This window comes from Mycolicibacterium chengduense (assembly GCF_033741155.1).
In the GTDB taxonomy this organism is placed as follows: domain Bacteria; phylum Actinomycetota; class Actinomycetes; order Mycobacteriales; family Mycobacteriaceae; genus Mycobacterium.
In genome coordinates this window covers 624,699-680,469 of the sequence record NZ_JAWQNH010000003.1, presented here as the reverse complement: position 1 = coordinate 680,469, position 55,771 = coordinate 624,699, and the positions used below count along the sequence as shown (strand labels likewise).

The following is a 55,771-nucleotide window of genomic DNA, read 5'->3' as shown; positions in this document are numbered from 1 at the left end:
CTGACCACCATCGCCAACACCCCGCAGGCGTACTGGCTCGATCAGGCGTTTCCCGCCGCCACGGTCGGTGGCACGGTCGCCAAGCTCGCCGGCGACGCTCAGGCGGCCGGTGCAACCCCGGTCCTGGCGTTGTACGCCATTCCGCACCGGGACTGCGGGAGCTACGCCGCGGGCGGCTTCTCCTCCGGTGACGCCTACCGGCAATGGATCGACGGGATCGCCGCCGGACTGGGCGCCATGCCGGCTGCGATCATCGTGGAACCCGATGCACTGGCCATGGCCGACTGCCTGTCTGCCGACCAGCGTCAGGAGCGTTTCGATCTGATCAGCTACGCCGTGGACACGCTGACCCGGGATCCCGCTGCCGTCGTCTATATCGACGCGGGCCATTCCCGGTGGGTGAGTGCGGACACCATGGCGGCCCGGCTCAACCAGGTGGGCGTGGCCAAGGCGCGGGGTTTCAGTCTGAACACCACCAACTACTTCACCACCGAAGAGGAAATCGGCTACGGCGAAGCGATTTCCGGTCAGACCGGCGGTGCGCACTACGTGATCGACACGTCGCGTAACGGTGCGGGGCCGGCGACCGGCGAGTTCTACTGGTGCAATCCGGACGGCCGGGCGCTGGGCACCCCGCCGACCACCGACACCGCGGGACCGCACGCCGACGCCTATCTGTGGGTGAAACGAGTCGGCGAGTCCGACGGGTCGTGTGGCCGTGGCGAACCGTCGGCGGGCACTTTCGTCAGCCAGTACGCCATCGACCTGGCGCGCGCGACGACCCGTTAACCACTGGTTTTCGAGATGACCGCACCCTGTACCGGGTGTGCGGCAATCCAATTGGCGATGGCCGTGGCCGCGGGTTTGGCCGTCCAGGTCTTGTCGAAGACGCCCCACGGGGTGTCGTTCGGCCGGTCCACCAAGCAGTAGATGAACATCGGTCCGACGCCGGACAGTGTCGACCAGGTGGTCGCGAAATCCGTTATCCACGCGGCCTGGGTCTGTGCGTTCACCGCCGACGTCGGGACGCCGTACTCGGTGGCCCAGATCAGCTTGGTGGTGTCACCGTTGGTATTCATCAACGCGCGCAACGACTTCAACTGTTGGTAAGGCGTGTTGGCGTACGGTGCACCCGCGGAGAAGCTGCTGGAGAAGTTGTACGGGTGGAAAGACAGCGCGTCGAAATAACCTTGCGCGCCTGCCGAGTACATCTGGGTCAGGTAGTTCACCGGGTTGATGGTCCAGGTGCCGAAGGTCAGGCCGGCCCCCAACACGCCGCCGATCACCAGGGCGGTCGGCTCGACCTGCTTGACGGCGGTGTACGCCGCCTTGAGCAGCGCGGTGTAACCCGCGACATTCGGCTGGGGCGACCAACCGGTGTTCCCGTTGGGTTCGTTCCAGATCTCGTAACCGGCGACTCGGGGCGAACTGCTGCCCGAGCCGTACCGCTGGGCCACCTGGGCCATGAACCTGGCATAGTCGTTGGGGTCGTCGGGTGCGGCGTTGGGCATCCAGAAGCCATAAGCCTTGGACGCCCAGGTCGGAGTGCTGGTCACCGCGGCGATCACCGCAAGCCCTTGTGCCGCAGCGGCATCGAGAATCCGGTCCGCGTCCACCCAGTTGTAGGTGCCCTTCTGCGGTTCCATCGCCCGCCAGGGCAGGAATACCCTGATCTGCTTCACGCCCATGGCAGTGAAGTTCTGCATGGCGGTCGCCAGATCGGTGGCGTTCATGAAATACAGGTTGGATTCGGCCATGCCCATGGCAGCGGCCGAGGTATCGACGGTCAGCGGGGCAAGGGCAGCAGCGCGGGGGTGCGGTGTGATGCCGTAGAGCGCCGCCGCCACCAGGGCAACAGCCAGGAGTACTCGATTGACGGGACGGGCGCGGATGGCGGGCATGACAGCCTTTCTGGCAGGCCAAGCGGTTGCGCATCATTAAGGCAGATCAACCGCCCTCTTGCACAGCGCCGTTCGCGCATCTCCATGGCCTGAGCAGCGGCAGCATGACCATGTCCTGACCGCTTCCTGTCCGGTGTGCCAGCAACGTCGGGTGGCGTCGCCACCGGCGGTGCCGCGCCGGCGTTGCGTCGGACGTCGAACCGTGTGCCGGCCCCGCATGCAGGTCTTTTAGTTTGCAAACAGGTCCGCCGCACCAAAATTTGCTGAGAGGTCAAAATATGCTCACCGACGATCAGGTAACACCCAGGGTGATAAGCGATTATTGCCGGAACCACGCCCTCGCGACCGATTCGCCGGTGATATGCGCGCCCGGCCCCGCCATACTGTCACCGAATCGAAACGCCGCCGAGGGTAATCCGAGATGTGCTGAGTACAAACGGCGTTGTGAGCCAGGCCCACCCGTCGGGCCGGCCGCGATTCACTCGATGGGCGACTCAGCGCGCCGGCTGTCCACGGCGAAACACACCAGGCTTGCGATGAACCCGACCAGTCCGGCGGCGGCGAGTACCGCCGCGGTCCCCATCTGACCGTCGAGGCCGAGCGCGAACGCACCGGTGATCGCGATCAGTGCCGCGAAGTTGAGCAGGAGCCCGACGGTGGCGGGCGCTTCGCGCGCCGTGTCGGTGGTGATTGGGCTGGTCATGGCAGTGCATGTACCCCGCGCGCAGCGCAGACAAACGCGATCAGCGCGCGGTCACCCCAGCGACCGCAGTTGGTACAGCCGCTCGGCGTAGGCCAGGTCATCGCGCCACAGCCGGGCGGCGGCCGTGCGCATGAGCGGGCGCAGCAGCGGCGCGACGACCGCCGACTTGCCGAAGTGTTTGCGATCGGAGTGGGCGATCACCGCCTCCAGCACCGCGGTCCTGGGCCGGCCGTCGGGGCCCGGGCCCAGCGGGGTGGCATGGGTCTCCACGACACTGCCGACGCCCTCGCCGTCGACGATGTGCATCACCACGGTCCGCGGTTCCGGCGTGGTGAACTCCGCGACAACGGGTACGCCCAGCCGGCCGATCTTGAACGTGACATCGACGACGAAGCGGTCCTCCTCCGGGGCCAGATCGTCGGTGGCCGCGGGGGCCTGCCGTACCCGCAGCGCAGTGAACGAGTAGGGGTGAAACCAGGCACCGTGCCAGGGATCCAGCCGGTTGGCCACGATGTCATCGGGGTCGCAGACCCCTTCCACGGTGGCCACCGCCGCCAACCGCGGTTCCGGCGGGCGCACCGGCACGATGGGTGCCTCGGTCGGTGTTTCGCCGCCCACCGCATCGAGGCGCACCCAGCTCAGCACCCCGTCGTCGAAGGTCGGCAGTGGCCGCCAGGTTCCGTACCGGCGCCCGTCCAGCCGCAGCCCGTGCCAGGGGCAGATCAACGCCCCGCACTCCACCGGTGAGGTGGCCAGGTCGGCACCCAGATGCGGGCAGGCCCGCGGGCCGGCCAGCAGTGCACCGTCACTACCGCGCCACGCCACGATCGAGACCCCCGCGACGCGGGTGCCCAGCGGCTTGGTCCCGATCCGCGCGCTGTCGGCGAACGCGAACCAGTTGCCGCTTGGGCGGGCCACCGTTCGGCGCAGTGCCGCCTGGATCACTGCCGGGCTGGCGTCACCGTAGGTGGGCTGCTGTGCCGACCATGCGGTGGGCGGCAGCGTGGTGAACGGCAGGGTTCGGGCCGCCGTGAACGGCGAAATGCGTTGGGCCCAGCGTCGCAGCGGCCCGGTCATCGGTGCCGCTCCGGTGCCCGCCCGGCCAGCCGCCGCAATACCGGCGAGCGGCCGCGGGTGGGCACGGTGTACAGCTCGTGGCCGGCCACGCCGAACCCGGCCAGCAACTCGTTGGCGGCCAGCCATCCGGTGGTGGCGGCACGCTCCATCAGCGCCACCGGCAGATCGACCCGGATACCGTCGCCGGCCAGCATGATGCGGGAATCGGGGGTGGTCACGGTGGGCCGTCCCGCGAAATCACCGGGTGCGAACCGAGGACAGTCCTGTCGGCGCAGCAGGCGTTCGTCGACGATGCCGGCCTGCACCGTCTCCGGGTAGAGCTGGTGCATCCGGGCCAGCAGCGCGGCCCGAACCTCGGCGTCGGATTCGGTCACCGAGTAGGCGTGCAGTTCGACCACTGATCCTCCCGTGCGTCGGGTCCATTGCGCGGCTTCGCGTTCGTAGCGTTCAACAACGCTGATGTTGTCCAGTGGTGGGCGGCCGCCGGTTCCCACGAAGGCGGCGCGGTCCGGACGGACCGCGCGGTCCAGCCACAACCGCAGCACCACGAAGGCCGGCGCGGTGCCGAGTGCGGCGACGCGGGCGCGCCAGCTCTCATCCCCGAGCGTCGGTGACGCGGCGGTGAGGTGTTGCAAGCCGGCGATATCGGTCGCCAGTACCGCGGCGTCGGCGTCGATATCCGGGGCGCCGGTGGAGCGCACCCGTACCCCGGCGTCGGTCCGGTCCACCGCCTGCACCGCGGCACCGAGATGGAAGTCCACCCCGAGTTCGGAAAGATACTCGCGCAACGGGTTCCACAGCGCGGTATCGAAATTGGCATTGGCCACATCGAAGACCAGACCCTCGGACGAGCCGAGGAAGTAGATGTGGAACATGGTCACCAGTTCGGCGGCGGACAGCTTCTCCGGTCTGGCGAAGAAACTGCGGGCGAAGACCTCGAAGGCCAGATGGCGTGCGGCGTCCGGAAAGTTGATGTCCCGCAGGAACGTGGCAGCGTCGAGATGGTCCAAGCGGTCATAGGTGGACGGCACTCCGACCGTCACCAGCGGTGCGGCCGCCTTGGCGTCCAGCCGCACCAGATCGCGCATCCGGAACGTCGGACTGCGCAACGCGAACGCCAGCGCGTTGAACGGGGGCGTGCGGGGCAGTCCGCGGAAAGTGTCCCGGCGGCCGGCGCCGTCGATCAAGGGATAGTCGGCAACCGGCGAGAGCGCCCGCAGATGCGGGTCGGCGCGGCGCAACAGGGACCGCAAGTTGTAGTACTGCCGGAAGAAGGCGTGAAAACCGCGGTTCATCGCGGCGCGGCTGCCGTCGGCCAGCACCTCCGGCCAGCCGGCCACCCGCCCGCCCAGCCGGTCGGCTGCCTCGATGAGGTGTACCCGGACACCGCGTTCGGCCAGGCCCGTCGCCGCCGCCAGTCCGGCGATCCCCCCGCCGACGACGGCGACGGTGGGAATCCGGGACAGCGCCGCGGTGTCCGGCAAGCCGGTACCGCCCGGCAGTCGCTCCCGCCGGGGGTCTCGCGCCGTCACCGCGCGTCCCCGCTTCGTGCCCGTTGCCGCTCCCACAACAGCAGGACGGCGGTCACCAGCGCATAACCGAACAAGAAGTCCTCGACCGGAATGTCGAACGGGAACCGAATCCCGCTGGTGTGCCGGTCGTCGTAGATCACGATGGGCGAGGAGAGCTTGGTGAGCCAGCCGTCCACCGGAATCTGGAAGCCCAGCACGATCACCATCGAGATCCAGTAGCCGGGGCGGCGGAACAGCCCGGTGCGCAATACCTGCCATTCCAACACCACTACGACGACGACGGCCAGTACGGCCGGCAGCGTGTAGCCGAGGCCCGTCATCGGCGCGACTCCACCCGCCGCCTGCTCAGCCACGACAGGATGGTGTCCACCGCCGAGTAGGTCAGCAGCCCGCACACCGGGATGACCACGAAGAACAACACCTCCTCCAGCGGAAGGGCGCCCGGCAGCACCACGCCGAGCAGGTAACGCGGGTTGTAGTGCCACACACCGGCAGCGACGGCGACCGCGTCCCAGACCAAGAACACCACCGCCACCGGGAGAATCGCCGTGAGCAGCCGGCGGGGCTGGCGGTACACCCCGCGGCCGAACAGTTCCAGTGGCGCGGTGATGAGCACGCACGCGGCCAATACCAGCAGGTACTGCCACTGGTCGAGGTCGGTGCTCATCGGCGCCGGACCGCGGCCCTGGCCCACCAGGCCCCGGCGAGGCCACGCAACGCGACCACCGCCCGACGGGGTTTGCCGACGCTGGCCCGGGTACCGAAGATCTCGAAGTCGAGGTCCTCGATGCGGTCCAGGATTTCGGAGTACAGCGTGAGTGCGGCCTGCACGCACGGACGGGATATCGGCGCCAGCATGGCGATGCCCGGCTGCGCCTCGCGGTATACCCGGCGGGCTTGCGCGTGCTGGTCCACCAAGGCCCGGCGCACGCGGGGGTCGCTACGCCCGTTTCGATGGCACCACAGCAGCAGATCGCGGTCGACACCATGGGCGGCGAGTTCGTCGGCGGGCAGGTACACCCGGCCCCTGGCCAGATCCTCGTCAACGTCGCGGAGAAAGTTGGTGAGCTGGAACGCTTTTCCCAGTGCCGCGGCATGCGGTGCGGCCTCCTCGCGGGCCACCGTGGTGCCGAGGATGGGCAGCATCTGCAACCCGATCACCTCCGCCGAGCCGTACATGTACCGCTCCAGCGCGGCACGGTCGGGATAACCGGTGACGGTCAGGTCCATCCGCATGGAGGCCAGGAAGTCGTCGAACAGGTCCCAACCGATCCCGTAACGGTGTGCGGTGTGGACGACGGCCGTCAGCACCGGGTCACCGACCGGGGAGACGCCCTCGGTCAGGCAGTCCAACAACCGGTCCGACAGCGACTGCAACTGCGCAGCGCGCAGGGCACTGTCGCGCTCGTCGAAAGAGTCGAGGATGTCGTCGGCGTAGCGGGCAAACCCGTACAAGGCATGCACGGCGGGGCGCTGCTGGGGTGCCAGCAGCCGAGTGGCCAGGAAGAACGTCTTCCCGTCCCTGGCATTGACGGCCCGGCAGTGTGCGTAGGCCGCGCGCAGGTCGGTGCCCTTGAGGCCGGCGGCATCGAGTTCGTCCTTGATGATCATCATCGAACCCCGCTCATCGAACTGTCGCCACGCGGCGTGGACGACACCGTCACACCGGTGATCCGGTCGGCGGCAAGGCGACCGGAGATCACGGCGGTGGGGACACCGACCCCGGGAACGGTCGACGACCCGGCGAGGACCACGTTGTCGATCCCGCGCACCGTGTTGGCCGGCCGGAACGGCCCGGTCTGACCGAAGGTGTGCGCCAGCGCGAACGGTGTGCCGGCCAGCATGCCGCGGCGCGCCCAGTCGGCGGGGCTGACAACGTCGAGGATCTCGGCGTCTGCCCCAAGCCCGGGCACCCGGTCCCGGACGGTGTCGAGCATGTGCTCGACGTACGCCGACGATGTGGCGTCCCAATCGATATGTCCCACTTGGGTGTTGGGTGCCGGAGCCAGTACATAGAGCAGGTCCCGGCCGGGCGGTGCCAGGGTCGGGTCGCTCGCCGTCGGGCGGGTGACCAACAGCGACGGGTCGCCCATCACCCGGCCCTGGTTGATGATCTCGTCGAATGTCTGCTGCCAGGCGTCGCCGAACACGATGGTGTGGTGGCCCACCTCCGGTGCTGCGGCCCGGCACCCGACGTGGGCGACCACCGCCGATGGGGCGGGCTGCAACGCCGTCAGCCGCCGCGGGCTGCGGCCCAGCAGATGGTAGGTGGTGGGTAGTTCGGTGGTCAGCACCACGGCGTCGGCGGCCACCCGGGTGTCGTCGTCGGTGAGCACCGCGGTGACGCGGGACCCGCTGCGTTCGAGCCGATTGACCTCGACGCCGTAGCGGAATTCGACCCCCGCGGCCGCGGCCGCTGCTGCCATCGCATCGGGAATCGCCCGCATGCCGCCGCGCGGGAAGAACACCCCGGCCACGGTGTCCATATAGGCGATCACCGCGTAGGCGGCCAGCGCGCTGTGCGGCGGTACGCCGGCGTAGAGCGCCTGGAAAGTGAAGACCCGCAGCAGCCGCTCGTCCTTGAGATATCGGCGGATCATGCGTTCCCACCGCCGGAACCCGCCCAGTGCGGCGAGCCGGGCCAATTGGGGTGTCAGCAGCGACAGCGGTGAGTCGAAGTTGGCCGAGATGAAACCGTCGAACTCGGCCTTGTACAACGCCGTCAGCCACGCGCGCATCCGCACATAGCCCGCGGCCTCGTCCGGGCCGGCGAGGCGCTCGATCTCGGCCGCCATCGCCTCGGCTTCGGTGTGCACCGTCAGCTGGCTGCCGTCGGCGAACCGCGCGTGGTAGGCCGGATGCAGGGGCGCGAGGTCCACCCGCGCCGATAGTGAATCACCCACCGCGCCAAGGGCTTCGTCGATGATCTCGGGCATCGTCAACACGGTCGGCCCGGTATCGATGGAGTACCCGGCGATATCCCCGCGGCCCATCCGGCCGCCAGGGGCTGCGTCCCGCTCGAGCACGGTGACCCGACGGCCGCGGCCGGCCAGGTGCAGGGCCGCCGACAGCCCGGACAATCCGGCGCCGACGATGACGACGTGATCGGTGCGACCCTTCACAGAACGCATCAGGCAAGCCTTTCCGTGCAGAACGTGGCCATATCGGTCAGTGCAGAACGTGCGCCGTGCGGAATGTCCGGTCGGTCCAGGCAACGCAGTGCGTGCCGCAGCCGTTCGGCGATCAAGTTCTCGATCCATTCCAGCGCGCCGCTGGCGTGGATCAGCGTGCGCCACCGGTCGATGTCGCCGGGCTCCAGCCGGTGGGCGGTCATCAGGTCGGTGAGTTCGCGGCGCACCGCCGGCTCGGCAAGCAGGTGGGCGGCGACCACCACACTGGTGGCCTTGCGGTCGGCCAGGTCGGTGTGTGTCGGCTTGCCGGTCTCGGTGACGCTGCCGGCCACCCCGAGAACGTCGTCGCGTAGCTGAAAGGCCTCGCCGATCGCGCCGCCGTAGTCGCCGAGGGCTTCGATGACGCCGGGCCCGCAGCCGGCCATTGCGGCGCCGAGCTCCAGCGGACGGCGCACCGTGTAGTTGCCGGATTTGCGCCGGAGCACGTCGAGCACATCGTCCAGCGACGGCAGGGCGCAGGAGTCGTTGACCAGATCGGCGAACTGTCCGACCGCGAGTTCGGTGCGCATCATGTCGTACCGTGGCCAGACTCGGCCGAGCGCGTCGCGGTCGAGGCCGCTGGTCCGCAACATCTGCTCGGCCCACACCAGGCACAGATCCCCGAGCAATACCGCGGCCGATTCGCCGAACCTGTCGGACTCGCCGCTCAGCCCGCGTTCGCGGTGCCAGCGGCTGAAGGCCACGTGGGCGGCGGGGTGCCCGCGCCGCAGCTGTGCGGAGTCCATGACATCGTCCTGGAGCAGCGCGAACGCGTGCAGCAGCTCCAGGCTGGCGCACGCGCGCACCGCGGGAGCCGATGGTGCCCAACCGGCGGCGCCGCACGTCCAGCCCAGATACATGAAGGTGCTCCGGACGAACTTCCCGCCGTGGGTGAGGGTGCGCAGCACGTCGGCGGCGATGTCGACGTGGGCGCCCCGCAGTTGTTCGGTGGAGTGCCGGGACAGGAAGTCGGCCAGTTCGGCGCGCAGCTGGGCGCACACCGACGCACGCCAATCACACGACGAATCCCCGGCCGGGGTCTCCGGCAGGGTGTCAACCATGGTGGGGTGCCTGTGCTCGGCCAACGCGCTCCTCGTATCCGTGGTGCGGTCAGGGATTCGACGCGGATCCGCGGACGGATGGGTGAGGACCGACGAATGTGGCTGGAGTCACAGCGCCGCCCGGCAAGCACTCACGTTCGGCCCCCTGACCCCGCGGTCGATGTCCGGCATCGCACGGCATCGCCGCGTGCGGGGTACCCCCGCGCGGAGTCAGCGAAACGCCACCAGGTGCAGGGAGTCCAGCAGCGGGATCTGGGCGGCCGCCCACGGGCTGATGGCCCACGGTAGCCGGGCGGCGACGCGCAGCTCGTGCCATTGGGCCCAGACGTGCTCCATCACCTCGGCGGGGTCCGGCTGTACCGGTCCCGCCGCCCGGCCGACGTAGACCGGACATATCTCGTTCTCCACGACGCCGTCCGAGGCGGTGGCCCGGTAGCGGAAATCGGGCAGCGCACAGCGAAGGTCGGCAATCTCCAGACCCAACTCCTCGCGCACCCGGCGGCGCACCGCCGCCTCGGGATCCTCACCAGGGGCCGGATGCCCGCAACACGAGTTGGTCCAGATGCCCGGGAACGTTCGCTTGTGCAGCGCTCGCCGGGTCAGCAGCACCGCTCCGGCGTCGTCGAACAGGTAACAGGAGAAGGCCAGATGCAGGGGCGTGTCCGCGTGGTGTACCTGGTCTTTGGGGGCGGTACCGATCGGGCGGCCGTCCTCGGCGAGCAGCACCACCAGTTCCTGCACGTCATCGCGGTTCTCACCATTGCGCACCGAGCGATTCGTCACCGCGGCTGCGGTGGATGGGTCGACCCGGTCACACCGCGCCGGGTACGGGCGAGCTGGAACAGCGCCGCGCCGACTGCCACCAGCAGCCCGGCGAACAGCCATACCTGGGCGCTCTGCCGGCACATCAGCAGCACGCAGGACGCCACCCCGAGTACCGGGACCGGCGTCCACACCCGGAAGTGGGTGTGGGCCACCCTGTCCCGGCGCAACACCAGCACCGCGACGTTGGTGGAGATGAAGACGAACAACAGCAGCAGGACGACCGTCTCGGCGAGGGTGGCCAGTTTCCCGACGGCGGTGAGCCCGACGGCCACCCCGGTGGTGGCCAGGATGGCCACCCACGGCGTGCGGCGCTCGGGCAGTACCCGGGCCAGGACCGTCGGCAGCAGGCCGTGCTCGCCCATCCCGAAAGCCAGCCTGCTGGCCATGATCATGGTCAGCAGGGCACCGTTGGCGACTGCCACCAGTGCGATCGCGCTGAACACGCGGTCAGGGACGCCGAGCCCGGACGCCGCGACGACGTCGAGCAACGGGCCGGTCGACCCGGCCAGCCGGTCCGGGGCGAGCACGGCCGCGGCGGCCATGCCGACCAGCACGTACACCACCCCGGCGGTGATCAGCGCACCGAACAGGGCCGACGGATACACCTTGGCCGGATTACGGATCTCCTCGGCGACGTTCGCCGACGTCTCGAACCCGACGAACGAGTAGTAGGCGATGATGGCCCCGCTCAGGATGGCCAGCGCCGGCGTGGTTCCTTCGGGGAACTGGGACAGCCGCTCGGCGTCGCCGTGACCGCCGCCGAGTGCCACCGCGCCGGCGATGACCACGATGAGCAGGCCGCTGAGTTCCACCGCGGTCATCGCGACGTTGCTCTTGACCGATTCGCTGATGCCACGTGCGTTGAGCGCGGCGATCAGCAGCAGGAACACGATGGCGGCCGGCACGCTGGGGACGTCGATGAAGGTGCGCAGGTAATCCCCGGCGAACGCCAGCGCCAAGCCGGCGGCACTGGTGACGCCGGCCGCGAGCATGCAGAAGCCGACGAGGAAGGACAGCAGCGGCCGTCCGAAGGCCCGTTCGGCGAAGACGGCGGCACCGCCGGCTTTCGGATATTTGGTGACCAGTTCGGCGTAGGAGCCTGCGGTCAGCAGGGCCAGCACGAGTGCGCCCAGCAACGGGGCCCACAGTGCCCCGCCGACCTTCTCCGACAGCACGCCCATCAACGCGTACACGCCGGCGCCGAGCACGTCGCCGAGGATGAACAGGAACAGCAGCGGGCCGGTGATGCTGCGCCGGAGTTTGGTGGCCGGCAGCGTGCGGCCGGAATCCTCGACGGTCTCGGATGTCATCCCCGCGGCATACCCCCCGCGCCCGGCGGATAAGCGCTCGCGTTTCGCCGTGGCGAGACCGGGTAGCTCCAGGGTTGCACCGGAGGATGCACAACCCGTTCACCGAGATCGGTATCACGTCAGTTCGACCACCATCCGATCAGCATTGTCGGACTCTGGGTCGCCCGCGCCGTACTGGGCGGCGCACTTCGTGCCGCGATGAAACATAAGAAACGCCAACCGAATCGGTGATCGGCACCACCCCGGGTTTCAGATCCGGCGCAAGTGTGCATCCTGCTGGCTGACCCGACGAGAGGGAAAGTGATGAGCAGGCACAGCAAAGCCGACGAGGCTCGCAAGGGGCTGGTCGACTCGGTCAAAGGTAAGGCCAAGGAGATCGCCGGCGCGGTGACCGGCAACGATTCGTTGACCGCGGAGGGTCAGCTCGAGCAGGCCGAGGTCCGGAAACGCAAGGAGGCCAACGCCGTCGAAGCCGTCGCCGATGCACAGGCGCAAGCTGCCCGCACCGAGGCCGCCCAAGCCGGCCGCCACGCCGCAGCCGAGCGCAGCGCGGTGCAACAGGCGGCGACCACCGCCGAGGGTGTCGTGCACGAGCAGCGGGACCAGCAGGGACAGGTCGCCGAGGAGGCCGTACGCCTGCAGGCCGAACGGGATAAGGAAGCCGCCCGCCACGCTGCCGAACGCGATGTGGCGCAGGCAAAGGCGCAGGAACGACGCGAGATTCTGGGCGCGTCGACCGATGCCGCCGAGGCCGTCGACGAGCACCGCGACGCCGTTCGTCAGGCCGCGGCCGAGCAGGCCGAGGCCGATCGCCTCCAGCGCCGTGCCGAGAAGCTGACCGACCGCGCGGACCTGCCCTGAAACACCACTACCAACCGAAGGATTCGACCATGAACGTGACCGACCTGCCCCGTACCGTGCTGCGACTGGAATATCAGCTGGTGCGGTTCCCGTTGACGCTTATCGAGCAACGGGTGTTGGCCCGAATGCCCGATGATGCCCCGGTCCGGCTGGTGTTCGAGCGATCGCTCGGCGTCCTCGACGCCACGGTGGGTGGTGCGCTCGGTGACCCGGATCTGCGCCGTCGGGGCGCTGCGCTCGCCGAACGCAGCAGCGACCTGGGTCGCGCCGCGACGTTGCGGGCATCGGCGTCCGCCGAACGCCAGCAGGCCGATGCCAAGCTGAAAGCCACGTTGGATCAGGCAGCCGAGCACCAGTCCGACGCGCTGGCCGCGGAGCGGTCCGCCGTCGAGGACGCCCATGCCACCGAGGAACGGCGCGAACGCGAGGCCGAGCGCACCGCCCGCACGCGAGGTGCCGCGGCGAAGCGGCAGGCCGACCAGGCCGCGGCCCGGCGTACCGAGTCGGTCGAAGCGGCCAAGGATGCCGAGCTCGACCGCATCGCCGCTGCGGAACGTGAGGTTGCCGCCGAAACCGCTGCCGCGCTGAAGGAGTCGCGCGAGGACCGCGCCGCGGCCGAAGCGACACGGGCCACGGCCGATCAGGTTGAAGAGCTCGCCGAGGCGGAGAAGCGTAAGCGGCAGGCGCAGCGCGCCAGCCATACGACGACCAAGTGACGCTGCTACTCCGTAGCGTCGGGCGTGCGGCGTTCGGCGAGGACAGCCAGGCGCCGGGTGCATTCCCGGTTGCGGGGCACGACGGCCAGCAGCGCCAACCGGTGCGGCACCCAACCCATGGGAGCCCCGACCGGCACCTCGGCCATCTCGATCCGGCAGCCGCCGTCGATGTCGAACAGCCGCAAGGTGATCCGCGCCTTGCCCATCGGTCTGCCCTTGGCCAGCAACACCAGCTCCTCCAGCGGCCGACAGTCCTGCACCATCGTGATGTCGTCGAGCAACAGTGGCCACACCCCGATCGAGTGTTCGATGGTGCTGCCGATGGCCGGCCACGCCGGAGCCACGGCCCGCATCCGGCTGTTGCCGACCACCCATTGCGAGTAGGTCCAACCGTCGGCGATCACCTCCCATACCCGACTGCGCGGGGCGGTGGTATCCCGTTTGACGGTCAGCGCACTGTCGACTTCGTCGTCAGGCATGGACACACCCTTTCTCCCGCCGAAGGGCCGGACGATCAGCCGGCTGGCCGCCGCCAACAGGCCGTTCGACATGCCTGTGCACCTACCCGGCAGGGCGCCGGTCAAACGCATCGTTTGGTTCTCGGCGCCCCCGGGCACCCTGCCAGACATGTCCGACCTGAACGGCCGAGCGTTGGCTACCCGCATGGGTGAGCTGGCTCGCGCAGTCGCGGTCCCGACCAGCACCGCGGAGATCCTGTCCCATGTGACCGCCGCGGCGGTGGAGCTGATTCCGGGGGTCGACACCGCCGGCATCCTGCTGATCACCGCGGGCGGAAACTTCGAATCGCACGCGGCCACGACGGATCTGCCCCACGAGCTCGACCAGCTGCAGCGGCTGTTCGACGAAGGCCCGTGCCTGGCCGCGGCCGTGGAGGACGTCATGGTGCGCACCGACGATTTCCGTACCGAGACCCGATGGCCGGCGTATTCGGCGGCGTCGGTGAAAGTCGGGGTGCTCAGCGGGCTGTCGTTCCGGCTCTACACCGCCGAACGGACCGCCGGTGCGTTGAACCTCTTCGGGTTCGAGCCACACGAGTGGGACGAGGATGCCCGCACCACCGGCAGCGTGCTGGCCGCGCATGCGGCCGCCGCCATCCTGGCCCACCGCCAGGGCGAGCAGCTGCAGTCGGCGTTGGCCAGCCGCGATCGTATCGGCCAGGCCAAGGGCATCATCATGGAGCGCTACGACGTCGACGATATGCGGGCCTTCGACATGATCCGGCGGCTGTCGCAGGAGGGGAATGCGCGGGTGGTGGACATCGCCGAACGCGTGATCCGCAGTCGCGGTTGATTTTTCAGCGGCGGGCCGCTGATCAGCTTCAGCGGCGGGCCGCTGATCAGCTTGAGCGGCGGGCCGCTGATCAGCTTGAGCGCCCCGCTCGGGAAGCTCGGAAGGGCCGGGTGGGCGGCTCTACCGGGGGTCCCGAGCGCCGGTGGCCCGCACCGATTTTGAGCGGGCGGGTCTCGTCCGTCGCGGCGTCGCGCTCCAGCAGGACGCCGCGGGCGATTCGGTCCAGCGCCCCCTGCACCTGCATCCGATCCGGTCGGCCCTCGAATTCCGAGGAGTGGGCCAGGGTTTCGGTGATCCAACCGGAGATCAGGTCGCGGGCCGTGTTGATCTCGGCGGCTCCGGCCGGGGTGAGGGTGAACGCGTTGCCGGCGCGGATGGCGTAGCCGGTGGCGACCAGACGGCCGAACGTGGGCTCCAGGATCTGGCGCGGCACCCGGCGCTCGTCGGCGATGTCGAGCAGGTCCGCGGTCCCGGTCACCGCGGCGTGCCGGTAGATCTGGATCAGCGCCCACAGCGCCGCGGTGTCCACGTGACTGCGCGGCGAATGCGCCAGGGCCTCCAGATCGACACCCTGACTGCGGTGCAGGAGTCGGCCGATGGCGACTTCGAGTAGTTTCTCGGGCGGTTCGATGGTGGGCATGCCGAACCCCTCGCCGAGGTCGGTGCTGCCGCTGGCCGCCGTGTCGCGCAGCGGAACCTGTTTGAGGAAGAGCGCCAGCACGAACCCGACGAGGGCGAACGGCGCCGCGTACAGGAACACCCGGCTCAGCGAATCGGCGTAGGCGTCGATGATCGGTGCGGCGATATCGTGCGAAAGATGGTGCAGCACTTGGGGCGCGGTGGCGGCCTCCGGCGGTGCACCGCTGCGCGCCATGGCCGCCGGCAGCCTGGCGTCCAGGAAGTTGGCGAACATGGAGCCGAAGATCGCCGCTCCGAACGAGCTGCCGATGGTCCGGAAGAACGTGACTCCCGAGGTCGCCACGCCGAGATCGGTGAAGTCCACCGTGTTCTGCACAACCAGGATGAGTACCTGCATGCTCAGCCCGATCCCGACACCGAGCACCAGCAGATACAGCGACTGCACGAGCGTCGAGGTGTCGGGCCCCATCCGGGACAGCAGGACGAAGCCCAGCGCCATGATCGCGGTTCCGGCGATCGGGAAGATCTTGTACCGTCCGGTCCGGCCGACGAGCACGCCGCTGCCCAACGAGGTGACGAGTAGGCCGGCGACCATCGGCAGCGTCCGCAACCCGGACATCGTGGCGGACACACCGTCGACGAACTGCATGTAGGTCGGCAGGAACGTGAGGGCCCCCAACATCGCGAACCCCACCACGAAGGAGAGCACGCAGCACACCGTGAATACCGGATTCGCGAACAGCCGGATGGGCAGGATCGGTTCGGCGGCCCGGCGTTCGGCGGCGACGAACGCGACCAGCGCTGCTGTCGAACCGACGAACAGCGCGATGATGGCCGGCGACCCCCACGGATAGGTGGTGCCGCCCCAACTGGTCGCCAACGTCAACCCGGCGGCGCCGATACCGATGAGCACGATGCCGGCATAGTCCAGCACCGGCCGCGCGGTGCGGTTCAGCTCGGGGATCGCCACAGCGGCGATCGCGATGACCACGACGGCCACCGGGACGTTGACCCAGAACGCCCACCGCCACGACAGATGATCGGTGAACAGACCGCCCAGCAGCGGGCCGACAACGGTGGTGACACCGAACACCGCGCCCAGGGCGCCCTGATAGCGGCCGCGATCCCGCAGCGGGATGACCTCGCCGATGACCGCCACCGCCGTCACCGTGATGGCACCTCCGCCCAGACCCTGCAACGCCCGGGAGGCGACCAGCATCCCCATCGATTGCGCCAGACCGCAGAGCACCGAGCCGGCCAGGAACAACAGCACGGCGACCTGGAACACCTTCTTGCGACCGAAGATGTCGCCCAACTTGCCGACCACCGCGGTGACGATGGTCGAGGCCAGCAGGTAACTGGTGACCACCCACGCGTGGTGGCCGGCACCACCGAGGTCGGCGACGACGGTGGGTAGCGCCGTGGCGACGATGGTCTGGTCCAGCGCGGCCAGCAGCATCCCCAGCACGACCGCCAGGAAGATGAGGTTGCGTTGTCTGCCGTCAGCCTCCGCCGTGGCTCCGTCCGATGGCCCTGCCGGGCGGCCTGATGGCCCTGCCGGGCGGCCGGTGGTTTCCGCTCGCATCACCGATCCATACCCGGGGAGACGCCCCCTGACACCGGCCGCGGGGTCACACCGCGCCGATCACCCTGCGTGGCTGGACGTGGCCTGCGGTGCGGGTGTGCGCTGGTCGGCGGCGGTGGTGCCGGCGCGGCGCAGGCGGTTTCGGTCGCGCGCGATACGGCGACTCAGGATGCGCTTATCCCTGGCGCTCACACTGCGGTTCTTGCGGGCCAGCTGTTCGAGCTGCTCCCAACTCAGACCGTCGAGGTCACCGTCGGCATCGTGAGTGGCCACCACGATGCTGCCGCGTAACAGCGGGACCGTCTTTGCGTCGAAAGATGTTGTTGCCAAGAGTAATTCGGTGGCGCGACGGTTGACCCCGCGCTGGCACCGGCGTGCTGTCGGGCTGAACCAGAAGTCGAACTGCCGGTCGCCGCTGCTCAGGCTTTGCAGCCCCTGGTGGTTAACGAGCTCGGTGATATCGGCCTGGGTGTAGGCCCGGGTTTCATATACGGCGCCATTGACGCTGAAATAAAGGACGGTGTTCATTGCGATGACCCATTCGGCTCTTTCTCGTGGACGGGTGCACCGTTTCCCGGTGCTGTTACCAAAGATACCCGTGTGACAATTGGGGTAAACGTCGATAACGATCCGGATAATTCCCGGATTTGCTTGAGGTTGCCTGGCAATGCGACCGACGGTGCCCCCGGTACCGCCGATTCCTGCCAATCGGCGGTCAATTACTGCCACCGGAATTACCCCGCTGACCAGCGCGTTATGGCTGGCAGAAGGCAGTAGACCACCAGCCAGAAGGGCCCAGAAATGAAGAAGTTCGGTTTCGCCAGCATCATCGCCCCCGGATTCGCCGCCGCCGTCGTGGCCTTGGCAGCACCCGCCCAGGCCGATATCACCCACCACGAATGGGTGAACGATATCCAGCAGCACGCCACCACTGGTCAGGTGACGTCCGTCTTCGGCAACGGCCGTTGATCGAATCGCAGATGCGGCAAGGGGCGCCCCACCCGGGGCGCCCCTTGCCGCATGCCCGGCTTGTCTGCCGGCCGGGAGCGACCGCCTTGTATAACAGCACCGTGGAACAAGGCGGGACCGTCGAATTCATTGCCGTGGCGCAGAGCGACCCGCTGGCGGCACCCCTGCTCGACGAACTCGGCCGGGAATACACGGCGCGCTACGGGGACCTCAGCGGCACCGAGTACGCCGACATGCGGGCCTATCCGGCGCACGAATTCGCCCCACCGGGCGGGGTGCTGATCGTCGGCGTATCCGGCGGTGTGCCCGTCGCCGGCGGAGCGTTCCGGCGGTACGACGCCCACACCGCCGAGCTCAAACGGATCTGGACTGCTTCGGCGCATCGCGGTCGTGGCTACGGCAAGTTGGTGGTCGCCGAGCTGGAGCGCATCGCTCGCGAACGTGGCTACCGCACCATCTGCCTCACCACCGGCCCTCGTCAACCCGAAGCCGTCGGCCTCTATCTGTCCGCCGGGTATCGGCCGCTTTACGATCCGTCGCTACCGCCCGAGCAAGTCGGCGCCCACGCCTTCGAGAAATCGCTTTAGGTGTGCGCCGTCATCGTCGCGAATTGATCGGTGATCGCCTGGCAGAACGCGGGCAGGTCGTCCGGTGAGCGGCTGGTGATCAAGTTGCCGTCGATGCACACGGACTGATCGACGACGGTCGCACCCGCGTTGCGCAGATCGGTCCGGATGCTCGGGTACGACGTCAGGGTCCGATCCCGGACGACGTCGGCCTCCACCAATGTCCACGGTCCATGGCAGATCGCGGCCACCGGCTTGCCCGACTGCACAAAACTCCGCACGAATGCCACCGCCGCGGAGTCCAGTCGCAACTTGTCCGGGTTGACGGTGCCGCCGGGCAGGATCAGCGCGTCATAGTCGTCGACGGCCGCGTCGGCGACCGTGCCGTCCACCGGAAATGTCCCGGCCGGCTCCAGATCGTGGTTGCGGGCCTGGATCTCACCGGATTCGAGCGACAGCAGTTCGGCGCGGCCGCCGGCATCCGTGACGGCCGCCCGAGGCACCTCCAGTTCCACCTTCTCGACGCCGTCGGCGGCGAGGATGGCGATCTTGCGGCCGTGCAATTCGTTGGGCATTGCATCACTTCCTTTCCTATGCCCGACCGGTTTCCCGTTCCAGCGCCGAGATAATCCGGCTCGGGTGGCGCTCGGCGCGCCCGCCTCGGTCGACGACCGGGTACCCGGGCGATGTGCTGCCAAACGGCGGTCAATTCCTGCCATTGGAATTACGCAGGCCCGCCCCGCGTTGTGAAAGCCAGGAACCGTCCGAGGCTCGCACGAAAGGGCTTGAAAATGAAGAAGTTTGGATTCACCGGAGTCATCGCCACGGCGTTCGCCGCGATGGTGGTCGGGCTGGCCGCTCCCGCGCAGGCCGATATCGCCCATCACGAGTGGGTGCACGACAACCAGCAGCGTGCCACCACCGGTGCGGTGACCTCGATCGTGGGCAACGGCCGATAGGTCGGCCGATAGAGGTCGGCCGTCGCTCGACCCGACGAGGAGGGGCACCCACAGTGGGTGTCCCTCTTTTGTGGGTAGGCCGCGCACTTCCGGGAATAGCGCCGGATAGGCCATAGTTGGGCGACATGGTCGGGTATCGCACCGCGACGACAACGACGACAACTGGGGACGCACATGAAATTCGGCATCTCGACGTTCGTGAACGACGACACCATCGACACGGTGACACTGGCACGGGCGATCGAGGAGCGGGGTTTCGAGGCGTTGGCGGTCGCCGAGCACACGCACATCCCGGCCAGCCGGGAGTCGGCGTACCCGCTCGGCGGTGACTTGCCGCGCATCTACTACCGCACCCTTGACCCGTTCGTCACACTCGCCGCGGCCGCGGCCGTCACCTCGAAGATCGAGCTGATCACCGGCATCGCTCTGCTCATCCAACGCGATCCGATCATCACCGCAAAGGAAGCCGCGAGCATCGACCTGATCTCGGGCGGCCGCTTTGTGCTCGGAGTCGGGGCCGGCTGGAACATCGAAGAACTGCGTCACCACGGCACCGACCCGAAGACCCGCGGCGCGCTGCTCGACGAGCGCATCGAGGCTATCAAGGCGCTCTGGACCACTGAACCGGCTGAGTACCACGGCACCTACGTCGACTTCGACGCGTCGTATCTGCGGCCCAAGCCGGTGCAGACCCCACACCCGCCCGTCCTCATCGGCGGCGACTCCGATGCGACGGTGAAGCGGGTGATCAAGCACCAGGCGGGGTGGATCTCCAATCCGCTGCCGGTGGACCGGCTGACCCGGCGCGTCGAACAGCTCCGTGCCGGTGCCGGCCACGACGTGCCGTTGAGCACGTTCGGCGTGCCGATCGACCTCGACTACTGGGGCGCACTGCAGGACCTCGGCTTCGGCCAAGCGAACCTGCTGTTGCCCACCAAATCTCGCGACGACTCGCTGCGCCTGCTCGACGACTATGCGGCCCGGGTGGCGCAGTTCCGGGGCTGAGCGCCCTCAGTGCTGGACTGCCAGGTGCAGCCGCTGTTCGGCGACGGCCTCGGCGTCGTAGGTGTCGATAGCGACACCGGCGAGGATGGCCGCGATCCGGTCGGCCCGGTCCGCGGGCGCCATGTCGTTGGCGCGGTAGGTCGCACCGGCCCGTCGGGCGCCGTCGCGCACCAGCCGGGTGCGGTCGTGCCGCAGCTCCTGGTACAGCCGGAGCCGCTCGGTCATCTTCGCGCGATCGCAGTCGCGTAGCAACACGGCCAAGGTGATGGCGTCTTCGACGGCCTGGTTGGCCCCTTGCCCGAGGTGAGGGGTGACCGCGTGCGCCGAATCGCCGAGCAGGGTGATCCGTTCGCCGGACCACCGATCCAGCGGCTCACGGTCGTAGATGCCCCAGCGGAACGTCCCGTCCATCGCAGCGATGATGTCGAGCACGCGCTGGTCCCAACCCGCATACGCGGCAGCCAGCTCGCCGACATCGCCTGGCGCCGTCCAGGATTCGAGCACGTCGAGATTGGTCGGCGAGAACGCCACCACATTCAGCACCGCTCCCGCCGACACCGGGTACACCAGGAAACTGCGCTGCGGCCCCAGCCACATGGCGCTGGTGCGCATGTCGACCCCGGTTGGCACACGTTCTGCGGGAATCAGCCCGCGGTAGGCCATCACCCCTTCACTCACCGGCGCGGCCGGCGTGCCCAGCATGCCGCGGATCTTGGAATGAATACCGTCGGCACCGATCAGCAGATCGGCTTCGGCGGTGCTGCCGTCGGCGAACCGGATCGCCACGCCTTCGGGCCCCTCGACCGCGCTGACCACCGAGCGTCCGAACTGCACGGTGCCGGGCGGTAGCGCGTCGGCGAGCACGCGCTGAAACTCGCCGCGATGCAGGCACCACGTGCGGCTGGGATCTCCGAACGACAGCGTCGACGGTTCGCCCGCGATGGGGGTGCCGTCGGCGGTGCGGAACGCGTACTGGGTGATCGGGCCGGCGACGGCGGTGAGTGCTTCGCCCAGCCCCAGGCGGCTGAGCACCCGAGAACCATTGGGGGCGATCGCGACGCCGGCGCCGAGGGCCTTCAATTCCCGGGCCTGTTCGAAGACGCGGACGTCGATGCCGTGCGCGCGCAGCGCGATGGCGGCGGTCAACCCGCCGATTCCGGCACCCGCTATCGCGACGCGGAGCTGCGTCATGAGGGGACCTCCTGAGTCAGAATAAATGTACCGATCGGCACATTATTGACGATACTTGTACCGACCGATACATTCAAGTGATGGCCCGCACAGTCGACACCGGCAAGCGCGCGGAACTGTTGGGCCAGGTCATCGCCTATCTCGAGGAGCACGGCGTCGCCGACATGTCGCTGGCTCCGATGGCCGAGGCCTTGGGCACGAGTAAACGCATGCTGCTGTACTACTTCGGCGACCGCGAAGAACTGCTCGCCCAGGCGCTGCACGCGAGCCGGCCGAACGTCGGTGAGATGTTCGCCGGAGTCCGCACGGAGGCGGACTTTGTGCTGGCGTCACGGACGCTGTGGGACGCCATCAGCCGCGGTGCGCAGCGACGCAAGATCACCATGCTGTTCCAGGTGCTGAGCCTGGCCACCACCGATCCGGCCAGGTATCAGCCGTATGCCCATACCGCGGTGACCGTGATGATCGATCCCATCGCCGAGGCGCTGACGGGACTGGGTTGTTCGCCGGCGGACGCACGGGTGCGGGCGACGTTGGTGGTCAGCGGGCTGCGGGGGCTGTGTCAGGACGCGCTGGTGACTGGTGAACGATCCCGCGTCGACGCGGCGGCCGAACTGGTCATCGCGGCCGCGGTCGCCGATGTCGAAATCGGCGCGACGGCACCGTCCCGGTAGAGAGCGACCGCTAGGGTCGCACACCTGAAGGGAGAAACTGATGGCCAAGTACCTGCTGCTGAAGCATTACCGCGGGGCGCCGGCGGCGGTCAACGACGTGCCGATGGATCGTTGGGAGCCGGCCGAGGTCGAGGCGCATATCACGTACATGAACGATTTTGCGGCCCGGCTGCAGGCCAGCGGTGAGTACGTCGACAGTCAGGCGTTGGCGCCCGGCGGCACCTGGGTGCGCTCGGACGGGGCCGGTAAGCCACCCGTCACCGACGGCCCGTTCGCCGAGACCAAGGACCTCATCGCCGGCTGGATGATGATCGACGTCGACAGTTACGAGCGGGCGCTCGAATTGGCCGGGGAGCTGTCGGCGGCGCCCGGCGCCGGTGGGGAGCCCATCCATGAATGGCTGGAGCTGCGGCCGCTGCTGAACCACACCCCCTGCGCCGCGGAGTAGCCGTCGCGCATGGTGGACGCCGCCCAACTGCGTGAGCTGATCCCCGGCGTGCTGGCCGCGCTGGTGCGCCGGGGAGCGGATTTCGGCACCGCCGAGGACGCGGTGCAGGAAGCACTGATCCGGGCTCTGCAGACCTGGCCGGCGCAACCGCCTGCTGACCCGAAGGCCTGGCTGATCACCACCGCGTGGCGCCGATTCGTCGACCTCACTCGCTCCGACGCCGCCCGGCTTCGGCGCGAACTCCTTGTCGCAGAACAACCGTCGCCCGGACCGGCCGTCGACGTGGACGACACGCTGGCGCTGTATTTTCTGTGCGCGCATCCGCGGCTGTCGCCCGCTTCGGCGGTCGCGCTCACCCTGCGGGCGGTGGGCGGGCTGACCACCCGGCAGATCGCCCAGGCCTATCTGGTCCCGGAAGCGACCATGGCGCAACGCATCAGCCGCGCCAAGCGCACCGTCAGCGCTACCCGGCTGGACTGCCCCGGCGACCTGCACACCGTGCTCAAGGTGGTGTACCTCGTGTTCAACGAGGGCTACAACGGGGAGGTGGATCTGGCGGAGGAGGCCATCCGACTGGCCAGGCAGTTGGTCGCCGCGACACCCGACGAGGAGGCCGCCGGGTTACTGGCCCTGGTCCTGTTACATCACGCCAGGCGTCCGGCACGCACCCGGCCCGACGGCGCCCTGGTGCCACTGGCCGAACAGGATCGCACGCTGTGGCGGCGGGACCTGATCACCGAAGGCATCGATATCCTGCAGGCCGCCCTGGCGCGGGATCGCTTGGGGGAGTATCAGGCTCAGGCCGCCATTGCCGCCCTGCACGCCGACGCCGAGACGGCCGAGCAGACCGACTGGGTGCAGATCGTCGAGTGGTACGACGAATTGGTGCACCTCACCGACAGCCCGGTGGTGCGACTGAACCGGACCGTGGCCTTGGGTGAGGCCGACGGGCCGCGGGCCGGGTTGGCCGCACTGGCGGCATTGGATCCCGCGCTACCGAGGTACACCGCGGCGGCGGCGTACCTGCACGAACGGGCCGGTGAAACGGCAACGGCCGCTGAACTTTACGTGCAAGCCGCGGCCGAGGCGGACAATGTGCCCGAACGCGATCACCTCACGATCCGGGCGGCCGCGCTGCGCCGGCGGCGGGGCTGAACCCGCGCATGATGGTGTCCAGGTGGCGCTGCCAGCGTTGCCGCCCGCGGTGGGCCGGGTCGATCCGTTCGGACTGGATGACCCCGCGCAGTGCCCACACCGCGATGGTGATGTCGTCAGGGGTCAGGTCGGCGCGGACAGCGCCGGCGCGCTGAGCGCGGGTGAGCAGATCCGTCGACCGGCGGCGCAACTCGGCCACGAGTTCCCGCGGGGCGAGGTCACCCCACACCGGCGCGGACAATCCGGCCTTCTCGGCCAGTTCGACGCCAACGGTGCGCAGGAACAGCTCCACGCCCTGCTCCGGCGCGGCAGCGGCGGCGGTATCGGCGACCTCGATGAGCCGCTGGAAGAATCCACCGAGCACCTCCTGAACCAGGGCCTCCTTGTTGGCGAACCGGCGGTAGAGGGTCGCCGGACCCACCCCGGCGGCGCGGGCGATGTCGTCGAGGGTGGCCGCGGGCCCGTATTCGGCGAATACGTGCTCGGCCGCCCTGATCAGCTTGTCGCGGTTGTCGGTGGCATCGCGTCGCACGTGACCTCCTGAAAACCCGGCCGGGAATACTTCCCGGGCTGATACGTTCCATACTATGTGATAGTTCAACTCTCATTTAGGTGGCGGTGATGACGGACTGCTCGGCACGCGTGCGGCTGGGGCATTCGGATCTGACGGTGCGGCCCATCGGGCTCGGCTGCATGGGCATGTCGCAGTTCTACGGCGACTCCGATGACCTGGAATCGGCGGAGACCATCCGCGCGGCGATCGACCTCGGGGTCGATTTCCTGGACACCTCGGACGTGTACGGCGGCTCCGATATCGGTACGGCGTCGAACTCTCGCGGCTTCGGCCACAACGAGCGCCTCATCGGAACCGCATTGCGGGGCAGGCGCGACCGCGTGGTGCTGGCCACCAAGTTCGGCGCCAGGATCAACGACACTCGGGACGGGATCGTCATCGACGGTCGGCCCGAGTACGTCGCCGCGGCGTGTGCGGCCAGCCTGCGCAGGTTGGATACCGACGTCATCGACCTCTACTACTGCCACCGGCTGGACCGCAACGTGCCCATCGAGGAGACCGTCGGCGCCATGGCCGAACTGGTACAGGCCGGCAAGGTCCGTGCGCTCGGTCTCAGCGAGGTCGGCTCCGACCTGATCCGGCGTGCGCACGCCGTGCACCCGATCACCGCGCTGCAGAGCGAGTATTCGCTGTGGGAACGGGATGTCGAGGAATCGGTGACGGCGACCTGCCGCGAGCTGGGCATCACGCTGGTGCCGTACTGCCCACTGGGCAGGTCGGCGTTGACCGGCGCACTCAAGCCAGGGGCGAACTTCCATCCCGACGACTTCCGGCACTCGAACCCCCGGTTCTCGGCCGACAACCTGGCCGCCAATCTGGAACCGGTCGAGGCGCTGACCAGGATGGCCGATGAAAAAGGCTGCACGCCTGGTCAATTGGCACTGGCCTGGCTGCTGGCCCAACCGCTGGACGTGGTGCCGATCCCCGGCACTCGGCGCATCGCCCACGTGCGCGAGAACTTCGCCGCCACGGCGGTGGCGCTCAGCGCCGACGAAGTCGCTTATCTGAGCGCGGTTTTCGAGCCCGGCCGGGTGGTGGGTGAACGCTACACGCCCGTCCATGCCGCCACCGTTGCCCGCTGAGAAGCACCGAGAGAAGGAGACAAACATGAGCACGGTCTGGTTCATCACGGGATCGTCGCGTGGCTTCGGCCGTGAACTGGTACGCGCCGCACTGGAAGCCGGCGACAGCGTCGCCGCCACCGCGCGCCGACCCGGTCAACTCGACGAGTTCACCGGTGGGTACGGCGAGCGCATCGCGGCGCTCCCGCTGGATGTCACCGACCCGGACGGCGTGCGGACCGCGATCGCCGCCACCAAGGAGCGGTTCGGCCGCATCGACGTGGTGGTCAACAATGCGGGGTACGCCAACGTCGCGCCCATCGAAACCGGGGACGAAGCGGATTTCCGCGCCCAGTTCGAGACCAACTTCTGGGGTGTCTACCACGTGTCCCGGGCCGCCATCCCAGTGCTGCGCGCGCAGGGCGGCGGGCTCATCATCCAGTTCTCGTCGATGGGCGGCCGTGTCGGCGGGTCGGCCGGAATCGCGTCCTACCAGGCCGCGAAGTTCGCCATCGACGGATTCTCCCGGGTGCTGCAGGCCGAAACCGCCCCGTTCGGAATCAAGGTACTCGTGGTCGAGCCGAGCGGATTCGCCACGGACTGGGCCGGGTCGTCGATGGAGGTCGGCGAAATTCCCGCGCATTACGCGGACACGGTCGGAGCGATGAACACGGTCCGCAAGAGCCCCGCCGTCACCGCCGGCGATCCGGCCCGCGCCGCGGAGATCCTGGTACGGCTCTCTCGGCGGGACGAGGTGCCGTATCACCTGCCGTTGGGGGTCAATGCCGTGGAGGGCTCGATCCGGCAGGACGAAACGCTGTTGGCCCAGGATCGCAAGTGGGCGGCGGTGGGCCGCTCAGCCGATTTCGCCGAACCGTATCCGGTGGACTTCCCGTGACGGTGCGTCACCAGACCTTGACGTAGTCCACCAGCATCTGGGCGGGGTAGCTTCCCCCGCTGGGGTCACCGCCGCCGGATCCGGCCACCGCCAGATCCAGCACCGGGAACAGTTGGTAGCCGGGCTGATTGAACTGCCAATCCGGCAGGGCGTGCGCCGGCACGTTGAAATACGGTTGCGCGCCGTCGGTGTAGTCCCGCCAGAACCGCATACCCGCGTCGTCCCACTGCACCCGCCAGGTGTGCCATCCGCTGTCCACCGTGATGCGCTGGCTGACGTGCTCGCCACCGTTGAGCTTGGCATGCACCGCGGTACCTGCCGCCCACTTGCCGTTGCCGTACCACTCCATGATGTCGACCTCGCCGCCGATGGTGGGGTCGTTGTTGGCGAGATACCAGGCCGGCCAGCAGCCCGGGGTCAGGCAGTCGAGTTTGATGCGGGCTTCCCAGTTGTGCCCGATGCCGCCGCGCCACTTGCCGAACAGCTTGCCGCTGTAGAAGGTGTCCCCATCTTTCGCCGCGCGGAAGACCAGATTCGACTTGCCGTCGATGAAGACATTGCGACGGTCGTCGCGGTACTGGCCGACATTACCGGGCAGCTCCCAGAACGTCGGGTCCTCCATCGACTCGCGGGCAAGGGCCACTTCCCATTTCGATGCGTCCGGCGCCGAACCGGCGGGCCCGTCGAAGTCGTCGACGAACAGGTAGCCGCCGGCGGGAGGTGCCGCCGGCGGCGTGGCCGGGGTGGCGTGTGCTGCGGGCATTGCGGTCGACAGCGCGCCGATGCCGCTCAGTACCAACAAGTCTCGCCGATTCAACATCGCGGTTTACCTCTCAGTTGTTCGCGGACGCCAACGCGGCGGGCTGCGTCACCTGCGGCACGATGAGCACCGGGGTGTCGGTGTGTGCCACCACCGCCGCGGCGACACTGCCCTGCAGGTGGCCCAGCAGTCCTTGGCGACGGTGCGGCCCGAGCACGATGAGGCTGGCCCCCGTTTCGGTGGCCGTCGCGACGATGCCCTGCCAGGTGGGCGACGCCTCCACGGCCCTGCTGCACGCCACAAATCCTGCCTCGGCGGCCAGCTGCGCGCCATAGGCCGCGGTGTGTTCGGCAGATCGGCGCACGTCGGCGGCGTTGTCGGCATCCAGAGTGCGGCCGTCGGCCGGGGTGAATCCCACCTCCACCGGCTGCCAGACACAGATGACCAGCGCCCGCCGGCCCGGCGGTACCTGGGCGGCGGCCGCCGCGATCGCGGTGGCGGCGCGCTGCGATCCGTCGTAGGCGATGAGGATCGGGCCCGGTGCTCCGGGCTCGGCTGGCGGGTGTGCCCCGTTGGCCGCGGGAACGGGCGCCCGCGCCGGTTCCGGTGCGGGCAACCCCGGGCGGAGCCGGGCCAGCAGCGGCGGGGAGTACCAGGCGGGGGATTCGCCGTCGAGGAAGAGGTCGAGGTCGGGTTGTTGCGGTCGGGCGCCGCTGAGTGCGTAGACCGCCACCCCGAACACGGCGCCGGCGATGGCGAGCCCGAAACCGATCCACAACGCGATACCGGTACCGGACACCAGATCCCCGGCGGTGGTGGCGGCGAAATGCGCGAAGATCGGCGCCACCATGAACGCCGCCACCGCGCGCAGCAGCTCGATGATGGCGAAGACCCGCTGCAAGCTGTTGGACTGCAACGAGAAACCGGCGACGAACAGCGCGGGCGCCACCGTGGCACCGAGGGCCAGACCGGTCAGCGCCGCCCCGAGCAGGGCCAGCGGCTGGTTGGCGGGCAGGGCCAGGCGGAACACCAGAATCCCCGCCGCGAGCAGGGCCATGCCGATCAGCGGCAGGTAATGCATGGCGCGCCGGGAGATCACCGCGCCGAACACCACCGCCATCACCACCGCACCGCCCAGTTCGGGCAGATACAGCAGGCCGACCTGGACCGGGTTGTAGCTCAACAGGAAGACATTGGCGGTCAGCGCCGTGGCCGCCACCGATGCCGCGGCGGCGAACAGGGCGACTCCGACTCCGGCCACCGGGATCGAGCTCGTCAGCATCGTGCGAATGGTCAGCAGCGGGCGGCGCGCCCGGAACTGGTAGACGATCAGCACGACGATGAGCGCCAGGCCACCGAGCATGGGGCCGGTCGCCGCGAGATCGCCGAATCCATGGCTGGTGAGCTGCGCGGCCCCGACGAAGGCGGCGGTGCACCCCGCGGCCGCCAAGACGATCGCCCACCCGTCGCGAGGCGCCTCCCGGTCGGCGGGCGGAGCGTCATCGAAGGTGAGTGCGGCCAGGATGAGCGCCGTCGCCGCGATGGCCGCGACGATCCAGAACAGCGGCCGCCACTGCTGGGATTCGGCCTGCAGGCCGCCGACGAACGGTCCGAGTGCGACGGCCCCGAACACGCACATGTTCATGATGACGGCCGTGTTGCGCAGCTTCTCCCTGGGGAAGCCGATGGTCAACGGCGGTGCGGCAGCGATGAGCAGCATGCTGGTGGACAGTCCTTGCAGCACGTGACCGCCGATGAACATGCCGGCGTTCTGGGCCGCTGCGGCCAGCACCGATCCGACGACCAGCAGCACGGCGTAGCCCAGCAGCATTCGGCGCTGCGGCAGGTGCTGGGCGAACTGGACGGCCAGTACGGTGCCGACGGCGTACGCAGCATTACCGAGTCCGGCGGACAGGCTCATCTGCTGAGCCGTCATGTGCAACTGCTCGGAGATGATCGGCACCAGCGGGTCCAGCGCCGCCGACAACGCAAGGTAAGGGATCAGCGCGAAGGTGACCATGGCGGCCACGGCCGGGTACCGCCCGGCCAGCGGTCCCTGGCGCATCAGAGCGGCCCCAACTTGTGTGTTTGCTGACAGGTCGGCGCGATAGACGGCCGGCGGGTCATCCGAATGAGGTCGGCCACGTGTTGCTGCAACTCCTTCGAAAGGGCGTTTGTTCCCACATCGGTGACCGGCTTGCCGCGTCGTCGAAGCGAGCGGGTAATGACGCACGACAAGAGCCGTATTCATCGGGAAGGCGGTCGCGGCGACGTCTTCGTCGGCCGCGCAGACGCTCCAATGCTATCCGGACGTGCGCCCGCCGGCCCCTTCAGGTCGACTCAGGCGGCCGCGCGGGCGCCGAGCAAACGGGGTTGTTCGTTCACAAACACTAATTAGCTGCTCTTATCGCCCCTGGGGCCCTTGGTGGCCAGTCGCCGTGCCGGACGTCACGTAACGGCGAGACCGCTGGTGACGATCAAATGATCGTGATTCGTCGGGTGGTGACAGCGATTGCGGGCGTGCTCCTCGCATCGGGTATCAGCGGTGTGTCGGCCGGTGCGGCTTCGGCCGAGCCGGGATGCGCGGACTATCACTGGATCGGGGCGGCAGGCTCCGGCCAGCGAGACGGTGCGGGACTGACCGCCAACGGCGGGATGGGAGACGTGGTCTACCAGTCGTATCTGCAGATGCGGGCCGCCCTGGCAGACAGCGGGCGCACCATCACCGCCGAGGCCGTGAAGTACCCGGCCGCTCCCGTTCCGGCCGATGGCGGCATTCGCGGCTGGATGAACTTCATGGACAGCGTGCACGACGGCACCGACGCTGCCGCTCATCAACTCCAGGCGTTCAGCGCACAATGCCCGACCACCAAGGTGATCCTTGCCGGATATTCGCAGGGCGCCATGGTGATTCACCGCAACCTGCACGACTTGGCCGATGACCCGCAGGTCGTGGCCGCACTGCTGGTCGCCGACGGCGACCGGCTGCCGACCGACACCACCATCAACATGGGGTCGGCGGCGCTGGCTCCGGGTGTCGGTCAGGGTGTGGCACAAGAGCATTCGTTCCTGGCCGGAACCGACACCTCGATGCTGCCCGCGGCTATGGGTGCGCGAACCGTCAGCGTCTGCGATATCGGAGACCCGGTGTGTGACTCCGTTCCCGACCAGGACTCGATGTCCCCGGCAGGTATCGCCGTCCACACCGGTTATGCGCCGGCCAGCAGCGGTCCGCACGCGTGGGGTGCGCCGCTGTACAACCTGGTGTTGGCCTCAGGCGCCGACACCGGTTACCAGACCGCGCAGAGCCTGCGGTAGCTCCCCGGTGTACAGCACGCCGAGGCGCTGGGTGGCCCGGGTCAGCGCCACGTAGAGATCGGCCGTGCCACGCGGTCCGTCGGAGAGAATCGTCGCAGGCTCGACGACCAGCACCGCGTCGAACTCCAGCCCCTTGGTCTCCGCCGCGGTCACCGTGCCCGGCATCCCCGGCGGTCCGATCACCACACTGGTGCCCGGCAACCGATCCTCCTCGGCCACGAACTGTGCTATCGCCGCGGCCAATTCGTCTTCACCGACCCGCCGCGCCCACGGCGGGAACCCCGACGCCCGCACCGACTCCGGCGGCGTCACGTCGGGCGCGAACTGTGCCAGCAGCGCGGCGGCCACGGTCATGATCTCCGACGGCGTGCGGTAGTTGACCGACAGTGAGCGGTACACCCAGCGGTCGCGGACGTACGGCGTCAGCATCTCGTCCCAGGAGCGGGCCCCTGCCGCCGAACGGCGCTGCGCGAGGTCCCCGACGATGGTGAAGGAGCGCGCGGGGCAGCGGCGCATCAGCACCCGCCAGTCCATCTGTGACAGTTCCTGCGCCTCGTCCACCACGACGTGGCGGTAGGTCCAATCCCGATCGGCGGCAGCGCGTTCCACCAGATCGCGGGTGTCGCGCTCGGCGAAGCGGTCGGCCAGGTCTTCGGCGCCGAGGACATCCTGGGCCAGCAGGCGGTCCTCGTCGTCCATCAACTCCTCGCGGGCGACCATCAGGTCGAGCACGCCCTTGGCGTAGGCCTCCTGCTTCTTGCGCTCCCGCTCGGCGGCGCGGTCGGCGGCCTTGTCCCGGCCCAGCAGATCCACCAGCTCGTCGAGCAGGGGCACGTCCGATACCGTCCACGCGGCGCCGTCGGCGCGCCACAACGATGCGTCCGCGCCCGCCGCATGCAACCGCTCATGTGACGAATAGAGTTGGGAGAGAACCAATTCCGGGGTGAGTCGGGGCCACAGCGCTTCGACGGCGGCATGGAACGCGGCACTCTCGGACAGCTCCTCGAGCAGATCGGAGCGCATCTGCTCCCAGGCGTTCTTGTCCGACCGGGACAGCCAGCCGCGGCCGATGCGCGCGATCGCCCGCTCGGTGAGCACGTACGTGACGATATCGACGAACACCGCCCGGGCCTGGTTGTGCGGCTGCCCGCTGCCGCGGGCCTCCTCGCGGGCCCACTGCGCGGTCTCGGCGTCGATGCGCACCGTGACATCGGCGAGCTCGATGGTGATCGGATCGTCGGGCAACCGCTGATGGTCGGCCACCGCCGCTGCCAGCACGTCGAGCATGTCCAGCGAGCCCTTGATCCGGACGACGTCGGGCGCGTCCTCGGCCGTCACCCGCAGCCCCGGTACCAGCTCACCGGTGGTGGTGAAGACGACGTCGGTCTCGCCAAGGGACGGCAGCACGCGGCCGATGTGGTTGAGGAAGGCCGGACTGGGCCCCACCACCAGGGCGCCGTGCCGTTCGATCTGCTGGCGCCGGGTGTAGAGCAGGTAGGCCACCCGGTGCAGCGCCACCACCGTCTTACCGGTGCCGGGGCCGCCCTCGATCACCAGCACACCGGGATGATCCAGCCGGATGATCTCGTCCTGCTCGGCCTGGATCGTCGCGACGATATCGCTCATGCCCTCCCCGCGCGGGGCGTTGACGGCGGCCAATAGTGCGGCATCCCCGCCTGCGGTCGCGTCGGGCCTGCCGAGGCTCTCGTCGGTGAAGCCGACCAGACTGCGGCCCAGGGTGCGGAACTGGCGCCGCCGGCGCATGCCCTCCGGGTTGGCGGCGGTGGCTGTGTAGAAGGCGCGCGACGCCGGGGCCCGCCAGTCCAGCAGCAGGGCCTCGTATCCGTTCTGCGGGTCGAACAGGCCCAGACGCCCGATGTAGCGCGCCTCGCCGTCCTGCGCATCCAGTCGGCCGAAGCACAGGCCGCTGTCGGCGACGTCCAACCGATTCATCTCCCTGGCCAGGGCGCGCACCTCGACATCGCGCTGCAGCAGGGTGGCCCCGTCCTGGGCGTCGATATCCCCACGCAGTGCGGCGTCATAGCGACGTTTGGCGGCCGTGCGCTCGTCGTCCAACCGGGTGTACAGGCGGTCCACATAGTCCCGTTCGGACCGCAGTTCGTCCTCGTAGCCGCCGTCTGCCGCGGTCACGCTTCCGGTAGTCATAGTTCACCCCAACGCATCCGACCCCTCGGGAGTTCCGCTTTCCGGTCAGCACTCCGACGGCCGGGGCCCCAACCGCCGGTCGAGCACCGACAGCACGCGCTGGGCCCAGCGGATGTTCTCCTCTTCGAAGGCGATACCGCGGAGCAGCGTGAGGTAGGGGCCCACCCGCTCGCCGGTGGCCAGGTAATCATCCTCGTCGCAACCGCCGAGCAACCGCACCCGCATCCGCTCATAGCGTTCGAGTTTGGTCTGCGACCATCGCAACTGTTCGGCCACCAGGCCGCGGACGGCGTCGGCATCCCCACCGTCGACGGCATTGACCTTGATCAGCAGCTCATCGCGAAAGGTCGACCGTCGGGGTGGTGCAGCGCTGAAGGCCGCAATGGCGGCACGGCCGGCCGCGGTCAAGGAGAACAGCCGCTTGTTCGGCCTGCGCTCCTGCTGCACCACCCGCGCTTCGATCAAGCCGTCGGCAGCCAGACGCTCCAGTTCGCGGTAGAGCTGCTGGGGGGTGGCAGTCCAGAAGTTGGCGACCGAGGCGTCGAACGACTTGGCCAGGTCATAACCCGACGATTCACCGTCGAGCAGGGCGGCCAGTACCGCGTCTCGCAACGCCACGGTCATAGGGTACTATCATCGGCACCTATTCAACAAAGTGACTATGCGAGGTGTCGGATGCATCCTTTCCGTCAGGCCGTCGAGGCGCGCGATCCCCAGGCGATGGCCGCCCAACTGGCCGATGACGTGGTGTTCACCAGCCCGGTCGCATTCAAGCCCTATCCGGGCAAGCCGATCACCGCAGCCATCCTGCGCGGGGTGCTTCGCGTGTTCGAGGATTTCCGCTACATCCGCGAGATCAACGACGGCGCCGACCACGCATTGGTCTTCGAGGCCACCGTGTCCGGCAAGCGGATCACCGGCTGCGATTTCATCCACACCGACGATGCCGGCCTGATCGACGACTTCATGGTCATGGTCCGCCCGCTGTCCGGTGCCCAAGCCCTGTCCGAGGCGATGGCCGCCCAGTTCGAGCAGATCCAGCGTGAGGCTGCCGAAGAGGTGCAGAACCGGTGAAGATCGGGCTGGCCATCAACTACGCAGGCGGTTTCAAAGAGGTGGCCGCCGAGGTCGCCGACCTCGAGCGCGCGGGCCTGGACATCGTCTTCGTGCCGGAGGCGTACTCGTTCGACGCGGTGAGCGCGCTCGGCTACCTGGCAGCCGGCACCGAGCGGGTCCAGCTGGCCTCGGGCATCCTGCAGCTCTACACCCGCACACCCACGTTGACCGCGATGACCGCCGCCGGCCTGGACTACGTGTCCGACGGCCGGTTCATCCTGGGGCTCGGGGCTTCCGGGCCGCAGGTCATCGAGGGGTTCCACGGCGTGCCCTACGACGCGCCGATCGCCCGCACCCGCGAGGTGGTGCAGATCTGTCGGCAGGTGTGGCGGCGCGAGCGTGTGCAATTCGAGGGTGAGCACTACACCATTCCGCTGCCGAAGGAGCGCGGCACCGGCCTCGGCAAACCGCTCAAACTCATCAATACGCCGGTCCGCGAACGGATTCCGGTGCTGCTGGCGGCCCTCGGTCCGAAGAACGTGGAGCTGACCGCCGAGATCGCCGAGGGCTGGCAGCCCATCTTCTTCCTGCCGGAGAAGGCCGGGGACGTCTGGGGCAAGTCGCTGCAGGCCGGCAAGGCCAAGCGCGATCCCGCCCTCGGCGAACTCGACGTCTATGCCGGCCCGGCGCTGGCCATCGGGGACGATGTCGAGCCGTTACGCGAATTCATCAAGCCGCACCTGGCGCTGTACATCGGCGGGATGGGCGCCAAGGGCAAGAACTTCTATCACGCGCTGGCCACCAGCTATGGCTACGGGCCGCAGGCCGACCGTATCCAGGAGCTCTACCTCGCCGGCGACAAGGAAGCCGCCGCCAAGGCCGTGCCCGACGAGCTGGTCCGCGACGTATCCCTGATCGGTTCGGCAGGCTTCGTCAAGGAACGGATCGCCGCGTTCCGGGAGGCGGGGGTGACGGCGCTGAACGTCGTGCCGTTGGCCGACACCCCGGCCGCCCGGGTGAAACTGATCGAACGGCTGCGCGACCTGACCTAACGGTGCGCGGCCGCCTGATCCACCGGCTGCCCTGACCGCTGCGCACCCAGCCGGGTGACCACGAAGTCGGCCGCCTGATCGGTCAGGCCGTTGCTCACATAGCTGCCGTGGGCGCCCTGGTCATGACCGCCCGGTGAGCACACCGGATCCTCCGGGATGCACAGGTCGTCGGTCTTGCCCACGTACCGGGAGCCGACGGTGATCGGCGGGGCGCCGGTATAGATCATCTGCAGGAAACCGCTCGAGGGCTTGCCGAACAGCGCCACCGCGGCCACATGGTCGGCGACCTCGGCAGGCATCGGGCCGGTGAGGCCCGGCGGCAGTGCGAAGCCCTGCGGCACCGCGTCGGCGGTGATGTACGCGGCCACCGCCGCGCCCTGCGAATACCCGCCTAACACCACCTTGGTGTTCGGGCAGGCCGCGGCGGTGGCACGGACCTTGTTGCTGGCGTCGATGACGCCGTCGGCGGCGGTGGCGAAGTCCAGTGACGCCGGGTAGTTCACGGCGTACTCCTCAACCGACTTCCCCGGTGCCTTGGCCCGCACCGCATCTACGAAGGCCCGCCCGACACTGCCCACTCCAGCGGGTTCGAAGGTGCCCCTGGCGAACACCACCTGCACATCCGGACACGGATCGGCAGCGGCCGGACTCGCGGCGGCCAACGACCCCGCGCCCACGAAAACCGCCGATGCCACGGCACCCATCCAACAATCAATTCGATTCATCACTATTGCCCCACCAGTTCGTCTCGACCCGCGGAGGCCCCGCTGCCCCGCGACAAGCTCGGTGGGAATACCCAGGGTCTGCACAACTGAATCAAAGACGACTGTGACGCCACACACGCTCAGTCGAGGCGGCCGGCCCCGGTCATCCGCACCACCGGAGATCCTTCCTCATCGGAGGCGGCCAGGTCCACCGCTATGTCGAAACCCCAGTCGTGGTCGCCGGCCGGATCGTCGAGGATCTGCCGGACCCGCCACACGTCGGGTTGCCGGTCGAAGATCAGCAGCGCAGGTCCCCGGGCGTCCGCGCCGGTGCCCACCTCGTCGTGCTCGGCGAAGTACGCCGAGCCCAGCTCCTCCCACCGCTGCGCGGACCAGCCGTCGTCGAGTGCACCCAGTTCGGCCCACCGGCGCCGCGCGAACAACTCCACCCGGCGGAACAGCGCGTTGCGCACCATCGCGGTGAACGCGCGGTCGTTGGCCGTCAGCGCCCGCACCGGCACCGTCACCGGGGCCGTCTCCGGCAGCTCACCGCTGGTGAGTTGCTCCCATTCGTCGAGCAGGCTCGAATCGACTTGGCGCACAAGCTCGCCCAACCATTCGACGATATCGGCCAGTTCGTCGGTGCGGGCGGCGGCGGGCACCCCGGAGCGCAGCGCCTTGAACGTGTCGGACAGGTAGCGCAGCACCGCGCCCTCCGACCGCGTCAGCCCGTACTCGCTGACGAACTCGCGAAACGTCTGCGCCCGCTCCCACATCTCGCGCACCACCGATTTCGGGGAGAGTTTCCCGTCGGCGGCCCACGGGTTGCTGTGCAGGTACACCTCGAAGGTGTGCTCCAGCAGTTCCTGCAGGGGTTTGGGGTAGGTCACCTCGTCGAGCAGTTCGATGCGCTCGTCGTATTCGATGCCGTCGGCCTTCATCTGGGCGACGGCTTCTCCCCGGGCCTTGTTCAACTGCGCGGCAAGGATCTGACGGGGATCTTCCAAGGTCGCCTCGATCACCGAGACCACGTCCAGCGCATACGTTTCCGAGTCGGTGTCCAAGACATCCACCGCAGCAAGGGCGAAGGTCGACAGCGGCTGGTTGAGCGCAAAATCGGGCGGGAGGTCGACGGTCAACCGGTACTGTCGGCCATCGGGTTCCGGTTCGGGCAGCCGCTCCAGGATGCCGGCCTGCAGCAGGGATCGGGCGATGCCGACCGCTTCCAGGATGAGCTTGAGCTGGCGTTTGCGTGGCTCGTGATTGTCGGTGAGCAGCCGGCGCATCGCCTCGAACGGATTGCCCGGTCGGTCGACGACGTCCAGGATCATCGCCGTCGTCACCCGCATGTGACTGGTCAGGGCCTCCGGGGCGGCTTCCACGAGCCGGGTCATGGTCTGCTCGCTCCAAGGCACCATGCCCTCGGGGACCTTGCGGCGCACCAGCTTCCGGCGTTTCTTCGGATCGTCGGCGACCTTGGCGAACTGTTTGAGGTTCTCCACCTCGTGTTCGGGTGCCTGCACGACGACGGTGCCCGCGGTGTCGAAACCGGCGCGGCCGGCGCGGCCGGCGATCTGATGGAACTCGCGCGCGGTGAGCAACCTGGTGCGCGTGCCGTCGTACTTGGACAGTGCGGTGAACACCACCGTGCGGATCGGCACGTTGATACCGACACCGAGGGTGTCGGTGCCGCAGATGACCTTCAGCAGGCCGGCCTGGGCAAGCTGCTCGACCAGCCGGCGGTACTTGGGCAGCATGCCCGCGTGGTGCACCCCGATGCCGTGGCGCACCAGCCGCGAGAGGGCGGTGCCGAACGCCGAGGAGAAGCGGAAGGCGCCGATGTGCGCGGCGATGGCCGCCTTCTCCTCCTTGGTGCACACGTTGACGCTCATCAGTGCCTGGGCGCGTTCCAGTGCCGCGGCCTGGGTGAAATGCACGACGTAGATCGGCACCTGCCGGGTGTCGAGCAGATCGCCGATGGTCTCGTGCATCGGTGTGGTGGCATACGAATAGAACAGCGGGACAGGGCGCTGCGCCCCGGCCACCAGCGCGGTCGGTCGGCCGGTGCGCCGGGTGAGGTCCGCGCGCAGGAAGGTGACGTCGCCGAGTGTCGCCGACATCAGCAGGAACTGGGCGCGGGGCAGCTCCAGCAGCGGTACCTGCCAGGCCCAGCCGCGGTCGGGGTCGCCGTAGAAGTGGAATTCGTCCATCACCACCAGGCCGATGTCCGCGGCGGCACCTTCGCGCAGGGCGACATTGGCCAGGATCTCCGCGGTGCAGGCGATGATCGGCGCGTCGGCGTTCACCGAGGCATCGCCGGTCAGCATCCCGACGTTGGCGGCGCCGAACACCTCGGTCAGTGCGAAGAACTTCTCGCTGACCAGTGCCTTGATCGGTGCGGTGTAGAAGCTCCTGCCGTGCCCAGTCGCCAACGCCGCGTAGATCGCCCCCGTCGCCACCAGCGACTTACCCGACCCCGTCGGTGTCGCCAGCACCACGTTGGCGCCGCTGACCAGTTCGATCAGCGCCTCTTCCTGGGCGGGGTACAGCACGGTGCCACGTCCCTCGGCCCAGGCCGCGAACGAGGTGAACAGATCGTCGGGGTCGGTACCCGACGCGGGCAACAGGGCGGTCATGTCCCGTCCAGCCTGCCTGACGGACCGGCCGCGCTCATACGACGGGTCACATACCATTTGCCCGTGCCGCTGACCGAAGGGCAGGTTTTCGCCGGATACACCATCCGGCGGTTGCTCGGCGCCGGCGGAATGGGCAGCGTCTATCTCGCCGACCACCCCCGACTGCCACGCCAGGACGCACTGAAGGTGCTGGCGGCCGGCCTCACCACCGACCCGGAGTACGGGCCACGGTTTCGCCGCGAGGCGGATCTGGTGTCCACCCTGTCGCATCCGAACATCCTGGGCGTGTATGACCGCGGCGAGGTGGACGGTCAGCTGTGGATCTCGATGGTCTACGTGGCGGGCACCGACGCCGCGCGGCTGCTGCGTGATCACTATCCCAACGGCATGCCCGCGCAGGTGGCGCTGCCGATCATCGCCGCGGTCGCATCCGCGCTCGACTACGCGCATCAGCGAGGTCTGCTGCACCGGGATATCAAGCCGGCCAATATCCTGCTGGAATCGGAGACTTCACGGATCTACTTGGCCGACTTCGGGATTGCCCGGCCGATGGACGACTCGACGAAGCTGACGGCGACCAATATGGCGGTCGGCACCGTGGCCTATGCCGCGCCCGAGCAGTTGCGTGGCGAGCCGATGGACGGGCGCACCGACCAATACGCCTTGGCGTGCACGGCTTTTCATCTGTTGACCGGCAGCACGCCGTACGCCGACACCAACCCGGCAGTGGTGATCACCAAACACGTCACCGCACCGGCGCCGTCGCTGGGGGAGCGGCGCCCCGAGTTGCGCGGGCTGGACCCGGTGCTGGCCCGGGCGATGGCGAAGTCGCGGGAGGCCCGCTATCCCACCTGCCTGGAGTTCGCGCACGCCCTGCAGTACCAGTTGGCGGCCCCGAGTGCCCGGTTCGGATCGGCCGGGGACTCCGGCGGCCATCCCACGGTGGCCGCCGCGCCCCCTCCGCCGGCACCGTCCGCCGAACCGAGGTCGCGATCCAAGTCGCTGCTGGCGGTTGTGGCGGCGTTGGCCGTGTTGGTCGTCGCCGCCGGCGTGCTCGCCGGGGTGCGACTACTGTCCGAGGACGACAAGCCCACGGCGGCGCCGGCCGCGCCGCACATCAGTGCTGCGTCGGCGACCGGGGAGGGTTTCACCGGGCTCTACCGTGCCGACTACGGTCCCGGCACCGACCTGGAGGGCAACCCCATTCCCGGTGCGCCGGAGATGACAGGCACCTGGGACGTGCGCTCGGCATGCGGCACGAACGGCTGCATCGCCAACGCCAGGTACGTCGGTAACAGCGGCATCGTGCTGGTGTCCGACCTGACCTTCGATCAGATCGCCGGTGACTGGGTCGCGGTGGCCACCGGGTCGGTGCAGTGCAACGACATGACCACCGAAGCCTGGGTGGTGTTCACGCTGACGCCACAGCCCGACGGTTCCCTCACCGGCGCGACCACCAGGGCGGCGGCCAACGGCTGCAGTAGCAACAAGCGGACCGTGACGTTCACCCACACCGGTGCCGACGACCGCAGCCGGGTCCCCGACCCGTCCACGTTGCCGGCCCGCACCACCTCGCCGGCCACCGCCCTGCATGGGCGCTATCACGAGTCGATCGTCTATACCAACGGCGGTTTCGCGCCCGGTGCGCCCGATCTGCAGGTGCAGACGCATTGCCTGCGTACCGGCGACCGGTGCATCAGCCTGTTCCACGCCATCGACGGGGTGGTCACCTTGGTGTTCGCCGACGACAAGTGGACGCGCAACGAGGCGGGGGTGGTCCCGTGCGCACAGGGCGGCACCACCAAGGTCACCATCACCGCCGAGTATCCGCTACCCACCGATCTGGCGGACCCGATCCCGGTGCTCGCCGGGCGCGGACAGAACGTCTCGACCGGTAGCCAATGCCAGGGTGGCGAATTCACCGACAAGTTCGTCCGAACCGGCGACTAGCACGCTAGGGTCGGAACGCAATGACGACATCAGATGCGTTGCGGCGCAGCATGAAATCCATTCTGGCGCTTGCTGGCGCGGTGGCGGTTGCCGCATGTGCCCACACCAGCGACACTCCAGCACCCTCCAGTTCGGTTGCGGCGCCCACCGTGACGGCCCCGCCTATCGTCAGCCGCGCTCTGCTGGACGTCGGCAGTTACCCGACGGCTCCGCAACCGCCGCTGGGCAATGCCGGTTCGATCGAAACCGGGGTGGCGGTGGACGCGCGCCGGATGTCCGAGTTCGTGATCGGTCCGTGGGATGTCGATCCCACCCTGATCAACCCGTACCTGGACACCTACTACGTCCTGGCCAACCCGCTGTCGCTCGCGCAGTTGGGCCCGGAAGCCATCGCGGCGGCCGCCCAAGGGCATGGATTCGTCAACGGTTTCGCCTCCGCGCGCACCTCCGACAACGCCGTCTTGGTCAATGCCGTGCTGCGGTTCCCCGACCCGGCCGCCGCCGTCGCGGCCACCACGGCGATGGGTGATGCGGCGGCAGGCAGCCCCATCGGGGGTGCCCAACCGGTCCGCACCCCGATCGCCGGGCACCCGCAGGCCGTCGCCGTCACCTATCCGTTCACTCCGCGTGGCGCGGACCATCCGTGGGCGGTGGTCCGCTCGTTCACTCCGCACGGCCCCTACGTGTTCATGCAGTTGGCGCAGTCCGCGGACAGCCTGGACCGCGCGGCCGGGTTGGTGGCCAAGGCGATCGATGCGCAGGGACCCGTCATCGACGGGTTCACCCCGACGGATCTGAAGGCCTTCGCCGACGTACCGCTGGACCCAACCGGCCTGCTGGCCCGCACCGTGCCGCAAACCGGTGACATCGCCCCGACGAAGAATGCCGTCTATCCAGCCAAGGCCGCCATGCATTTCCAGACCGACCCGGTGGCATCCAAGACCTTGTTCTCCGACACCGGCGTGACGGCGGTGGCCATGGGCAAGGCGAATGTGTACCAGGCCAAACAACCGCTGACGGCGCTGATGATCACCAACGGGTTCAACGCCGAGGTGCTGAAGGGGGCCGGTGCGAAACCGGCAGGACCGGTGCCCGCGCTGCCGGAAAGCCATTGTGTGGCAAGGTCGAACAGCTTCTACTGCGTGGCGCCCGCCGGCCGCTACGCGATCGAGGCCAGCGGTGCGCCGTTGCGCGACGTACAGCAGTTGGTGGCCGCGCAGTACGTACTGCTCACGGCCAAGTGAGCGGGCGGGTCAGCAGGATCGGGCCCTGCGCCATGAACCGCGGCGTCTGACCACGATGCGAATCGGCGGCATGCACGGTGAACGGGTGCAGCAGGTACATGTCACCCGGTCGCCCGGTGGCGCGTGCGACCGGGCGCTGGGCACTGGCGGCTTCGGCCCGCCGGCCCGCTGTCACGGCATCCAGCGGTCGGTCACCGAGCACCGCCGGCACATCCCGGTGTGAACCAACCCGGATCCGGGTCGGCGCGTCGTCCGGTCCCACGTCCGACAGCAGGGTCAGCACGAGCACCGTGTGTGGTTGTCGCGATACCGCCCAGGAGCCGTCGGGCAGTGGGGTGTTCAGATCGATATGCCAACCACGGTCGTCGATATCCGAGGGCAGCGGAAACCGGATGACGATATTGCCCAGCGATCCTCGCGGAACCCAGCGGTCGGCACCTAGGACCGCGTCCAGCGCTGCCGACAGGCCCGGCGGCCGGGTCAACTCGCCGAATGGTCCGGCACCGGACACGTCCGAGGTCCACACCACCGATTCGGTCCACAGCTCCGGCCGGTCGGCGGCCAGCCCGAGCCGCTGCCACAGCAGGGTCTGCGCGGCGCGCGCGGCCTCGCGCACCGCGCTGCCGTCGATGCGCAGGTATCCGTCGCGGTCGAATGCGTCGACATCGATCACACCCGCCAGGGTGCCCTGACGGGTGCGTTCGACGCCAATGGTTTTCGGGTCAGCGGATGGCCAGGCCGGTGATGGCCCGCGAAATCACCAGGCGCTGAATCTCGCTGGTGCCCTCGAAGATGGTGAAGATCTTGGCGTCGCGGTGCATCCGCTCCACCGGATAGTCCCGGGTGTAACCGTTACCGCCGAGGATCTGGATGGCCTCGTCGGTGACGTAGACGGCGGTCTCGCTGGCCACCAGTTTGGCCATCGACCCTTCGGCATTGTCGAAGGCTTGGTTGTTGCGGGCCATCCAGCCGGCCCGCCAGACCAGCATGCGGGCGGCGTCGATCCGACACTTCATATCCGCCAGTTTGAACGCCACGGCCTGGAACTCACCGATCTTGCGGCCGAATTGCTCACGCTGGCTGGCGTATTCGAGGGCGTATTCGTACGCGGCCCGTGCCACGCCGACGGCCATCGCACCGACAGTGGGGCGGGTGCGTTCGAAGGTCTTCATGGCGGCCTGGCCGCCGGCGGACGCGCCGGACTTCACCCTGGCGACCCGCTCCTCGAACTTCTCCCGGCCGCCGAGGATCATGTCCTCGGGCAGGCGGACGTTGTCGAGCACCACTTCGGCGGTGTGCGAGGCGCGGATACCGTGCTTCTTGAACTTCTGGCCCTGGCTCAGCCCGTGCGTGTCCGGCGGGATGATGAACGTGGCCTGCCCGCGGGAGCCCAGTTCGGGGTACACCGACGCCACCACGATGTGCACGTTGGCGATACCGCCGTTGGTGGCCCAGGTCTTGGTCCCGTTGAGCACCCACTCGCGGGTGGCCTCGTCGAAGCGGGCGCGGGTGCGGATGGCCCCGACGTCGGAGCCGGCGTCGGGTTCCGACGAGCAGAACGCCGCCAGCTGGGGTTCGCCGGGCGTGCCGAACATGGCGGGCAGCCACTGGCCGATCTGTTCGGGAGTTCCGTTGCCCGCCAACGCCGCCGCGGCCAGGCCGGTGCCCAGGATGGACAGCGCGATACCCGCGTCACCCCAGAACAATTCCTCGAAGACGGTGATGAAACCCAGCCCGCTGGGCTCGGCGGCCTGGGTGCCGAAGAATTCGGGGGAGTACAGGCCGATCTTGGCGGCCTCGGCGATGATCGGCCACGGCGTCTCTTCACGTTCGTCCCATTCCGAGGCGGCGGGGCGGACGACGTCGGCAGCGAACTGGTGCACCCAGTCGCGCACCTCGATGACATCGTCGGACAGTTGCAGGGAAAAGGTCATGCTGGACTCCTGAAATGACTTGGTGCTCAGGGTTTCTTGGGAATGGTGTGGCGTTCCAGAACGGCGGTGATCTGGTCCACCCAGGCCTCGAAGTAGCGGTCGTCGCCGACGTTGCCCGGGGTGCGGTTGGTCAGCGCGCGCAGTGTGGCGAAGTAGCTCAGCGAGGCGATCGCGACGGCGGCGGCCGCTTCCGGGTCGGGGATCTGCGTGCGGCCCGACTCGTTGGACCGGGTGAGCTCGTCGGCGAACCGTTGATAGGCGTTGTCGGTGATGATCTGCCAGGTCTTCTCGTCCAGGTCGCCCAGTTCGTCGGGCTCGCGCAGCATCACCCGCAGCAATTCCTCACTCTCGGTGAGATTGCTCCAGATCAGCTGACCCGCGGTACGGACCGCGTTGTCCACGCCCTTGGGTTCGCCCGAGTCGTACTGCTCGCGGGCGGTCACGATCTTCTCGATCCGATCGGCCACGGCCTCCTCGAGGAGGGCGCGTTTGGAGCTGAAGTGCTTGTACAACGCCCCGGAGCCGGGTGCCAGCCCGGCCGCCTGCTGGATGTCGGCCACCGACGTGGCGGCATAGCCCTTGGCCGCGAACAGATGCAGCGCGGTGGCCATCAGCTGATCGCGACGGGAGGCGGTCACGAGGTGAGAGAGTACTCACTCACCGTAGTGCTGGCAAATGCTTGTGCGGCAGGCCCGACCGAGACCAGCGAATCCCGGTGGGCATGAAGTGCGCGCCCGCGGGGTATCCGCCCGGGATGACGACGGCAGGTGTGCGCCTCAACGAACGTGACGTCGCCGAGGCCCAGCACATCGTGGGTGCGGTGGCCACGTCGTTCTCGGCCAAGGTGGTCGGCCAGCAACACCTGCGGGAATCGATGCTGCTCGGGCTGCTGGCCGGCGGCCACCTGCTGATCGAAAGCGTGCCGGGGCTGGCGAAGACCACGGCGGCCCGGGTGATCGCCGAGTCGATCCACGGGGGGTTCCGGCGCATCCAGTGCACGCCGGATCTGTTGCCCAGCGACATCATCGGCACGCAGATCTATGACGCCGCCGCCAACACCTTCGTCACCCAGCTCGGGCCGGTGCACACCAATATCGTGCTGCTCGACGAGATCAACCGATCCAGCGCCAAGACACAGAGCGCCATGCTGGAGGCAATGGAGGAACGCCAGACCACCATCGCCGGCGTCGAATATCCCATTCCAGAACCGTTCTTGGTCATCGCCACCCAGAACCCTGTCGACCAGGAGGGCACGTACCCGCTCTCGGAGGCGCAGACCGACCGCTTCATGCTCAAGGACATCGTCCGATACCCGACGGTGGAGGACGAGGTCGAGATCATCGCCCGGATGGACACCGGCCTGTACGACAAGGAGCATCACAGCGCCCCGGTCGTCGGCATCGACGATATCCGCAGGGTCCAGCAACTGACCGGTGCCGTCCACCTGGACCCCACGCTGATCCAGTACGCCAGCACCCTGGTGGCCGTCACCCGGTCACCCGAGGGACAGCTACCCACCGCGATGGCCCGGTTGATCGAGTACGGCGCCAGCCCGCGCGCCACCATCGCCTTCTGTCGTACCGCCCGAGCGCTGGCCGTGCTGCGCGGCCGCGGCCACGTGGTGCCCGAGGACATCGCGGACGTCGCCCATCGGGTGTTGAGGCATCGACTGATCCTCGGCTTCGAAGCGGCCAGCGCCCGGATCACCCCGGACACGGTGGTCGATGCGGTGCTGCGCGCCGTCCGGGTGCCCTGACGCGCGATGGGCAAGCATCTGGACCGCGCCAGAGCGCATTTCGGCCGGGATGCCGGTGCGCTGCTCGACGGTGGGCGGTACGCGCTGGTCCACACCCGCAGCCTGGAGCTCGACGACCTGCGCCCCTATGTGCCCGGTGACGATGTCCGCGATATCGACTGGAAGGCCACCGCCCGGTCCGGTCACACCCTGATCAAACGGTTCGTCTCGGAGAAGCACCACAAGGTGCTGGTGGTGGCCGACACCGGGCGCAACGTGTCCGCCCTGGCGCCCTCCGGTGAGCTCAAGCGCGACGTGGCGGCCAACGTGATCGGTGCGGTCGGCCTCATCACGCTGCCCCGATCCGACCAGATCGGCATGGTGGCCGGTGACGTCCGGGGCTGCGTGGATATCCGACTGCGCCGGGGCGAGACGCACGTCGAGTACCTGCTGCACCGCTACCACCAGCACAGCACCACGCGCCCGGCGCCGAGCGATATTGCCGTGCAACTCGATTGGGTTGCCCACCATTACCGGCACCGGTTGCTGATCGTGGTGGTGGCCGACGAACCCGACGCCAGTCCGGCGCTCGGCGATGTGCTGGACCGGCTGAGCTCCCGGCACGACGTGATGTGGGCGATGATCACCGATATGCCGGCGGTGTCCTCCGCCGATGACCGCCGGGCGGGCTTCGACGTGGCCGGTGGCGGGTTCGTGTTCGGCGGTGCCGAGCTGGGAGAGACGGTCATCAAGGCTTACCGAGCCGCCGAACGGCAACGGCGGCAGGAAGTCTCGCAGTTCCTCACGGCTCGCGGTGTGGTGCACGGCGCCTTCGGTGGCAGCGCCGGAATCCGGACGGCACTGACCGGCATGACAGAGGTGTACGCCCGTGCCCGCTGATCTGCTGCGTTACGTGACCGGACCGGAACCGTACTCACGGACCTGGTTGTGGGTGGCGGCACTCTGCCTGGTTGTTCTGGCCCTCTGGTACACAGTGGTTTTCGTCTACACCGCCCCCGGGCGGCGAACCGGCGTGCCGCTGCTGTCGGCCGCGCGCGACCAGCTGATCAAGCGGCGCGCCGCCCACGCCATCGGGTCCATCGCGCAGCGCTACCGGCGCGGCGAACTCGCCGCGGCCCCGGCCGGGGCCGCTATCAGCGGCGAATTGCGCCGATTCCTGCACCGCAGCACCGGAGTGCACGCCGAGTACATGCATCTGAGCGCCATCGCGAACAGTGAACTCGCCCCGGCCGCACCGGTGCTCGCCGCGCTGGTCGATGCCCAGTTCAACGCGTCGTCGGTGGTGGACATCGCCGCCCTCGGCGACCGAGCCGAGGAACTGGTCCGCACGTGGACCTGAACTGGTGGGTGGTGGCGATCGCCGGCTGCGTGGCGCTGGCGGCGGTGATCGCCGCAGCGACGCTGTGGCCGACCCATGCCGGACGAAGCCGGCTGCGCCCGCTGGCCAACACCGCACGCCTGACCCGGCTGCCGGAGTATCGGCACGCGGTGCGGCTGCGCACACTGTGGTTGGCGGTGACGGCGCTGCTGCTGGTCGCCGGATTCACCGCGGCGACGCTGGCGGCGGCCCGGCCCTCCGGCCTGCCGTCGGCGGCCAACGGTGACCTGGCGCGCCCGGCCGAGGACATCATGGTCTGCACGGGTGCCCCGGCATCGGACCCGGCGGTCGCGGCGGTGTTGCGGTATTTCGCCGAGCGCACCCCGGGGTTCGGTGCGCAACGCATCGGACTGACGTCGGCGAACCGTCGGGTCATCCCACTGACCCGCGATTATCAGTATGCGGCAGCACAATTCGGCGCTGCCGCTCGCCCCGGCGCGGGTCTGATCGCGAATGTGCCCTACACCGACTACGCCGCGGATGTGGACGATGTGCTGGCCATGTGTCTGACCGGTTTCCCGGACTTCGGCGAACCGGCGGCCAACCCGCGCTCATTGATCTATGTCGGCCCCGGGGCGCTGCGCCGGCCAGGGGACCCGCGAGGCCGGCTGTTCAGCGCCGACCGGGTCCGTGAACTGGCCGACACCGCCGCGGTTCAGGTGAACGCCGTGGTCGTCGGCGCCGACGACGACGCCCTGGACCGGCTGGTCCGGGCCACCGGGGGCGTGGCCGTGCCGGCCGACGGGAACACCGCTGCGCGTATCGCCGAGATCATGGCTCGCCCGCCCGCGGTGTCCGTTGCCGCGCGGGAGGTGACCACGCGCACCGTGGAGTCCCCGGATATTCCACTGGTCCTCGCGCTGCTCGCGGTGACGGGCCTGCTGGTCTGGCCCAGGCTGGTGCGCCGATGAGGTTCCTGCCCGTCCTGCATCCCGTGCTGTTGCTGATGCTGACCGCGGTGATCCTGTGGTGTGCCGGCACGGCGCTATTACGCATCAGATCCGCCGGGTGGCCACGAAAGGCGTTGTGGCGCTGGGCCGGTGTCACCGGCGCCGCGGTGCTGCTGGTGCTGGCCTGCGCGCGACCGGTACTCGGCGACGACGTGCAGACACGTCCGGTCGACGAGACCGCCCCGAACGTGTTCGTGGTGCTCGACCGGTCCGCGGATATGGCCTCGGCGATGGACGCCGCGCGCGCCGATATCGGGGCATTGGTCGACCGCTACCCACGGGCCCGCTTCGCACTCGTCTCCTTCGCCGCCGAGCCCGCGCTGGACTGGCCGTTGTCCGCGGATACCTGGAGCCTGCGCCCGATGGTGGATGCGCTGCGCCCGGAGCCCGAACCCGTCGACGCCGTCGGCGCACCGAACGCCTGGGCGGCCGCCACCGTGCTGCGCTACCAACTGATCAGCGCTCGTCAGCAGTATCCACGCGCCGACAATCTGGTGTTCTATCTCGGTGCCGGCGCACCCGGAAGCGACGCCCCGGCACGGGAATTCGACCTGCCGGCCGCAGCCGTGACGGGCGGCGCGGTGCTCGGCTATGCCGGCCCCGAGGCCGATCCCGACGTCGGCACGCTGCAGCGGATCGCCGGTCAGATCGGGGTGCCGTACCTGCCGCGCGTCGACGCGGCGCCCTTGGGCACCGTATTGCCCGGCGACCCGCAGAACCAGCGGCAGCGTCCCGCCGAGGCCGCGGTGTACCTCACCGAGATCTATTGGGCCGCAGCGGCCGCCGCCGGTGTGCTGTTGTTGGTCGAGCTGTTCGCCGTCTTGCGCGAGTTCCGCCGGACCCGTTCCGTCGACGTCGAGGCCGCCCTGTGAAGCGGACCAGGATGACAGGGACCAGGAGGAAGCTGCTGCTGTGGTCGGCGCCGGTGGCGGTGGTCCTGGTCCTCGTCAGCGTGAAGGCGCTATCGGTGGTGATTGCAGGCGATTCGGCCGCCCGCAACTTCGCCGCAGGACGGCCCGACGCCCTGCGCACCGACGTCGCGGTGCTCGGCACCCTCAATATCGTGGAGCCCGCGCGGGCGCAGCTGGCCGCCGGCGGCTTGGCGGTGCTGGAGGACCGGCTCGATGATGCGGACGCCGCGTTCGCGTCGGCATTGGCGCGCACCGCGAATGAGTCCTCCTGCCCGGTGCGGGTCGACCTTGAACTGGTGCGCGAAACGCTCGGCGACCGGGCGGCCGGCAGGTTCGATGCCGCCGCGGCCGCGCGCCACTACCGCGGCGCCCTCCAGGTGGTGCGCCAGGCACCCGAGCGGTGTTTCGCGGGCAACGCCGATCCCGACGACGATCGCCGGGCGATCCGGGAATCCGCGGCGGCGCGCTTGACGGACAAGTTGCGCGCGGTGGCCGCCGTGCCGCCACCACCGCCACCCCCGCCCGCCGTCGGGGTGCCGGTCCCGGAACCGGTGGGCGGGGCGGCGCCGACCGAACAGGATCCCGGGCGGCAACTCCACCCCGGCGCCGGCGATCCACTGGAGCGCCTGCGGCAGATCCTGCAAGACGCCGACGGATGACCGCGCGTGATGGTCGGCGTGCGCAAGCTCGTGTGTGTTGCGAAGGCTTAACGATTCGGTTGTGTCTCGGTGTTGACGCTCGCGCAATTACCCGGGTCGTGGTCAGGTGGAAGGTGATGTCTACTTCCACGCTTTCCGTTGTCCGCTTGACCGCATCCGGCGTGGCGGGGCTGGCATTGCTGGCCGCCGCGGCCGGTCTGTCCGGGGCCGCGCCCACCGCCGACAGCCAGGGTTATGTCGATTCCACCGCCAGGTGTAGCGCGCCGGCCGTCGCCGTCCTGTTCGGTAGCACCTCGAGTTCACGCATCGCCATCTGCAAGGACGCCAGCGGTGGTTACGAGTATCGCGGTGTGCGGATCCGCGACGGTGCCAAGCTGGTGCTGACCGCCACCGCGTCGGGCGGGGGCTACGTCGCCGAGAGTGACGGCGTCACCTACACCGTCACGCCCAACACCCTGAAGGTCACCGCAGGCGGCACCCTGCTGCGGAGCGAACCGTTGACCGATGTGCACGAACCGCAGGGTGCGTCCACCTCGACATCCACCTCGACGAGTGGCACCACGACGGTGACGACGACGGTGACGAGCTCCACGGTGCCGACCTCGACGACACCGACCACCACGACGCCGTTGCCGCCACCACTGCCCGCCGAGGTCGGAGCGCGCTGACCCAAGTTATTGGCAACGATTACCATTAAGGCGTGCTCGTTGCCCGTCGACTGCCGCTGTGGGTGCCCGATCTGGACGAGATCCGGGATGGCGCCATCCGGCTGACCGTGCCGCTGGTCGACGACGTGATCCAGATCGGGCTGGGTGGCCGGTATGCGGTCGGCAGTATCGACGTGCTCAAGTGGCCGGCCGGGCTGCTGGTACGCCGGACCGATGGCCGACCCCTGCAGGCGCGGATCATCCGCGCGGAGCCAGTCACCGTGCTGCGCGCACCGGTGCCGCACTTGGCGCTCGGCCGGGCGGGCCCGGGATGGTGGCTGGCTCGTGATGCCGTGCCGGCCACCGGCATCGGCGAACTGGAGCAACTGGTCCGCACCATCGCGACCTTCGGGTTGGCCAAACAGGCCCGCGGGACATCCTCAGCCGCAGTATGAGTGCGTGGCGAAAGCCAATGCCTGCCGGTAATCCGGGTCCAGCCCGAACGTCGCCCCGGCGTTGTCCAGGGCGTCGCGCAGCGCCGCGGCACATGCCGGTGAGCGCAGCAGATCCTGTTGCGTCGCGAGCTCATCGACGATCGTCGTGTTCAGGGTGTCGATGCGCGCCCGCGACGAGGTCAGGTCCGGGGCCGCGGTCGGGGCGGCGGCAGGATCGAGTTTCCACTCGGAGAACCGCCGGTACTCGACGGCTTCGGTCGCGTGGATCTGGTCGGTGAAGATGCGGGTGACGTAGTCGACGTCGACGTGGTGGGCGCCCGCGGTGGCGGCGACAGCGGCCAGGACCTGCTGGACCCGCGCCGGATCCTCGATATCGCCGTGGGTGATCCACTTGACCGCGGCGACCGGGTCGGCCGTTTGCAGCCGCTGCGTCGCAGCTGTCACCAAGGTGTCCAGCGGGCTGGGCGCGGCGTTCGCCGTACCGGCCGGTGCCAGCACGGCGACGGCTGCCAACGTGGTGAGAACGGCGCCGCGGACGATCATGGCCGCAGCGCCGCGGTACCGGGCTCGGCGGCCACCGCCAGTAGGCGCTGAGCGCGGTCGAGCAGGATGCGATGGAGGTCGGCGTCGGAGACGTCGCTGAGGTGAGGCTCGGTGGTGCTGCCGAAGATGCCGGCGGTCAGCATTCCGATGGTCACGCGCGTCTCGACATCCACCGTCGGGCCGATCAGCAGCTCGCGCAGGCGGTTTCCGCAGTCCTCGAATTCCTCGTGGGCCCGTACCAATTCGAGGACCGCCGGGTCGCCGTAGAACATCGTGCCGATCCGGCGGTGCCGAATGGCCATCTCGACGAACCCACTGATGGTCGCATCGCGGCGGGATTCAGGGTTGGGGATCGTCTCGGCGACCCGGACCAGTCGGTCCATATCGTCGAAGACCGGCCGCACCACCGACAGCACGATGTCGTCCTTGGTGTGGAACTGGTAGTAGATGGCGGCCTTGCTGACGCCCAGATGGTCGGCGATCATCTGCAGGGATGTGCCGTTAACGCCTCGCTCAGCGAACAGATGCAGAGCGGCGTCGAGAACGCGTTCACGGGCGAAGCCGCGTTGTGCCACCGGTTTGGCCATGCGACCCGCCTCCTTTCCTCGGTCGAGCTTGTGACCTGCCGCGCATCGTCGCACGCGCGGTGTGCGGCGTCACAGACTTTGTCGTCCGTCTTGTCCTAACTTAGCCGATTGGCTAATCTCGTCCAGTCGACTAGCTAGCCTAATAAGGCTGTTCACGATCGGACGGAGTCGGGGCGATGAACGTGTTGAAGCGGGTCTGGATACCGCTCGTCATTGTGGTGGTGGTCGCCGTCGCGTCGTTCACGGTGATGCGGGTGCGCACGTTCTTCGGTACCGGCCCCGGCTACGTGTCGACCGAGAACAGCGCCTCCGACGAGAGCGAGCCGTTCGACCCGAAGGTCGTCAAATACGAGATCTGGGGCGAGCCGGGGGCGACTGCCAACATCAACTACATGGACCTCGACGCCAAACCGCAGCGGGCCGACAATGCCCCGCTGCCGTGGACGTTGACGCTGAGCACCACCGCCCCGTCGGTGTTCCCCACCATCTCCGGGCAGGGCGACGGTTCCACGCTGTCCTGCCGCATCACCGTCGACGACGAAGTGAAAGACCAACGTACCGTCGACGGTGTCGGCGCCCACACCTACTGCTTGGTGAAATCAGCATGAGTGCACCCCGAAACGATATGCACGCCGATCCGCCTACCGATCCCTTCAAGGCCACCCCGCACGCCACCGCGAATGATCGCCGTGGCATCGCGAAATGGGTTCGCACGCTTGCCGTTCCGATCATCATCGGCTGGATAGCGCTGGTCGCACTGCTCAACGTCATCGTCCCGCAGCTCGAAGAGGTCGGGCAGATGAAGGCGGTGTCGATGAGCCCGGAGACGGCGCCATCGGTCATCTCGATGAAGCGCGTCGGGCAGAACTTCGACGAGTTCAAGTCGAACAGCTCGGCGATGGTGGTGCTCGAGTCCGATCATCAGCTCGGGGATGCCGAGCACAAGTTCTACGACGAGATGATCAAGAAGCTGGAAGCCGACACCAAACACGTCGAGCACATCCAGGACATGTGGGGCGATCCGCTGACGGCGGCCGGCGCCCAGAGTGCTGACGGCAAGGCCACCTACGTCCAGGTGTACACCGCCGGTAACCAGGGTGAGTCGCTGGCCAACGAGTCGATCGACGCCGTCAAGGCGACCGTCGACAGCATGACCCCGCCGCCCGGGTTGAAGGTGTTCGTCACCGGTCCGGCGGCGATGACGGCAGACCAGCAGATCGCCAGCGACCGGAGCCTGCGGGTGATCGAGGCGCTGACGTTCGCCGTGATCATCGTGATGATGCTGCTGATCTACCGATCCGTGGTGTCGGTTCTGCTCACCCTGGTGATGGTGGTGCTGGGCCTGGCCGCCACCCGAGGCGCGGTGGCGTTCCTCGGGTACTACGACATCATCGGGCTATCGACGTTCGCGACCAACCTGCTTGTGACGCTGGCGATCGCGGCCGCGACGGACTATGCGATCTTCCTGATCGGGCGCTACCAGGAGGCCCGCACCAGGGGGATGGACCGCGAGGCGGCCTATTACGACATGTATCACGGCACCGCGCACGTCATCCTCGGGTCGGGGATGACCATCGCCGGTGCGACGTTCTGCCTGCACTTCACCAAGCTGCCGTACTTCCAGTCCCTGGGCATCCCGTTGGCGGTGGGCATGGTGACGCTGGTGTTCTGCGCCCTGACCCTGGGCCCGGCGATCATCTCGGTGGCCACCCGCTTCGGAAAGACGTTGGAGCCCAAGCGCAGTGCGCGTATCCGCGGCTGGCGCAAGATCGGTGCCGTCGTGGTGCGGTGGCCGGGACCGATCCTGGTCGCCACCATCGCTTTGTGTCTGGTCGGTTTGGTGGCGCTGCCCGGATACAAGACCAACTACAACGACCGTAATTACCTACCGGACAACCTTCCCGCGGCCGAGGGGTACGCGGCGGCGGACCGGCATTTCAACCAGGCCCGGATGAACCCCGAGCTGTTGATGATCGAAAGCGATCACGATCTGCGCAATTCCGCGGACTTCCTGGTAATCGACAAGATCGCCAAGGCGGTGTTCCGCACCCCGGGTATCGGGCGGGTGCAGGCCATCACCCGGCCGCAGGGCACCCCGATCGAGCACACCTCGATCCCGTTCCAGATCAGCATGCAGGGCACTACTCAGAAGATGAACGAGAAGTACCAGCAGGACATGATGGCCACCATGCTCAAGCAGGCCGACGATATGCAGACCACCATCGACAACATGACCAAGATGGCCAGCATCACCGAGCAGATGGCGGCCACCACGCATTCGATGGTCACCAAGATGAAGAACATGACCCTCGATGTGGCCGAATTGCGGGACCACATCGCCGATTTCGACGATTTCTTCCGGCCCATCCGCAACTACCTGTACTGGGAACCGCACTGCTACGACATCCCGTCGTGCTGGGCGATCCGGTCGATCTTCGACACCCTCGACGGGATCGACACCATGACCGACGATATCCAGCAGTTGATGCCGGATATGGAGCGCCTGGACACGTTGATGCCGCAGATGGTGGCGTTGATGCCGTCGATGATCGCGACGATGAAGAACATGAAGACCTACATGCTGACCATGTATCAGACCCAGAAGGGCATACAGGATCAGATGTCGGCGATGCAGGACAACTCGTCGGCGATGGGCGAAGCCTTCGACGCGGCCAAGAACGACGATTCGTTCTATCTGCCGCCGGAGACGTTCGACAATCCCGAATTCAAGCGGGGCATGAAGAGTTTCGTGTCGCCCGACGGGAAGTCGGTGCGCTTCATCATCAGCCATGACGGCGATCCGATGAGCCCCGAAGGCATCTCGCATATCGAGGCGATCAAGCAGGCCGCCAAGGAGGCGATCAAGGGCACCCCGCTGGAGGGCTCCAGAATTTACCTGGCCGGCACCGCCGCGACCTTCAAGGACATGCAGGAGGGGGCGAACTACGACCTCATCATCGCCGGTATCGCCTCGCTGTGCCTGATCTTCATCATCATGCTGATCATCACCCGAGCCATCGTGGCCGCGGCCGTCATCGTCGGCACCGTGCTGCTGTCGCTCGGAGCGTCGTTCGGTATCTCGGTGTTGTTGTGGCAGCACCTGCTCAACACACCGCTGCACTGGATGGTGCTGGCGATGTCGGTGATCATCCTGCTGGCCGTCGGCGCCGACTACAACCTGCTGTTGGTGTCCCGGTTCAAGGAGGAGATCCATGCCGGGCTGAACACCGGCATCATCCGCTCCATGGGCGGCACCGGTTCGGTGGTCACCTCCGCGGGCCTGGTGTTCGCCTTCACCATGATCTCCATGGCGGTCAGTGAGCTGACGGTGATCGGGCAGGTCGGCACGACGATCGGTCTGGGGTTGTTGTTCGACACGTTGATCATCCGGTCGTTCATGACCCCGGCGATCGCGGCGCTGCTGGGTAAGTGGTTCTGGTGGCCGCAGCGTGTGCGTCAGCGCCCGGTCCCGTCGAATTGGCCGGCACCCATTCAGAAGTCACCCGAGGAGGCCCTGTCATGAAGTTCGCCGTCACGACCCTGATCGTCGGTGCCGCCGTGGGACTGGCTGCACCCGCCCAGGCCGATCCGGCCTATGACCGGGATCCGGACACCAACTTCGCCCACGAATTGCACACCTACGGCATCTACGGCCAAAAGGACTACAACGCCTGGATCGGCAAACTGGTCTGCAAACGCCTGGCCAACAACGTCGACCACGACGCCTACGCCTCAGCCAAATTCGTCGGCGACAACCTCGACCGCCACAACACCACCGAACAGAACTGGCAGTTCCTGGGCGCCGCCCTGAACTACTACTGCCCCGACAAACGCGTCATCCTCGACCAGGTCGCGGCCGCCCAGCACTAGGAAGGAACGCCCATGATGCACAAGACCATCCGATTCGGTGTCGCCGCCGCAGCCCTGGCCGGCACCCTCACCGCCTCCGGCATCGCCTCAGCCGATGCCACCGACGACTACCCCATCCCCAACCGCATCCTCAAAACTCCCTGCACCGCCGAACAGATCATGGCCGCCGCCCGCGACGTCGAACCCGTCTACTACGAGCGCTACATGATCGACTACAACAACAAACCCGCCGCCGACCAACAAGGCGCCCAAGACCGCATCCACTGGTTCTTCTCCCTGGACTACGCCGGACGGCGCCAATACTCCGAAGACACCGCCACCAACGCCTTCTACGAACAAATGTCCTGGCGCTGGCCCAACTGGGCCAAACTGTTCTTCAACAACAAAGGTGTGGCCGCCCACACCACCGACATCTGCCAGAACTACCCACCAGGCGACATGTCCGTCTGGGACTGGCACTAAACCTCAAGCGTGTCGCCGGCATCACAGTTGCCGGCTCGCGGGGTGAGGATCACAGGCTGCGGCATGGGTGAAAAACCTTGTGGCGTGGTGGAATTCTCCGGTGACAGAGGTATCCGATACCGGGGGTTCCGACCTCTCCGGCGATGTTGAAGAGGACGAAGGTCCGTTCAACGACGCCAAGGAACCGCCGTACCGGATCGCCGGCGCCGTACTGCTGACCGTCGTGGTCCTCGTCTTCGGGCTGACCTGGGCGCAGTTCCGCGGGTACTTCGACGAGAAATCGACCGTGGTGGTGATGGCTGAGCGGGCCGGGTTGTCGATGGATCCCGGCTCGAAGGTGACATTCAACGGGGTGCCGATCGGGCGGCTGAAATCCGCCGACGCGGTCACCGACGGCACGGGCCCTCGGGCGAAACTGACGCTCAATGTACAGCCGCAGTATCTGAGCATGATTCCGGCGAATGTGGACGCACAGGTCCGCGCGACGACGGTGTTCGGCAACAAGTACATCTCGTTCGTCTCACCGGCCGATCCGTCACCGG

At 68.3% G+C, this 55,771-nt stretch carries 59 protein-coding genes (2 of these 59 only partly in view); 31 read left to right on the top strand and 28 right to left on the bottom strand.

The annotated features are described in order from the left end of the window. Positions 1–789 carry the 3' portion of a glycoside hydrolase family 6 protein gene (locus SBI67_RS13785; RefSeq protein WP_318981079.1) on the top strand. It extends 225 nt beyond the left edge of the window, so the window shows 789 of its 1,014 coding nt (coding positions 226–1,014); its start codon lies off the left edge, out of view; it ends in the stop codon at positions 787–789. Here the strand turns inward: SBI67_RS13785 and SBI67_RS13780 are convergent. From SBI67_RS13780 to SBI67_RS13730, 11 genes are all read right to left on the bottom strand, one after another. Continuing rightward, on the bottom strand, positions 786–1,901 hold the full coding sequence (locus tag SBI67_RS13780; RefSeq protein ID WP_318981078.1) for a cellulase family glycosylhydrolase: 1,116 nt from the start codon (positions 1,899–1,901) through the stop codon (positions 786–788). The genes SBI67_RS13785 and SBI67_RS13780 overlap by 4 nt on opposite strands. 478 nt (positions 1,902–2,379) lie before the next feature. Then, positions 2,380–2,604: a hypothetical protein gene (locus SBI67_RS13775; protein WP_318981077.1), complete on the bottom strand. Its 225-nt coding sequence runs from the start codon at positions 2,602–2,604 to the stop codon at positions 2,380–2,382. A 51-nt stretch (positions 2,605–2,655) separates the two neighbouring features. Next, positions 2,656–3,681: a DUF5914 domain-containing protein gene (locus SBI67_RS13770; protein ID WP_318981076.1), complete on the bottom strand. Its 1,026-nt coding sequence runs from the start codon at positions 3,679–3,681 to the stop codon at positions 2,656–2,658. Next, entirely contained in the window at positions 3,678–5,213 is a 1,536-nt protein-coding gene (locus tag SBI67_RS13765) for an FAD-dependent oxidoreductase (RefSeq protein WP_413232468.1), read from the bottom strand. Before SBI67_RS13765 ends, SBI67_RS13770 begins: the two co-directional genes overlap by 4 nt. After that, a complete protein-coding gene (locus SBI67_RS13760; RefSeq protein ID WP_318981338.1) occupies positions 5,210–5,533 on the bottom strand; it encodes a lycopene cyclase domain-containing protein in 324 nt (107 codons plus the stop codon). Before SBI67_RS13760 ends, SBI67_RS13765 begins: the two co-directional genes overlap by 4 nt. Beyond that, positions 5,530–5,880, bottom strand: a complete 351-nt coding sequence (locus SBI67_RS13755; RefSeq protein WP_318981075.1) for a lycopene cyclase domain-containing protein — start codon at positions 5,878–5,880, stop codon at positions 5,530–5,532. The genes SBI67_RS13760 and SBI67_RS13755 overlap by 4 nt, the downstream gene beginning before the upstream one ends. After that, positions 5,877–6,821 (bottom strand): phytoene/squalene synthase family protein, encoded by a 945-nt coding sequence (locus SBI67_RS13750; RefSeq protein ID WP_318981337.1) that lies wholly within the window; start codon positions 6,819–6,821, stop codon positions 5,877–5,879. The genes SBI67_RS13755 and SBI67_RS13750 overlap by 4 nt, the downstream gene beginning before the upstream one ends. Before the next feature lie 2 nt (positions 6,822–6,823). Further along, a complete protein-coding gene (gene crtI, locus SBI67_RS13745; protein ID WP_318981074.1) occupies positions 6,824–8,344 on the bottom strand; it encodes a phytoene desaturase family protein in 1,521 nt (506 codons plus the stop codon). After that, positions 8,344–9,444: a polyprenyl synthetase family protein gene (locus SBI67_RS13740; RefSeq protein ID WP_318981073.1), complete on the bottom strand. Its 1,101-nt coding sequence runs from the start codon at positions 9,442–9,444 to the stop codon at positions 8,344–8,346. The genes crtI and SBI67_RS13740 overlap by 1 nt, the downstream gene beginning before the upstream one ends. 210 nt (positions 9,445–9,654) lie before the next feature. Continuing rightward, entirely contained in the window at positions 9,655–10,227 is a 573-nt protein-coding gene (gene idi / locus SBI67_RS13735; protein WP_318981072.1) for an isopentenyl-diphosphate Delta-isomerase, read from the bottom strand. Further along, positions 10,224–11,579 (bottom strand): APC family permease, encoded by a 1,356-nt coding sequence (locus SBI67_RS13730; RefSeq protein ID WP_318981071.1) that lies wholly within the window; start codon positions 11,577–11,579, stop codon positions 10,224–10,226. Before SBI67_RS13730 ends, idi begins: the two co-directional genes overlap by 4 nt. Positions 11,580–11,882: 303 nt before the next feature. On the opposite strand from SBI67_RS13730, the gene SBI67_RS13725 reads away from it, so the two are divergent. Together SBI67_RS13725 and SBI67_RS13720 are read left to right on the top strand one after the other, a co-directional pair. Beyond that, positions 11,883–12,440: a CsbD family protein gene (locus tag SBI67_RS13725; RefSeq protein ID WP_318981070.1), complete on the top strand. Its 558-nt coding sequence runs from the start codon at positions 11,883–11,885 to the stop codon at positions 12,438–12,440. A 29-nt stretch (positions 12,441–12,469) separates the two neighbouring features. Beyond that, a complete protein-coding gene (locus tag SBI67_RS13720) occupies positions 12,470–13,156 on the top strand; it encodes an IF2 family translation initiation factor (RefSeq protein ID WP_318981069.1) in 687 nt (228 codons plus the stop codon). A gap of 5 nt (positions 13,157–13,161) precedes the next feature. Here the strand turns inward: SBI67_RS13720 and SBI67_RS13715 are convergent, their stop codons facing one another. Further along, positions 13,162–13,635, bottom strand: a complete 474-nt coding sequence (locus tag SBI67_RS13715) for an SRPBCC family protein (protein WP_318981068.1) — start codon at positions 13,633–13,635, stop codon at positions 13,162–13,164. A gap of 148 nt (positions 13,636–13,783) precedes the next feature. Here SBI67_RS13715 and SBI67_RS13710 point away from each other — a divergent pair, with 148 nt between their 5' ends. Continuing rightward, the gene (locus SBI67_RS13710) at positions 13,784–14,467 is read left to right on the top strand and encodes a GAF and ANTAR domain-containing protein (protein WP_318981067.1); all 684 of its coding nucleotides are present in this window, start codon (positions 13,784–13,786) and stop codon (positions 14,465–14,467) included. 70 nt (positions 14,468–14,537) lie between these two features. Here the strand turns inward: SBI67_RS13710 and SBI67_RS13705 are convergent, their stop codons facing one another. Both SBI67_RS13705 and SBI67_RS13700 read right to left on the bottom strand, forming a co-directional pair. Then, the gene (locus SBI67_RS13705; RefSeq protein ID WP_318981066.1) at positions 14,538–16,691 is read right to left on the bottom strand and encodes an MDR family MFS transporter; all 2,154 of its coding nucleotides are present in this window, start codon (positions 16,689–16,691) and stop codon (positions 14,538–14,540) included. A gap of 60 nt (positions 16,692–16,751) precedes the next feature. After that, the gene (locus SBI67_RS13700) at positions 16,752–17,219 is read right to left on the bottom strand and encodes a hypothetical protein (protein WP_413232487.1); all 468 of its coding nucleotides are present in this window, start codon (positions 17,217–17,219) and stop codon (positions 16,752–16,754) included. 273 nt (positions 17,220–17,492) lie between these two features. On the opposite strand from SBI67_RS13700, the gene SBI67_RS13695 reads away from it, so the two are divergent. Together SBI67_RS13695 and SBI67_RS13690 are read left to right on the top strand one after the other, a co-directional pair. Beyond that, the gene (locus SBI67_RS13695) at positions 17,493–17,660 is read left to right on the top strand and encodes a hypothetical protein (protein WP_318981065.1); all 168 of its coding nucleotides are present in this window, start codon (positions 17,493–17,495) and stop codon (positions 17,658–17,660) included. 101 nt (positions 17,661–17,761) lie between these two features. Further along, entirely contained in the window at positions 17,762–18,247 is a 486-nt protein-coding gene (locus tag SBI67_RS13690; RefSeq protein WP_318981064.1) for a GNAT family N-acetyltransferase, read from the top strand. Here the strand turns inward: SBI67_RS13690 and SBI67_RS13685 are convergent. Then, on the bottom strand, positions 18,244–18,801 hold the full coding sequence (locus tag SBI67_RS13685) for a type 1 glutamine amidotransferase domain-containing protein (RefSeq protein ID WP_318981063.1): 558 nt from the start codon (positions 18,799–18,801) through the stop codon (positions 18,244–18,246). The genes SBI67_RS13690 and SBI67_RS13685 overlap by 4 nt on opposite strands. A 216-nt stretch (positions 18,802–19,017) precedes the next feature. Here SBI67_RS13685 and SBI67_RS13680 point away from each other — a divergent pair, with 216 nt between their 5' ends. Together SBI67_RS13680 and SBI67_RS13675 are read left to right on the top strand one after the other, a co-directional pair. Further along, on the top strand, positions 19,018–19,185 hold the full coding sequence (locus tag SBI67_RS13680) for a hypothetical protein (RefSeq protein WP_318981062.1): 168 nt from the start codon (positions 19,018–19,020) through the stop codon (positions 19,183–19,185). 174 nt (positions 19,186–19,359) lie between these two features. Then, positions 19,360–20,190: an LLM class F420-dependent oxidoreductase gene (locus SBI67_RS13675; protein WP_318981061.1), complete on the top strand. Its 831-nt coding sequence runs from the start codon at positions 19,360–19,362 to the stop codon at positions 20,188–20,190. A 6-nt stretch (positions 20,191–20,196) separates the two neighbouring features. On the opposite strand, the gene SBI67_RS13670 is transcribed toward SBI67_RS13675, so the two are convergent. Continuing rightward, positions 20,197–21,381, bottom strand: a complete 1,185-nt coding sequence (locus tag SBI67_RS13670) for an FAD-dependent monooxygenase (RefSeq protein ID WP_318981060.1) — start codon at positions 21,379–21,381, stop codon at positions 20,197–20,199. 80 nt (positions 21,382–21,461) lie between these two features. Here SBI67_RS13670 and SBI67_RS13665 point away from each other — a divergent pair, with 80 nt between their 5' ends. From SBI67_RS13665 to SBI67_RS13655, 3 genes are read left to right on the top strand one after another with little or no spacing between them, the layout of a single operon-like run. Next, the gene (locus SBI67_RS13665; protein ID WP_318981059.1) at positions 21,462–22,055 is read left to right on the top strand and encodes a TetR/AcrR family transcriptional regulator; all 594 of its coding nucleotides are present in this window, start codon (positions 21,462–21,464) and stop codon (positions 22,053–22,055) included. A 40-nt stretch (positions 22,056–22,095) separates the two neighbouring features. Further along, positions 22,096–22,503, top strand: a complete 408-nt coding sequence (locus SBI67_RS13660; RefSeq protein ID WP_318981058.1) for a YciI family protein — start codon at positions 22,096–22,098, stop codon at positions 22,501–22,503. A gap of 9 nt (positions 22,504–22,512) precedes the next feature. Beyond that, positions 22,513–23,658 (top strand): RNA polymerase sigma factor, encoded by a 1,146-nt coding sequence (locus tag SBI67_RS13655; RefSeq protein WP_318981057.1) that lies wholly within the window; start codon positions 22,513–22,515, stop codon positions 23,656–23,658. On the opposite strand, the gene SBI67_RS13650 is transcribed toward SBI67_RS13655, so the two are convergent. Beyond that, the gene (locus SBI67_RS13650; RefSeq protein ID WP_318981056.1) at positions 23,618–24,190 is read right to left on the bottom strand and encodes a TetR/AcrR family transcriptional regulator; all 573 of its coding nucleotides are present in this window, start codon (positions 24,188–24,190) and stop codon (positions 23,618–23,620) included. The genes SBI67_RS13655 and SBI67_RS13650 overlap by 41 nt on opposite strands. 89 nt (positions 24,191–24,279) lie before the next feature. On the opposite strand from SBI67_RS13650, the gene SBI67_RS13645 reads away from it, so the two are divergent. Next, positions 24,280–25,314: an aldo/keto reductase gene (locus SBI67_RS13645; protein ID WP_318981336.1), complete on the top strand. Its 1,035-nt coding sequence runs from the start codon at positions 24,280–24,282 to the stop codon at positions 25,312–25,314. Positions 25,315–25,339: 25 nt separating this feature from the next. Next, on the top strand, positions 25,340–26,191 hold the full coding sequence (locus SBI67_RS13640; RefSeq protein WP_318981055.1) for an SDR family NAD(P)-dependent oxidoreductase: 852 nt from the start codon (positions 25,340–25,342) through the stop codon (positions 26,189–26,191). 7 nt (positions 26,192–26,198) lie between these two features. On the opposite strand, the gene SBI67_RS13635 is transcribed toward SBI67_RS13640, so the two are convergent. Further along, positions 26,199–27,011: a glycoside hydrolase family 16 protein gene (locus tag SBI67_RS13635; protein WP_318981054.1), complete on the bottom strand. Its 813-nt coding sequence runs from the start codon at positions 27,009–27,011 to the stop codon at positions 26,199–26,201. Positions 27,012–27,024: 13 nt separating this feature from the next. Then, positions 27,025–29,016 (bottom strand): MFS transporter, encoded by a 1,992-nt coding sequence (locus tag SBI67_RS13630; protein WP_318981053.1) that lies wholly within the window; start codon positions 29,014–29,016, stop codon positions 27,025–27,027. 416 nt (positions 29,017–29,432) lie between these two features. Here SBI67_RS13630 and SBI67_RS13625 point away from each other — a divergent pair, with 416 nt between their 5' ends. Continuing rightward, positions 29,433–30,269, top strand: a complete 837-nt coding sequence (locus tag SBI67_RS13625; RefSeq protein WP_318981052.1) for a cutinase family protein — start codon at positions 29,433–29,435, stop codon at positions 30,267–30,269. Here the strand turns inward: SBI67_RS13625 and helR are convergent. Then, entirely contained in the window at positions 30,225–32,435 is a 2,211-nt protein-coding gene (gene helR, locus SBI67_RS13620; RefSeq protein WP_318981051.1) for an RNA polymerase recycling motor ATPase HelR, read from the bottom strand. The two genes, SBI67_RS13625 and helR, sit on opposite strands and share 45 nt — an antisense overlap. A 45-nt stretch (positions 32,436–32,480) precedes the next feature. After that, positions 32,481–33,053 carry a PadR family transcriptional regulator gene (locus tag SBI67_RS13615; protein ID WP_318981050.1) on the bottom strand — a complete coding sequence of 191 codons (573 nt, stop codon included), beginning with the start codon at positions 33,051–33,053 and terminating at the stop codon, positions 32,481–32,483. Positions 33,054–33,110: 57 nt separating this feature from the next. On the opposite strand from SBI67_RS13615, the gene SBI67_RS13610 reads away from it, so the two are divergent. Next, the gene (locus SBI67_RS13610; protein WP_318981049.1) at positions 33,111–33,509 is read left to right on the top strand and encodes a nuclear transport factor 2 family protein; all 399 of its coding nucleotides are present in this window, start codon (positions 33,111–33,113) and stop codon (positions 33,507–33,509) included. Further along, positions 33,506–34,543, top strand: coding sequence for an LLM class F420-dependent oxidoreductase (locus SBI67_RS13605; RefSeq protein ID WP_318981048.1), 1,038 nt, complete (start codon positions 33,506–33,508; stop codon positions 34,541–34,543). Before SBI67_RS13610 ends, SBI67_RS13605 begins: the two co-directional genes overlap by 4 nt. Here the strand turns inward: SBI67_RS13605 and SBI67_RS13600 are convergent. Beyond that, entirely contained in the window at positions 34,540–35,268 is a 729-nt protein-coding gene (locus SBI67_RS13600; RefSeq protein ID WP_413232467.1) for a cutinase family protein, read from the bottom strand. The two genes, SBI67_RS13605 and SBI67_RS13600, sit on opposite strands and share 4 nt — an antisense overlap. Before the next feature lie 119 nt (positions 35,269–35,387). Further along, the gene (locus SBI67_RS13595) at positions 35,388–37,883 is read right to left on the bottom strand and encodes a DEAD/DEAH box helicase (RefSeq protein WP_318981046.1); all 2,496 of its coding nucleotides are present in this window, start codon (positions 37,881–37,883) and stop codon (positions 35,388–35,390) included. Positions 37,884–37,946: 63 nt separating this feature from the next. Between SBI67_RS13595 and SBI67_RS13590 the strand changes: the two genes are divergently transcribed. Both SBI67_RS13590 and SBI67_RS13585 read left to right on the top strand, forming a co-directional pair. Next, a complete protein-coding gene (locus SBI67_RS13590) occupies positions 37,947–39,833 on the top strand; it encodes a serine/threonine-protein kinase (RefSeq protein ID WP_318981045.1) in 1,887 nt (628 codons plus the stop codon). A 149-nt stretch (positions 39,834–39,982) separates the two neighbouring features. After that, positions 39,983–41,077, top strand: a complete 1,095-nt coding sequence (locus tag SBI67_RS13585; protein ID WP_318981044.1) for a DUF7373 family lipoprotein — start codon at positions 39,983–39,985, stop codon at positions 41,075–41,077. On the opposite strand, the gene SBI67_RS13580 is transcribed toward SBI67_RS13585, so the two are convergent. Genes SBI67_RS13580 through SBI67_RS13570 form a run of 3 tightly spaced genes read right to left on the bottom strand, consistent with a single transcriptional unit; the run spans position 41,064 to position 43,622 of the window. Then, positions 41,064–41,750, bottom strand: a complete 687-nt coding sequence (locus SBI67_RS13580; RefSeq protein WP_318981043.1) for a phytanoyl-CoA dioxygenase family protein — start codon at positions 41,748–41,750, stop codon at positions 41,064–41,066. The two genes, SBI67_RS13585 and SBI67_RS13580, sit on opposite strands and share 14 nt — an antisense overlap. Positions 41,751–41,799: 49 nt before the next feature. Next, positions 41,800–43,011 (bottom strand): acyl-CoA dehydrogenase family protein, encoded by a 1,212-nt coding sequence (locus SBI67_RS13575; RefSeq protein ID WP_318981042.1) that lies wholly within the window; start codon positions 43,009–43,011, stop codon positions 41,800–41,802. Positions 43,012–43,037: 26 nt separating this feature from the next. Then, positions 43,038–43,622 carry a TetR/AcrR family transcriptional regulator gene (locus SBI67_RS13570; RefSeq protein WP_413232486.1) on the bottom strand — a complete coding sequence of 195 codons (585 nt, stop codon included), beginning with the start codon at positions 43,620–43,622 and terminating at the stop codon, positions 43,038–43,040. A gap of 143 nt (positions 43,623–43,765) precedes the next feature. On the opposite strand from SBI67_RS13570, the gene SBI67_RS13565 reads away from it, so the two are divergent. The 8 genes from SBI67_RS13565 (at position 43,766) to SBI67_RS13530 (ending at position 49,767) form a co-directional block, all read left to right on the top strand. Next, on the top strand, positions 43,766–44,767 hold the full coding sequence (locus SBI67_RS13565; protein ID WP_318981041.1) for an AAA family ATPase: 1,002 nt from the start codon (positions 43,766–43,768) through the stop codon (positions 44,765–44,767). A gap of 6 nt (positions 44,768–44,773) precedes the next feature. Then, on the top strand, positions 44,774–45,646 hold the full coding sequence (locus tag SBI67_RS13560; protein WP_318981040.1) for a DUF58 domain-containing protein: 873 nt from the start codon (positions 44,774–44,776) through the stop codon (positions 45,644–45,646). After that, complete coding sequence (locus tag SBI67_RS13555; protein WP_318981039.1) at positions 45,636–46,106, top strand: hypothetical protein; 471 nt, start codon at positions 45,636–45,638, stop codon at positions 46,104–46,106. Before SBI67_RS13560 ends, SBI67_RS13555 begins: the two co-directional genes overlap by 11 nt. Beyond that, positions 46,097–47,056 (top strand): hypothetical protein, encoded by a 960-nt coding sequence (locus SBI67_RS13550; RefSeq protein WP_318981038.1) that lies wholly within the window; start codon positions 46,097–46,099, stop codon positions 47,054–47,056. The genes SBI67_RS13555 and SBI67_RS13550 overlap by 10 nt, the downstream gene beginning before the upstream one ends. After that, on the top strand, positions 47,053–47,967 hold the full coding sequence (locus tag SBI67_RS13545) for a hypothetical protein (RefSeq protein WP_318981037.1): 915 nt from the start codon (positions 47,053–47,055) through the stop codon (positions 47,965–47,967). Before SBI67_RS13550 ends, SBI67_RS13545 begins: the two co-directional genes overlap by 4 nt. A gap of 11 nt (positions 47,968–47,978) precedes the next feature. Continuing rightward, positions 47,979–48,665 (top strand): hypothetical protein, encoded by a 687-nt coding sequence (locus SBI67_RS13540; protein WP_318981036.1) that lies wholly within the window; start codon positions 47,979–47,981, stop codon positions 48,663–48,665. A 116-nt stretch (positions 48,666–48,781) separates the two neighbouring features. Continuing rightward, positions 48,782–49,333, top strand: coding sequence for a hypothetical protein (locus tag SBI67_RS13535; RefSeq protein WP_318981035.1), 552 nt, complete (start codon positions 48,782–48,784; stop codon positions 49,331–49,333). 32 nt (positions 49,334–49,365) lie between these two features. Next, complete coding sequence (locus SBI67_RS13530; protein WP_318981034.1) at positions 49,366–49,767, top strand: hypothetical protein; 402 nt, start codon at positions 49,366–49,368, stop codon at positions 49,765–49,767. On the opposite strand, the gene SBI67_RS13525 is transcribed toward SBI67_RS13530, so the two are convergent. Together SBI67_RS13525 and SBI67_RS13520 are read right to left on the bottom strand one after the other, a co-directional pair. Continuing rightward, entirely contained in the window at positions 49,753–50,310 is a 558-nt protein-coding gene (locus SBI67_RS13525) for a chorismate mutase (RefSeq protein ID WP_318981033.1), read from the bottom strand. The genes SBI67_RS13530 and SBI67_RS13525 overlap by 15 nt on opposite strands. After that, entirely contained in the window at positions 50,307–50,897 is a 591-nt protein-coding gene (locus tag SBI67_RS13520; RefSeq protein WP_318981032.1) for a TetR/AcrR family transcriptional regulator, read from the bottom strand. Before SBI67_RS13520 ends, SBI67_RS13525 begins: the two co-directional genes overlap by 4 nt. Positions 50,898–51,073: 176 nt before the next feature. Between SBI67_RS13520 and SBI67_RS13515 the strand changes: the two genes are divergently transcribed. The 5 genes from SBI67_RS13515 to SBI67_RS13495 form a co-directional block, all read left to right on the top strand. Beyond that, the gene (locus tag SBI67_RS13515) at positions 51,074–51,505 is read left to right on the top strand and encodes an MmpS family transport accessory protein (RefSeq protein ID WP_266047346.1); all 432 of its coding nucleotides are present in this window, start codon (positions 51,074–51,076) and stop codon (positions 51,503–51,505) included. Then, complete coding sequence (locus tag SBI67_RS13510; RefSeq protein WP_318981031.1) at positions 51,502–54,420, top strand: MMPL/RND family transporter; 2,919 nt, start codon at positions 51,502–51,504, stop codon at positions 54,418–54,420. The genes SBI67_RS13515 and SBI67_RS13510 overlap by 4 nt, the downstream gene beginning before the upstream one ends. After that, on the top strand, positions 54,417–54,767 hold the full coding sequence (locus SBI67_RS13505) for a DUF732 domain-containing protein (protein ID WP_318980011.1): 351 nt from the start codon (positions 54,417–54,419) through the stop codon (positions 54,765–54,767). The genes SBI67_RS13510 and SBI67_RS13505 overlap by 4 nt, the downstream gene beginning before the upstream one ends. A gap of 15 nt (positions 54,768–54,782) precedes the next feature. Continuing rightward, positions 54,783–55,229: a DUF5078 domain-containing protein gene (locus SBI67_RS13500; RefSeq protein ID WP_318981335.1), complete on the top strand. Its 447-nt coding sequence runs from the start codon at positions 54,783–54,785 to the stop codon at positions 55,227–55,229. Positions 55,230–55,425: 196 nt separating this feature from the next. Next, positions 55,426–55,771: the start of an MCE family protein gene (locus SBI67_RS13495; protein WP_318981334.1), read on the top strand. Its footprint extends 824 nt past the window's final position; 346 of the gene's 1,170 nt are visible here — the first part of the coding sequence; it begins with the start codon at positions 55,426–55,428; its stop codon lies beyond the right edge, outside the window.

Bases quoted from the DNA above. Each gene is read 5' to 3' on its own strand.
- SBI67_RS13655 (WP_318981057.1), top strand. From the start codon at position 22,513: ATGGTGGACGCCGCCCAACTGCGTGAGCTGATCCCCGGCGTGCTGGCC.
- SBI67_RS13730 (WP_318981071.1), bottom strand. From the start codon at position 11,579: ATGACATCCGAGACCGTCGAGGATTCCGGCCGCACGCTGCCGGCCACC.
- SBI67_RS13775 (WP_318981077.1), bottom strand. From the start codon at position 2,604: ATGACCAGCCCAATCACCACCGACACGGCGCGCGAAGCGCCCGCCACC.
- SBI67_RS13715 (WP_318981068.1), bottom strand. From the start codon at position 13,635: ATGCCTGACGACGAAGTCGACAGTGCGCTGACCGTCAAACGGGATACC.
- SBI67_RS13720 (WP_318981069.1), top strand. From the start codon at position 12,470: ATGAACGTGACCGACCTGCCCCGTACCGTGCTGCGACTGGAATATCAG.
- SBI67_RS13570 (WP_413232486.1), bottom strand. From the start codon at position 43,622: ATGGCCACCGCGCTGCATCTGTTCGCGGCCAAGGGCTATGCCGCCACG.
- SBI67_RS13695 (WP_318981065.1), top strand. From the start codon at position 17,493: ATGAAGAAGTTCGGTTTCGCCAGCATCATCGCCCCCGGATTCGCCGCC.
- SBI67_RS13705 (WP_318981066.1), bottom strand. From the start codon at position 16,691: ATGCGAGCGGAAACCACCGGCCGCCCGGCAGGGCCATCAGGCCGCCCG.
- SBI67_RS13670 (WP_318981060.1), bottom strand. From the start codon at position 21,381: ATGACGCAGCTCCGCGTCGCGATAGCGGGTGCCGGAATCGGCGGGTTG.
- SBI67_RS13685 (WP_318981063.1), bottom strand. From the start codon at position 18,801: ATGCCCAACGAATTGCACGGCCGCAAGATCGCCATCCTCGCCGCCGAC.
- SBI67_RS13610 (WP_318981049.1), top strand. From the start codon at position 33,111: ATGCATCCTTTCCGTCAGGCCGTCGAGGCGCGCGATCCCCAGGCGATG.
- SBI67_RS13700 (WP_413232487.1), bottom strand. From the start codon at position 17,219: ATGAACACCGTCCTTTATTTCAGCGTCAATGGCGCCGTATATGAAACC.
- SBI67_RS13640 (WP_318981055.1), top strand. From the start codon at position 25,340: ATGAGCACGGTCTGGTTCATCACGGGATCGTCGCGTGGCTTCGGCCGT.
- SBI67_RS13675 (WP_318981061.1), top strand. From the start codon at position 19,360: ATGAAATTCGGCATCTCGACGTTCGTGAACGACGACACCATCGACACG.
- SBI67_RS13595 (WP_318981046.1), bottom strand. From the start codon at position 37,883: ATGACCGCCCTGTTGCCCGCGTCGGGTACCGACCCCGACGATCTGTTC.
- SBI67_RS13500 (WP_318981335.1), top strand. From the start codon at position 54,783: ATGCACAAGACCATCCGATTCGGTGTCGCCGCCGCAGCCCTGGCCGGC.
- SBI67_RS13660 (WP_318981058.1), top strand. From the start codon at position 22,096: ATGGCCAAGTACCTGCTGCTGAAGCATTACCGCGGGGCGCCGGCGGCG.
- SBI67_RS13725 (WP_318981070.1), top strand. From the start codon at position 11,883: ATGAGCAGGCACAGCAAAGCCGACGAGGCTCGCAAGGGGCTGGTCGAC.
- SBI67_RS13520 (WP_318981032.1), bottom strand. From the start codon at position 50,897: ATGGCCAAACCGGTGGCACAACGCGGCTTCGCCCGTGAACGCGTTCTC.
- SBI67_RS13560 (WP_318981040.1), top strand. From the start codon at position 44,774: ATGGGCAAGCATCTGGACCGCGCCAGAGCGCATTTCGGCCGGGATGCC.
- SBI67_RS13635 (WP_318981054.1), bottom strand. From the start codon at position 27,011: ATGTTGAATCGGCGAGACTTGTTGGTACTGAGCGGCATCGGCGCGCTG.
- SBI67_RS13680 (WP_318981062.1), top strand. From the start codon at position 19,018: ATGAAGAAGTTTGGATTCACCGGAGTCATCGCCACGGCGTTCGCCGCG.
- SBI67_RS13645 (WP_318981336.1), top strand. From the start codon at position 24,280: ATGACGGACTGCTCGGCACGCGTGCGGCTGGGGCATTCGGATCTGACG.
- SBI67_RS13545 (WP_318981037.1), top strand. From the start codon at position 47,053: ATGAGGTTCCTGCCCGTCCTGCATCCCGTGCTGTTGCTGATGCTGACC.
- SBI67_RS13780 (WP_318981078.1), bottom strand. From the start codon at position 1,901: ATGCCCGCCATCCGCGCCCGTCCCGTCAATCGAGTACTCCTGGCTGTT.
- SBI67_RS13755 (WP_318981075.1), bottom strand. From the start codon at position 5,880: ATGAGCACCGACCTCGACCAGTGGCAGTACCTGCTGGTATTGGCCGCG.
- SBI67_RS13565 (WP_318981041.1), top strand. From the start codon at position 43,766: ATGACGACGGCAGGTGTGCGCCTCAACGAACGTGACGTCGCCGAGGCC.
- helR (WP_318981051.1), bottom strand. From the start codon at position 32,435: ATGACTACCGGAAGCGTGACCGCGGCAGACGGCGGCTACGAGGACGAA.
- SBI67_RS13760 (WP_318981338.1), bottom strand. From the start codon at position 5,533: ATGACGGGCCTCGGCTACACGCTGCCGGCCGTACTGGCCGTCGTCGTC.
- SBI67_RS13505 (WP_318980011.1), top strand. From the start codon at position 54,417: ATGAAGTTCGCCGTCACGACCCTGATCGTCGGTGCCGCCGTGGGACTG.
- SBI67_RS13515 (WP_266047346.1), top strand. From the start codon at position 51,074: ATGAACGTGTTGAAGCGGGTCTGGATACCGCTCGTCATTGTGGTGGTG.
- SBI67_RS13575 (WP_318981042.1), bottom strand. From the start codon at position 43,011: ATGACCTTTTCCCTGCAACTGTCCGACGATGTCATCGAGGTGCGCGAC.
- SBI67_RS13740 (WP_318981073.1), bottom strand. From the start codon at position 9,444: ATGGTTGACACCCTGCCGGAGACCCCGGCCGGGGATTCGTCGTGTGAT.
- SBI67_RS13510 (WP_318981031.1), top strand. From the start codon at position 51,502: ATGAGTGCACCCCGAAACGATATGCACGCCGATCCGCCTACCGATCCC.
- SBI67_RS13535 (WP_318981035.1), top strand. From the start codon at position 48,782: ATGTCTACTTCCACGCTTTCCGTTGTCCGCTTGACCGCATCCGGCGTG.
- SBI67_RS13665 (WP_318981059.1), top strand. From the start codon at position 21,462: ATGGCCCGCACAGTCGACACCGGCAAGCGCGCGGAACTGTTGGGCCAG.
- SBI67_RS13540 (WP_318981036.1), top strand. From the start codon at position 47,979: ATGACAGGGACCAGGAGGAAGCTGCTGCTGTGGTCGGCGCCGGTGGCG.
- SBI67_RS13770 (WP_318981076.1), bottom strand. From the start codon at position 3,681: ATGACCGGGCCGCTGCGACGCTGGGCCCAACGCATTTCGCCGTTCACG.
- SBI67_RS13600 (WP_413232467.1), bottom strand. From the start codon at position 35,268: ATGAATCGAATTGATTGTTGGATGGGTGCCGTGGCATCGGCGGTTTTC.
- SBI67_RS13710 (WP_318981067.1), top strand. From the start codon at position 13,784: ATGTCCGACCTGAACGGCCGAGCGTTGGCTACCCGCATGGGTGAGCTG.
- SBI67_RS13625 (WP_318981052.1), top strand. From the start codon at position 29,433: ATGATCGTGATTCGTCGGGTGGTGACAGCGATTGCGGGCGTGCTCCTC.
- SBI67_RS13630 (WP_318981053.1), bottom strand. From the start codon at position 29,016: ATGCGCCAGGGACCGCTGGCCGGGCGGTACCCGGCCGTGGCCGCCATG.
- crtI (WP_318981074.1), bottom strand. From the start codon at position 8,344: ATGCGTTCTGTGAAGGGTCGCACCGATCACGTCGTCATCGTCGGCGCC.
- SBI67_RS13525 (WP_318981033.1), bottom strand. From the start codon at position 50,310: ATGATCGTCCGCGGCGCCGTTCTCACCACGTTGGCAGCCGTCGCCGTG.